Genomic DNA, 57,671 nt, shown 5'->3' with positions numbered 1-57,671 from the left:
AAGGATATGTTAACGTTTTCAAGTGCCAGGAAAGTCATATTAATCTTATATCCCGCTTGTTGAAACCGCCTGACGGTTTTCCAGGAACTTTCGGTGCTGAAATGTCCTTCGTAGGCATAGTCCTTATATCCCGTAATAGCGCTAATAACCTGTTCTTCGAAGATATTTTGAAGGTCTTCTTCCGCCAACTCACGGGCATACTTGGCGACTTTGGTCATCTTATAATGCTTATCCAGCAATTGATAAAATAGTTTGTCACCATCAAAAACCGGAAGGTTAGTGAGCTTTAAATTTAAAATGTTGGCATTTGAAGACTTTCCGGCGCCATTTGGTCCCGTGATAACGAACAGCTCAGGCATCCTGGAACGCAGGCAGATTGAGCTCTTTCCTAACACCGGCAATCTCACCGGTTGTCAATGGTCTCACCTCTACGATCGTTTGTAAATCGTCTGCCAGGGTCATTATTTTCATAGAGCCATCAGGGAACTCATAGATGAAGCCCTCGGTGGTAATTTTTGTGTCATGAAGCATAAAGGGAAAACCTTTCTCAAAAGTTTCCAAACGATGAACCTTCAAATGCTCATTCAGACGCGATTCCTCCTTAGTTATCATATATTATTGTTATAGTGTCCTGATCGTAACCAAAAATAGCAAATTTCGGGATGCTGTGAAAGTTGAGGGGAGCAGTATTTACAAGCTCAATACATTTACTAAATATCTTCTTTAAATTTTTAGGGTAACCCCGCCTCTCGTTGTCGGTACTTTGCATACAGCAACTGGACCGGATTGAAGGCCTGCAATTTTGGGGTTCCTGCGGACTGTATGTGTTTAAATGATTTCTTTTTAAATACATTCACATGAAAAATTTAAGATTTTGCGCGGCTAAGGCTGCACTTCTCAGCATATTCCTTTTCGGTTTATCCCTTGTTTCTTTTGGCCAGCATGACAGCACATCGGTCGTGCACTTCGGACTTATATACCCGCTCAGCACCAATGGCAAACACGCGGCGTCTTATACAAACCAGTTTTCGCTCCACGCCATTGCCGGGCTTTCCAGATCAGAAACCGGTGTGGCCATCGCAGGCGCTGCCAATATGATTAAGCAGGATGCTTCTGGGCTGCAAATGGCAGGCGCGGTAAACCTGATATCCAACAATGCAAAAGGAGTTCAAATCGCGGGAGGGGCTAACATTATCGGGAATAATGCCAACGGAATCCAGATGGCAGGTTTTTCAAATATTGTTAAGAATGAAGCAAATGGCGCGCAAATTGCGGGTTTCATGAACCTGGCCGGAAGCTCGCGGTCGGTGCAAATGGCTGGTTTTGCTAACATCACACGCAATGATGCGAAGGGATTGCAGGTTAGCGGATTTCTGAATAAGGGCAAGAATGTCAATGGGCAGGTTGCCGGTTTTGCTAACATTGCCAAGAATGTGAAAGGCATCCAACTGGCTGGTTTGATCAACATTGCCGACACCAGCGATTACCCGATCGCCATTTTCAATTTTATCAAAAGTGGTGAAAAATCCATTGCCTTAACGGTTGACGAATCCATGACGACCATTGCTTCATTCCGTTCCGGTGGCCGCGTTTTGTATGGGATTGCCGGGATTGGATACAATTTGAAAGATAGCAAACACGATTTGTACGCTGTGGAAGCAGGTTTGGGAGCACACATTAAGCTGGTAAACAATTTCAGGCTTAATCTCGAAGCCGTGAGTCATTCACTTTCCAACTTCAAAAAGGCCCACTATTTTAAAAATTCACTCCGCATTATTCCTGCTTACAAAATTGGCAGCAAACTCGAAATCTTCGCTGGCCCGACCATCAATTACGTAAGTTACAAGCGCGAAAATGACTACGATTTTGTCAAAAAATATATCTGGAAAAACGATAGTTCAAAAGATTTCCAGGGTGTTCACCTAGGGTTCAATACGGGCATTCAGTTTATTCTATAATGCGGGCCGTGCAAACTTTGCCTTGGAGAGAAGGGCGGGGACTTACCGCTGTTCTCTTCCGGAAGGGCACCGCGAGCCTGTCCGTTCACATCTGGCGATCAATTGCTCGCTTGATTTATCTGATATTCAAGCACATTTGGCCTTATCGCAAAAATGTGATCCTCAAAAATCTGGCGATCTGTTTTCCTGAACTTTCAAATGCAGAGACAGCTGGGTTGGCCGATCGGTATTACAGGCATCTGGCGGATCTTATTATTGAGCCTTTCCTGGTGCGTAAACTGTCGCCGCAGGACCTTGCAAAGTTTGTTAGCTATGGCAATCAGTCTGTTTTGCATCAGTTGATAAAGGAAAAAAAGGACATTGTGCTCATGGTTTCACATTATGGCAATTGGGAATATTTGTTTTCCCTGCCGCTGCTAACCGATTGCAATGTGCTTGCCGCTTACTCGCCAGTCTCAAACAGAATGTTGAACGAAAAACTGAAAGGGCTGAGAAGCCGCTTTGGCGTGAAGCTGGTCCCGAAGACTCATTGGTATCGCTCGGTAATCAATTGGCAGGATACGAAGCCCGCCATTTTTATCAACATTGCGGACCAGAGACCCGCCGATGCGGGCAAACATGTCATTCAGTTCTTTCGCCATAATACGTATATACAGACAGGTGCAGCACGGATGGCGATCCGACGGAATAGTGCCGTGGTGTATCTGGATGTCCAACAACGTGGCGTGAACAAATATAATTTTCGATTTAACCTGCTAGTGAAGGACGCAGCAAGAATGACCGAAACAGAAATTATGAAACTGTATTATGCAGAGTTGGAAAAGAGTATCAAGCGCCAGCCGGAGTTATGGCTTTGGTCTCACAACAGATGGAAATTTGGTTTTCCTGGCGCTTTACCTCAAAAGCATATAAATGTTGATTCAGCAAAAAGTGTGAGGCAGTCGTAAAATCAAAGGGCGACGCCAATCTTGGTGTCGCCCTTTTTGCGTCCTATCACACTGAGTTACCTAGAAAAGCCCTTTCGCTTTATCCAATGCTGCGTCCAGGCCGCTTGCGTCCGAACCGCCAGCGGTTGCAAAGAATGGCTGACCGCCACCGCCGCCACGAATTTCCTTCGCAAGATCTTTCACGATCTTACCAGCATTCAAACCCGTTTCATGCACGATATTTTCAGCAATAAACACCGAAAGCTGCGGCTTACCAGCGATTTCTGTTCCAAAAATAGCGATCAGGTTTTCGATCTGGTCGCGCAATTCATAAGATAATTGTTTTAATGAATCAGCATTTGGTACATCCACTTTCTCTACGATCAGGTTAAATGTGCTGTGCTTTTTCATATTGTCGATCAATGTCGTTTTCAGCGACTGGATCTTTTCGTTTTCAAGCGAAACAATCCTTTTTTGCAAAGCATTGCGTTCGTCCAATAAGCTCTCCACGGCCTTGATCAGATCCGTTGGGTTTTTGAGCAAATCTTTGATCCTGGTCAGGGTTGCTTCCTGTTCACGCATGATATCAAGTGCTTTCGCACCCGTAACCGCTTCTACACGGCGCACGCCTGCGGATACAGATCCTTCGGAAATAAATTTAAAAACACCGATCTGGCCCGTTGATGGAATGTGCGTTCCACCGCAAAGCTCGAAAGAGTAAGTCGGGTCGAAAATAATCAGACGAACAAAATCGCCATATTTTTCACCGAATGTCGCCGTTGCACCCTGATCCAATGCCTGCTTGATCGGTACGTTCCTTCTTTCGTCCAATGCAATGTCCTCACGGATTTTTTCATTGACACGGTCTTCAATTTTTTGCAGTTCCTCGTCGGTCACTTTCGCAAAGTGGGAAAAGTCGAAACGCAGCACTTCGTCGTTGAGGTAAGAGCCCTTCTGGCCGATGTGCGTGCCCAGCACTTCCCGCATTGCCGACAGCATCAAGTGCGTTGCCGAGTGATTTGCCATGATCTTCTCACGGCGGTCGCTATCGATTTTGGCGACGATAATTCCTGCATTTTGTAATGCATCATCCAGATTTTTATCCAAAGAAATATGTACAAAAAGGTCGTTTTCTTTCTTGGTATCCATGATCCGGATCGTTCTCTTACCATCCGGCAGACCGTTATCCAGGAGCAGGACGCCTGTGTCACCAACTTGTCCACCCATTTCAGCGTAGAACGGTGTGCGGTCCAGGACAATGTGATATTCTTCGCCCGTTTTCGTCTTAACCTTGCGATATTTGATAATCTGGCTGTGCGTTTCTTCAAAATCATATCCTAAAAACTCAACGCCGTCCGCCTCACGCAGCTCGATCCAGTCTGTCGCCTCTTTCGCCGCATCCTGTCTCGATCGGTTTTTCTGTTCTCTCAATGCATCCTGGAAACCTGTTTCATCAATTTGAAACCCTTTTTCCCTTGCGATAAGCGCGGTAAGGTCAACCGGAAAGCCAAATGTGTCGCTCAGTTCAAAAACCTCGTTACCGGCTATGGTATTAATGCCCTTCTCTTTCAAAGAATGCACAATCACATCCAGTCGTTTCAAGCCCGATTCAAGCGTTCTTAAAAAGCTTTTTTCTTCTTCCAGGATCACCCGCGTCACAAATTCTTCCTGTGATTTCAGATCCGTGAAAACATCTTTAAACTGCTCAGCCAGAACAGGGACCAGCTTGTAGAAAAACGGCTCTTGAAAACCAAGATAGGAATAACCATAACGAACTGCGCGGCGCAAAATCCGGCGGATAACGTAACCAGCTTTGTTGTTGGAAGGCAGCTGACCATCCGTGATTGCAAATGCAACTGCCCGGATATGGTCTGCAATAACGCGCATTGCAATGTCCGCAAATGGCTCATCATTAACGCCGTATCGCTTGCCGGACAATGTTTCCAAAACCTGAATTGTATTTTGAAAAACGTCTGTATCATAATTGGAAGTCTTAGCCTGAACCGCCATACACAAGCGTTCGAAGCCCATTCCTGTATCCACATGCGTGGCAGGAAGCGGCACGAGCGAGCTGTCGGCTTTGCGTTCAAACTGCATGAAAACGAGGTTCCAGATCTCTACAACCTGTGGATGATCATTATTAACCAGCGATTTCCCGGAAATTTCCGCCACTTCCGAGGCAGGGCGCAAATCGATATGGATTTCTGAGCAAGGACCACACGGACCTGTATCGCCCATTTCCCAGAAATTGTCTTTTTTATTACCTAAAATAATGCGGTCTTCACCCACGATCGGCTTCCAGAGATCCCAGGCCTCCTGATCAAACGGAACGCCATCTTTGGAATCACCCTCAAAAACCGACACATAAAGCCGGTCTTTCGGAAGTTTGTAAATCTCCGTCAAAAGCTCCCACGCCCATGTAATTGCCTCTTTTTTAAAATAATCGCCAAAAGACCAGTTCCCCAGCATTTCAAACATGGTATGATGATAAGTATCAAAACCAACGTCCTCTAAATCATTGTGTTTTCCTGAAACCCGGAGGCATTTCTGAGTATCCGCAATACGGCGGGAGGGAGGCGTGCCATTGCCCAGAAAGAAGTCTTTAAACTGCGCCATCCCCGAGTTGTTAAACATGAGGGTAGGGTCGTTTTTAGCCACCAAAGGTGCCGAAGGCACAATTAAATGTTGTTTACTCCTAAAAAAATCAAGAAAAGCCTGACGTATTTGATGCGAGGTCATTGTATATATTTTGGTCCTTATAGTCTACGAAACAGGGGGCAAATGTAAGGAAAAAATGCGTTTAGTTGCCGGTAAGCCAGGCTCATCCCTCAAATTAGAATTTGGGGTTACAGTGATCAGCATTTAGTCTTTTAGGAAAGCCATTTTGAGTATAAACCCGCCGGGATTTTCTTTTTTATAAAATTCACTGATCCTGCGGTGCTGTTGTTTGCAGGGATTTTTGCAAATGGATTTTTGATTTTTATACCAAAGGGAATGTGCCTTTTGAATTTATAATGTGCTTGAAATGAAACCGTTTTCGGAGTTATCGGCGGAAGAGTTAGCGATGGAAAACCTATTCATTAGATGGGTCCGGTTTCCCGATGATCCACCTATCCGCTCTTTTTGGGAAGGCTGGATGACGAAGTATCCGTCCATGAAAGACACCGTTGCCAGAGCCAGGGAACTCGTTTTGGTGGCGTCCGACTGGAAGCCTGATTCGCTTTCGAGCCAGGAGGTAAATTCAATCTGGGGGAGGATCCGGAATTCTCTGGATATCATTACCGAGCGTGATCCCGCCCAAACAAGCGCCGGTGCCCTTAAAAAACCGGTGGCTTCAAGTAACATTATCCTTGGTGTAATTTCCATGGCACTACTTATTCTGCTTGCCTTCTTTTTCTTCTCCATAATAAATTAGTACCCGTTCTATCTGGCGTATTTATATTAAATAATATTGGTATAGTACCAGAATCAGTAGTCCACAAACCGCTGCATCTCACTCCACTTAGTGAGCTGATTGGTAATATTTTACAATAAAATATTTGATACTGAATATTCTGGCAACGTTCCCGATAACGTTTGCATAAATAAAAATCTGCTTTTACTTCCGCGTTAAGGCACTTATCGCTATTCTCGATTCCGCCTTTGAAATTGTACTTTATGTACAAAAAATGTTGTTATCGGAATTGTTCTAAAACAGCTTGCAAATCGCGGTAACCTTTTCTCAACACTTCCATCACCAGCTTCCATTTTACCTTTTGTCACCGAATAAGTGTAACCGTTGATATACATTAAAACTTTTTTAATAATAAATATAATTTTTTATCGGGGTAAGCTTAGAAAACCTCGTCAAGCAGTAAGCAGTCAGAACTTTATCAATCACCAATCCATGCGTATGAAAAGAAAATTTACCAGTACTGGTCAAAGCGCCCTGCGTCTGACCATGGCAGCGATGATGGTGTCGGGCATCACAGCCGAGGCATTTTCACTGAACCGGCCTAACTTAACCCATGTTTTTTCCATTGACAAAAGTGTTTCAGGAAAAATCACCTCATCAGAAGACAATACGCCAATCCCCGGGGTGTCGGTTGTATTGAAAGGCAGCAGAAGCGGAACAAACACAGATGCAGACGGAAATTTTAAAATTGACGTGCCCGATAATGGTGCCGTGCTCGTGTTTTCATCGGTTGGCTTTATTACTCAGGAAGTTGCGGTAGGCGCCAAAAGTGTCGTTGACATCAAGTTGGAGTCCGATATGAAGGCGCTTTCGGAGGTTGTGGTTGTGGGTTATGGTAGCCAGAAAAAGAGCCAGACAACCGGAGCAATTTCATCTGTTTCAGCCAAGCAGATCAGCGAAATGCCTATTACCAACATTGGCCAGGCCATGCAGGGCCGTGTGGCCGGGGTGGACGTTTCCCAGTCGGGAAGTAAGCCTGGCTCTACGCCAAAGGTGCTTATCCGTGGCCGACGTTCATTCAATGCCGGTAACAACCCATTATATGTTGTGGATGGAATTCCTTTGGCAGGTGACCGGAACGAATTAATGTCTGTTCGCCCGTTTGATTTTGTGTCGGGAGGTTATGAAGATATGAACCCGAATGACGTGGCATCTATGGAAATCCTGAAAGATGCGACGGCAACGGCGATTTATGGTGCAAGAGGTGCCAACGGCGTTGTCCTGATTACAACGAAAAGAGGAGAGTCTACAAAAGGCAAAACCACGGTTAGTTACGACACGTATGTGGGTGTAACGGACGCGCTGGATAAAATCCGTCTTTTCTCCGGACCTGAATTTGCAGAATACATGCGCGAGTCGCGCCGTGGCATTGCATCCGGGAGCATTTACAAGGATGCGAATGGCAATCCGGTTCCTTCGGGCCAGGTGGATGCCTTTGCGGATTCGAAATTGTTTGAGGCCGTTGAATTGGACGGGATCGCGAAAAACCGTACGACAGATTATCAGGATATGATCCTGCGTCAGGGTTTCCAGCAAAACCATTCGGTAGGGGTGCAGGGCGGAAACGAAAAAACGCAATTCTACATTTCAGGCGGATTTTTCAGGGATAAAGGGATTTCGGAAGGACTGGATTACACAAGAACTTCTCTGCGCGCCAACATTGACCATAACATCAACAGCCGCGTGAAAGTAGGGATATCTTCTTACCTGATGTATTCTGTAAGAAATGGTAAAGATTTAAACCCTTACGGATTTACATTAAACCAAAACCCGCTTGGACGAGCCTATGATGATGCAGGGAAGCTCATCTTCGCACCAACGAACGATGCGCTTCTGACCAACCCGCTGGCTGAAATCGTTCCAGGCGCTCAGGTGGATGAGCGCAAAAAATACAGAATCTTCAACAGCCTCTATACAGAAGTGAAGATCATCGAAGGTTTGAAATACCGTATCAATTTCGGTCCCGACTTTGCAGTGGAACGCGGCGGACGCTTTATTGGTGCGCAAACCAATGCAAGAAAAGGCGGTGACCCGCAAGCTTCTATCTATAACCAGTTTGGTTTTAACTGGACATTGGAAAACATTGTCACCTATAATAAAACGTTCGCAGCGAAGCACAATCTGGGCATTACAGCGCTTCACTCGGTGCAGCGCGAGAATTTTGAGGCTAACACAATCTCAGTTCAGGGTGTGCCAGCCGAAACACAGCAATTTTACAGTGTGGGTAACGCCAATGCAGTATTGGGCGTTGGCAGCGTGCTGATTCCATGGACGTTGAACTCTTACATGGCGCGTATTAACTATGACTATGCCGATAAATATCTGGTAACTGTAACCGCTCGTCGTGATGGTTCCAGCCGTTTTGGAGAGAATACAAAATACGGAACATTTCCGGGTGTTGCTTTGGGATGGAATATTTCAAATGAGCCTTTCATGAAAAGTGTCTCGTGGCTTGATCTCCTGAAACTTCGGGTAAGCTATGGCTCTGTGGGTAACCAGGGTGTGGCACCCTACCAGACGCAAGGTTTGCTGGGCCGGACCATTTATGCCTGGGATAACACGCCTGCTTACGGATATCGCCCCAATACGATCGGTAACCCGGATTTGAGATGGGAATCTTCTGCAACCAAAAACGTGGGTATCGATTTCAGCTTTATCAAAGGACGCGTTCAGGGATCTCTTGAACTTTATGAAACCAATACAACCGACTTGCTGCTTTCCGATCAGCTGCCTGCTTCCATCGGATTCAATGCTGTGACACGTAACGTAGGTGAAACGCGCAACCGCGGAATCGAGCTGGGTGTTTCTACCATTAACGTGAATGCTAAAAACGGTTTTAAATGGACTACGGATTTCCAGTTCACCAAAAACACCGAAGAGATCATTTCGCTTTATAATGGTGCGGTGGATGATTTGGGTAACAAATGGTTTATCGGCTATCCATTGTCTGAGTTTTTTGATTACAAAAAAGCGGGGATCTGGCAGACAAACGAAGCGGATGCAGCCAAATCTTACGGAAGCCGTGTAGGGCAAATTAAAGTTGCCGACGTGAATGGCCGCAGCGCGGACGGACAGTTGACCGGACAGCCAGATGGTAAGATCAATGCAGATGACCGTCAAAAGTTGGGTTCAGATGTGCCGGATTGGAGTGGTGGTATTACCAACCGTTTCAATTTCAAAGGGTTTGACCTTTCTTTCTTCATCTACGCAAGACAAGGCCAGATGATCATCAGCGGGTTCCACCGCGATAACAATGCATTGGCTGGCCGTTATCAGCAAATGTATGTGGATTACTGGACGCCAAACAATCCAACCAACGAATTCCCTCAGCCAAACAAAGACCAGGAGTTCCCGGTTAATAATCAGGCGATTATCTATTACGATGGTTCGTTTGTGAAGATCCGTAACATCAACTTCGGTTACACTTTCACTAATAATCTGACCAAGAAACTGGGTCTGGAATCGCTTCGCTTGTTTGCAAGTATCCAGCAGCCAAAGATCTGGTCGAAATATCGCTCCAAATACAATGGTGTGGATCCTGAAACCTCAGAGACAACCATCGGATCAGGTGTAACGCCGGCTACGCGCGTATCCACGATCGGACTTAATGTGAAGTTCTGAGCATGCTGAAAGGTTTGGTAAAACATTTAATATTGACGAAAATGACATTTAGATACATCAAAAAATCATACAAATACATTGGCTTAATGGCTTTGATGCTCATGGGCCAGTCGTGCAGCGACTTGCTGGAAGAAGAGGTCATTTCCAACATCGGCAATGACTACATTAATACACCGAAAGGTTTTGAAGACGCTGCCAAATCGGCCTATTCTTCGCTGCGAAATTACTACGGAACGCAGCAAGGCATTACCATGACTGAATTCGGCACAGACCTTTATGCGACGGGTGCGGACGGTGGTTACAAGGGTTTTCACTTTTATGATGCCCAGCTGCAGCCCACTGTGGATTACCTGGCCACCATTTGGGATGAAACTTATCGCGGGATCAACGTTTGTAATGCCGTGATCGAACGGGCGCCAGCTGCGACTGTTTCCGATGCGATCAAAAAAGCGCGTGTTGCTGAAATGAAATTTCTGCGGGCGCATTATTATTTCCTTTTGATGCAGCAATATGGCCCGGTCGATCTGCGGTTGACTGAAACCATTTTGCCCACCAAGAAAACTACCCGCGCGCCTGAATCGGAAATTTACAAGCAAATCATTGCTGACCTGGAATCCGCTTTGCCGGACCTGGAAGCAAAATCGAAAGCCACTGATTACGGTCGTGCCACAAAGCCAGCGGCGGAGCATTTGCTTGCCAGGGTATTTTTGGCAAAAGGCAATTCAACTTCCAAAGCAGCGGACGATTATGCCAAAGCAGCAACGTATGCCTCCAATGTGATCAATAACTATACATTCAAGCTGTTACCGGATTTCGCAAGCGTTTTTGATCAGGCCAATCAAAACCATGACGAGGTTGTGTTTGCAGTTCAGTATACCACAGATCCATTGACGAACAGCACAGGAAACAGCTTGCACCTTTACTTCGGAATGCAATATGACGTGCAGGCCGGCATGGTGCGGGATATTTTGAATGGTCGTCCTTTCAAGCGCATGCGTCCGACGAAATACTGTCTGGAAACCGTTTTTGCAGACCGTGTGAATGATTCACGTTACAAGAAGACCTTTAAGGATACATGGCTTTCCAACAACCCGGGCAAGTTTACAAACGTATTTGACAACTCGAAAACGGAAGTAACATTCAAAGCTGGGGATACGGCGATTTTCATTCCTGGCTATGAAATGCCTTTGGCAGAGCGTGCGAAAAAGCCTTATCAGGTGCTGGTGCCAAGTCGTTACGATGAAGCATTATTCCCTGTGAACCGTAAATTCCTTGATCCCCTTCGCCCAGACCGTACTTACGAGCCGGGAAGCCGCGATTTCATGTGTTTCCGGTTGGCAGATACTTATTTGTTGCTAGCCGAAGCGCAATTGCTGACAGGCAAGGTGAAAGAAGCCACGGACGCTATCAATATGGTGCGTCGCCGTGCAGCCTTTGCTGGCAAAGCAGCCGCCATGGAGATCAAGCAGGCAGATATGAACATGGAAATGCTCATGGAAGAGCGTGGACGTGAATTACTTGGAGAGCAGATCCGCTGGATGGACTTGAAACGCTGGGGTAACCTGGTTGAAAGGGTTCAGAAATACAATCCGCAGGCAGCTCCTAACGTTAAAGCGATCCATTTGCTGCGTCCTATCCCGCAAACGCAGATCGACAGAACGGAAGGCGGTGCAACAGCATTCCCGCAAAACCCGGGCTACTGATATTGAGTTGAATTTTTGAAAATGCACATTCCCGTCATGTCAGAGGATTTAAAGGTCCTTTGGATGATGGGAATGTTTGTTAAAAAGTAAGGGTAACGTATGCAAAATATCGTTACATTGATAATGTACGGAAGTCCATTTTAGTCCGTTACTTAGGTCATTTATCAAACAGAGTTCCTTTTAAAATGAAAAAACAAAGATTACCGCTGACCATTTTACTTCTTTTGGTCACCCTGACATTCGCGAATGCGCAAAAATCGAAAGACGGATGGGAGAATCTTTTCAACGGAAAAGACCTTACCGGCTGGAAACAATTGAATGGAAAAGCTAAATATGAAGTCAAAGACGGAGCCATTGTTGGAACGTCTGTCAGCGATACGCCCAATTCCTTCCTTACAACTGAGAAGGATTACGGTGATTTCATTTTCGAATGTGATGTTAAAGTGGATAACAAGCTCAACTCCGGCATTCAGATAAGGAGCCTATCCAAACCAGAATATCAAAACGGCCGCGTGCATGGTTACCAGGTTGAAATCGACCCGAGCGACCGCGCTTACTCAGCCGGACTTTATGACGAAGCACGCCGCGGCTGGCTTTATCCGCTGGATTTGAACCCGGAGGCAAAAAAAGCATTTAAAAAAGACGCCTGGAACAAATACCGCATTGAGGCAATCGGAACTTCAATACGCACATTCCTGAACGGCGTTCCCGTTGCACACGTGATTGACGATATGACGCCTAGCGGATTTATCTGCCTGCAGGTGCACGCTATTGGCAGCAAAGACCTGGAAGGAACGCAGGTAAGCTGGAAAAATGTGCGGATCAAAACTTCAAATCTTAAACCAAGCCCGGCAGCAAACATCCGCATTGTAAACCTGATCCCTAATTCCCTGAATGCTGCGGAAAAAGCGCAGGGTTATTCATTGCTTTATGACGGAAAAACGGTCGATCAATGGCGCTCATACGGCGGAACGGATTTCCCTTCCAAACGCTGGAATTATGCAGACGGAACGATTACAATCTCAAAATCAGACGGTTCTGAAACAGGAAATGACATTGTTACCAAAAAATTATACGGCCCGGCATTTGAGTTTGAATTTGATTTTAAACTTACCGAAGGCGCTAACAGTGGTGTAAAATATTTTGTAGACCAAAAATTCAATTCGGGTGGAAAGTCGGGCATTGGCTGTGAATATCAGGTGCTGGACGACGAAAAACACCCTGATGCGAAGCTCGGCAAAAACGGGAACCGTACTATCGCGTCGTTTTACGATGTAATCCCTGCCGACAGACCCAGAAATGCTGTGAAAAAGATTGGAGAATGGAACCAGGGAAGGATTGTGGTGCAGAAGGACGGAACGGTTCAGCACTTTTTGAATGGTTACAAAGTGGTGGAATACGTGCGCGGTTCGCAGCAGTTCAAGGATTTTGTGGCTGAATCCAAGTTTAAAGGTTTTGAAGGATTTGGCTTGTCCCAGCAAGGTAATCTGCTTTTGCAGGACCATGGCGACAATGTTTCCTTCCGCAGTTTGAAAATTAAGGAGACCAAATAAAGCGCTCCGGTTTAAAAAAGAATATTTTTCAAGAGTAGATAAAAGTCCTTAGGTTTTTTACAACTGATTGCCCGCCAAACTCGTGGCACATTAACTGAAAATTAACTTTTTAAGATCAATATCATGACAAGCAGGAGGGATTTTATAAAAAATGCAGCGCTGGCTTCGGCGGGTGTTGCGGTTGGTTCAAATGCTTTTAGCGCAGCAAGTTACCGGAAAATTTTGGGCGCGAATGATCGCGTACGTGTGGGGATTATCGGTTTTTCCGATCGTTTCCGCAGCTCGCTGGCCCCAAGCTTTTCTGATCATGCGAAAGAACTGAACTTTGAATTTATGGGCGTATCCGACCTTTGGAACCGCCGCCGTGATGAAGCTGAGGCGTTTATGAAAGGAAAGCCTTACGCATCTGCGGAATTTGCAAAAGCAAGAAACAACGAAGAACTGCTGGGTCGTAAGGATGTGGATGCGGTCATCATCAGCACAGCGGATTTCCAGCATGCATTGCATTGTGCGGAAGCCGTGAAATCGGGCCGTGATGTGTATGTGGAGAAACCATTTGCCGAAACATTGGAAGATGCGAAAATCGCTTTGAAGGCTGTTGAAGCGTCCAAGCAAATTGTGCAGGTGGGTTCACAGCGTCGCAGTGCACCTAACTATTGGGCTGCTTATGAATACATTAAATCGGGCAAATTCGGGGATATTACCACGGTTGAAATGACCTGGAATGTAAACCAGCCTGGTCGTTGGAGACGTAAGGAGCTAGTTTCCCAAATCAGAAAAGAGGATACAGACTGGGACCGCTTCCTGATGAACCGTCCGAAAGTGGCATGGAACCCACGCTTTTATCTTGAATTCCGCTTGTTTTATCCATATTCTTCTGGGATTCCAGGACAATGGATGGCACACCAGATTGATACAGTGCACTGGTTCTCAGGACTTGATGCACCACGGAATGTTGTAGCCAATGGTGGTGTTTATACCTGGAAAGATGGCCGCACGAATGTGGATACATTCAGCGCCGCGTTTGAATACGGACCATTTGATAACAAGGAAAAAGGCTTCCAGGTGATCTATTCATCCCGTTTCAACAATGAGGCAGGCGGCGTGAAGGAATATTACTACTCTAATGGAGGAATGATCAACCTCGACACCAACAAGATCACTCCCGAAGGCGGTTTGAAAGCAAAAGATGCCAAAGGAATGGGCATGGAAGCCAACTTGCTGACGGAAATGTCGTTGAAAGCAGGCGATAAAATTGCAACAGACGCCAACACCGGCGGAGATCCGATGACTTCACTTCACATGCGCAACTGGATGGAATGTATCCGCAGCCGTAAAGAAAGCAATGCGCCTGCGCGTGTTGGGTTCAATCACTCGGTAGCAAACATTATGGCCACCCAGGCGCTTCATACAGGCAAGCGCGTGAGCTGGGATCCTAAGAAGAAAGACATTGTTTTAAGCTAAACGACATTGAACGTGAACGTTATAACGAAGGGCATTGCAGTAACCGCGTTTTCTGTTTTTGCAGCAGGTGGGTTGGTGCAAGCTCAAAAAGTGGATCTGGTTAATAATGAGAAGGAAAAGAAGGTTGAAGTCAAAATCGACGGCAAAGCTTTTACATCTTATTTCTATCCGGGTGAAGATAAATTGAAAAAAGCGGTGCTTTATCCCGTTCAAACGGCAAAAGGCACACTCATTACCAGAGGCTGGCCACTCGATCCGAGACCGGGCGAGCGCGTCGATCACCCGCACCATGTCGGGATCTGGCTCAATTATGAGGATGTCAATGGCAATGATTACTGGAACAACTCCGACGCCGTTGACCACGCAAAACGTGCCTACGGGACCATTGTTCACACCGGCATCAAATCCATGAAAGGTGGAAAAGACAAAGGTGAGCTGACGGTAACCGCAGATTGGAAGGATAAAAATGGTGTCCTCACATTAAAGGAAACAACAACCTATCATTTCAGCGGCAAAGGCGATCAGCGCATCATAGACCGCTCCACAACCTTAACCGCCGTGCTGGACGAAGTGGCCATGCCCGACATTAAGGACGGAATGTTTGCGATCCGTGTAGCGAGGGAGCTGGAATTGCCTTCCAACAAACCTGAGATCTTCACCGACGCCAGCGGCATTGCCACCAAGGTTCCGGTCATGAACAACGAAGGAATCAGTGGAAATTACCGCAACAGCAATGGGGTGGAAGGAGAGGATGTTTGGGGCAAGCGCGCCATCTGGTGCAACCTTACAGGAAAGATCAAAGACGAAAACATCAGCGTCGCCATGATCGATCACCCGAAAAACGTAGGTTATCCAGCTTACTGGCATGCCCGCGGCTACGGTCTTTTTGCCGTAAATCCATTGGGAATGAAAGCCCTGAGCAACGGAAAAGAAACACTGAATTTCAAACTAAAAAAAGGCGAATCCACCACATTCCGTTATCGCCTGGTAATCGCCTCAGAGCATTTAAAAGACGAAGCGATCAACGCCATGGCAGCAGACTACGCGAAGACGAAGTAGTAAAGTCCATTAATTTATTCTTGCCAAAAGCGCCGCAGTATTCTGTGGCGCTTTTTTGGTATTATTGTGGCTCATTACACACTATGATTTTTTATGAAGGTTGAGAATTATCAAGTCGAGAGGCTAAGTGCGCGTATCTATCAGTTCCATAGCGATGGTGTTCGTGGGAACATTGAAATGATCATTATCTTTACGCCGCTACGCGACAATGCTTACAATCTAGGATTTGGTGTTTGGAATGAGTTACTCGAGAAGGTCGATGATTCCATTGAAACGCGTAATGGTGACACGGACAAGATTCTTGGAACTGTAGCTCATACAACTCTGAATTTTCTTAGTGAAATTCCCGAAGCTAATATTTACGCGACTGGCAGCTGCCCAATGCGAACCCGGAAATACCAAATGGGTATCAACAAACATTTAAGGGATTTAAAAGAAATTTACAAAGTGCAGGGTTTGGTATTGGACATACATTGTCCCGATGCGCGTATCGGAGCTATTCCCGACTGGCAGGGTGAATGGCAAAATTTAGAACCAGGAGTGAATTACGACGCCTTTTTGCTATCCCTCAAATGATTTTATATTTTTACTTAAACAAAACTAATCACTATGGACACAACACTTGAAAAAACAAAAGACGCCGAGGCAGAAAAGGCACTTGCAAGAAAAATCGAAATAATTACTGCCCACTTCGAGAAAAAATCAGAAAAGATGCGGGCGCTTTTGGAAGCTTACCCTGTCCCTGAAAAATTTTTAAAGAAGTAGTAATCCGATAATCACCTAGTTACTTCCGTATCCCAGCAGAGTGCCAGCTAAATACATGGTATGTCGTTGGCGTTTTGCCTACGTTTTTGATGGAGTGCATTTGGTTGGAGGCTTGGAAGATGACGGAGCCGGGGCCTACTTGCTTCATTTTGCCGTTGACCAGCGCTTCAACGGTCCCTTCTTTGATAATGATAATTTCTTCTTCGGGGTGTTTGTGCGGCGGGTGCGAGCTGTCGCCTGGGTTTAATGTTGTGATATGACATTCCAGTTCGCCCAATGTCGCTGTTTGTGAGCGAAAGACGGTCCTTACTGCTCCGGTTTTGGTCGTTTTTGCCTCCATATCATTCCAGTCAAAAATGGACGAGTCGAGGATGGCCTTGGGAGAGGCAGCGAATATGCAGGTTACAGTGAGGCAGGCTGTGAAAGCAGCAATGCCTAAATCCCTTTTTGTGATGTACATGATGTTGGCAGGTCTGATGTGTTTTTACATAAAGACCTGCTTTTTTAAATCTTACCATGAACGCCTGGTTTGAAAAGATTGGAAAGAAGTTGTATTCTTGGTGTTGATTAACATTGGAATTGCTAATTTTTAAATCCTTCCCGATCAGAACTGGGATACTCGCTTAATAATATGGAAGACAAATCAAGACGGAAGTTTTTGCAAAATGCCGGACTGGCCACAATTGCTTCAATTTCCCCACTGGCAGCCGAGCCGGAAAAAGTTAAGGAGCTATTTATTCACCACGTGTATTTTTACCTGAAAGATCCTCATAATGCACAGGATGAGGCGAAATTGCTGGAAGGTTTAAACAAGCTGGCAAAAGTCCCGACGATCCAATATGTGCACATCGGGAAACCTGCGGAGACAAACCGGTCTGTTATTGTAAGAGATTACACATTTTCATGGATGTGTTTTTTCAAAAATATCATCGAAGAGGAAATCTATCAAACGCACCCAATCCACCTTGAATTCGTTAAGGATTATGCGCATTTGTGGGAAAAAGTGGTTGTTTACGATTCGGTAGGACCAAAAAAAGTAGGGTAGCACAATCAGTCAAAAATTAAGTCCATGCAGCCGTTCCCGCTCTTTAAATACCAGATTGCCCTCGTTTTCATTTGTTCAATTATTGGTTTGGCGCTGCCTGCTTCCGGTCAGAATGTGCCCGATCCGGTACGTTTAAATCAGGTCGGATTTTATCCTGATGCAGAGAAAATTGCCGTTGTACTTGGTGAGAAACAAACGGCTTTTCAACTGAAAGATGTTGCAACCGGGAAAACGGTTTTCAAAGGTAAACTGAGCGAGCCCCGGACCAATCAGCATTCGGGGAAAATGAGCCGGATCGCAAATTTTTCGAGCGTTCGTAAGCCGGGGAAATATGTTTTGGAAGTTCCGTCTCTGGGCAAATCTGCGCCATTTGAAATCAAGGATCATATTTATAAAGATGTTGCCGCTGCATCGCTTAAAGGCTTTTATTACCAGCGGGCCTCTGTGGAGTTGCCCGAAAAGTTTGCAGGTAAATGGGCACGCCCAGCCGGACACCCGGACGATAAGGTTTTGATCCACGCTTCTGCTGTTTCTGAGGGAAGGGCGGAGAATGCGGTAATTAGCTCAGGGAGAGGCTGGTATGATGCGGGAGATTATAATAAATACATCGTCAATTCCGGCATCACAATGGGCACGCTGCTGTCATTGTATGAAGATTATCCGTCTTTCTGCGAAAATTTCATCACTAACATTCCCGAAAGCAACAACGGTGTTCCCGACCTGCTGGACGAAGCACTGTACAATTTGCGTTGGATGCTAACAATGCAGGATCCTGCGGATGGTGGTGTTTACCACAAATTAACAAATCCAAGGTTCGACGGCATGGTCATGCCCGATGCTTGCAAAAATCCGCGTTATGTTGTTCAGAAAGGCACGGCTGCGACATTGGATTTTGTTGCTGTAATGGCCCAATCGGGGCGTATTTTCAAGAATTTTGAGAATAAATTTCCAGGGCTTTCCGATTCCTGTGTTACTGCTGCCGTGAAAGGCTGGGAGTGGGCCAAAAAGAATCCTGCGGTGCTGTATAATCAGGATGAAATGAATAAAAAGTTTGATCCGGACGTTGTGACAGGCGCATATGGCGACCGGAATGTGAATGATGAATGGATCTGGGCTGCTGCGGAAATGTACGCGCTCACTAAAAAATCCGATTACTTGAAAGACATTGCATTTCAAGCCGATCAGCCCATGCCATTGCCCACTTGGAGTCAGGTCAAAACCTTGGGTTATTACACAATGATCAGGTTTGCGGATGAACTCAAAACCGATCTCGCATTAACCAAAAGCCTGAAAACGAATATTACTTCTTTTGCAGATAATCTGCTTCAAGACCTGGAAAAGCAATCATATCACACGGTCATGGGCAAAACGGCCAAGGATTATGCCTGGGGCAGCAGTTCAGTGGCGGCCAACCAGGGAATAGCGTTGCTTTACGCTTTTAAACTCACAAAAAATCCGAAATACGCACTGGCCGCACAGGAAAACCTGGATTATTTGCTGGGCAGGAATGCAACGGGATACTCATTTCTGACGGGATTCGGATCAAAACGCGTTATGCATCCGCACCATCGGCTGTCTGTTGCCGATGGCGTCGTTGATCCTGTTCCGGGACTTTTATCAGGTGGTCCCAATCCGGCTCAGCAGGATAAATGCACGACCTATACCAGCAAATTTGCAGATGAGTCGTTCACGGATGACGATTGTTCCTATGCTTCCAATGAGATTGCGATCAACTGGAATGCACCCATGGTTTACCTCGCCGCCGCATTGGAAGCATTGTCGGAGATGAAATGACAGCTTATTGTTTAGTTGATTTGACGGGCACGGTCGGAGGCGTTTCGTTATAACCTTTCTTGCCCGTCATATTTTCTTCTTCCGACTCCCTGGCCGCTTCTTTCGAAAGTGTTTTCGAAGGTTTTGCGCTGTCGTCTTTTTGCTTCTCTTTGCCTTTTGGTCCACCATGCGTCGGTGAGCCGCCTTCTACGTTTTCTTTATTTGCTTGCGTTGCCATATTCGTCTGATTTTTCAGGTTAATGCTCAATTTTCATACCCGAAGCCTATACGTTTCCGATGATTATTAAATTCTACACATTGAAACGATTTCTTTCGGATGGAATAGATTCCCGGGAAACGGGACTTTGTCTAGAAAGAAAAATTGCAATCAACTAAAATCAGCATTATGGGATTTCTTGAATCATTTTCCGACATACGAACATTACTTAAAAACATTGATCTGGACGCGCTGGGAAAGCTTTCCAAGAAGGTGGACCTTAATAGAATGATGGGTGTCGTGTCTAAAATGAGTGAGGAAGATCTTGGGAAAATGTTGAAGTTCATGGAAGCGGGATCGGGTAAAAAGAAGGCGCCGCCGGTTGTTAATGGCGATTTCTACGAGCTTAGCGCCACATTAACAGGGGAGGATCGCGAAATTCAGCTGAAGGTGCGTGACTTTATGGAAACGGAAATCAGGCCGATCGCAAACGAGTATTGGAATAAAGCCCATTTCCCGATGCACATTATTCCGTTGATGGCTAAGCTGAACATCAGCGGGCTTACTTATAAAGGTTACGGCTGCGCAGGCAAATCCGCTCTGCTGGAAGGGTTTGTAGCGATGGAAATGGCACGTGTGGATTCATCGATTTCCACTTTTTTCGGCGTCCACAGCGGACTAGCGATGGGTTCGATTTACTTATGCGGCTCGGAGGAGCAGAAGCAACACTGGCTGCCGATTATGCAGCGGATGGAAATTATCGGGGCATTCGGATTAACCGAGCCGGAAGTAGGATCGGGAGTGGCAGGCGGACTTACTACAACCTGTGAACGCATTGGGGATGAATGGGTTATCAATGGTCAGAAGAAATGGATCGGTAATGCAACGTTTTCGGATATTACCATCATCTGGGCGAGAGATCTGGCTGATAATCAGGTAAAAGGGTTTATCGTAAAAAAAGAAAATCCAGGGTTTGTAGCGGAGAAAATGCAGGACAAAATGGCGCTGCGGACTGTCCAGAATGCTTTGATCACTTTGACGGATTGTAAGGTGCCGGAAACAGACCGCCTTCAAAATGCTAACTCGTTTAAAGATACGGCCAATGTGTTGCGCATGACCCGCGCTGGCGTGGCCTGGCAGGCAGTAGGTTGCGGACGCGGCGCTTATGAACTTGCATTGAAATATACATTGGAAAGAAAACAGTTTGGCCGCCCGATCGCCGGATTCCAGCTCGTACAGGATCTTTTAGTAACCATGCTCGGTGATCTTACTGCCATGCAAACATTGGTTTACAGACTATCTCAATTACAAGACGGCGGCGTGCTTACCGACGAGCATGCATCTCTTGCAAAGGTTTTCAGCACATTGCGTATGCGATCGATTGTGGATCACGCGCGGGAGCTGTTTGGCGGAAACGGGATTTTGCTGGAATATGACATTGCACGTTTCGTTGCGGATGCAGAGGCGATTTATTCCTACGAAGGAACCAAAGAGATCAATTCGCTCATCGTCGGGCGCGCCATTACAGGGGAAAGCGCTTTTGTTTAAAATTTTAAAAAGCCGCAGAAATAGCAGTCAGGCAAGCTGTTATACGGCAGAAACGGGTAACCTGTAATCATGATCAAAAAAAACATCCGGTCAAACGACCGGATGTTTTCCAAATTACCCTAAACCTTCAACTGCCATTTAATTACTTAATATCTGCCTCTGTTGTCACGGGCCCAGCCATCGCCGCGGCGATCGCTCATTCTGCGTGTGTCGGCCATTAATCTTTCCAGATCTTCACGGAGGATCCGGGTTTCTCTTGGTGACAACCTTCCGCGGTGGCTGTAATCTCTCTCGCGGGCCTCGATACGCTCGTAGCGGTTCATCAGCGCGTTAGCTTCCCGGGAAGACAATGTGCCGCGGTTGATTCCGGCCGCAATGCGTTGGCGCGCTTCGCGTTGGAGATAGTTGATCTCAGATCCGCCCCGCTCACGATACTCGTAGTGACGGCGGTCACCCCGTTCTGAGTGAGGCGTTGCACCATATTGAGCGAATGCGCTTGTGAATCCTAGTGTGACCAGTGCGACTGCAAAAAATATCTTTTTCATGACCAATAAATTTTTAAGTTCATGGGTTAGAGGGCCGCAAAAGACATAGGTTTAAATTGCGCTTGTTAATGATTGTTAAGGGAAAAAACAACCGTTTAAACGCTGTACAGGACGATTTGATTTTGAGATACTTAACTTGTTGAAATCGAATTTTGGATAGCTTCTTTTGCTTCTGCCAAAATATCTTCTGCTTTTTTTCCGGCAGGCTCGATGCCGGGAAGCACGGTCCAGGAGAGGCGGGAAAATGATTTGAGAGGGAAAATTCCTTTGGGGTTAAATGAGCCAGTGCCATTAATCGCGATAGGAACGATCAATGCATCCGGGGCGCGTTTCAGCAATGTGGCTACGCCGCCCGGGACAAAGGGTTTCATGATGCCACTGGCTGTGCGTGTTCCTTCCGGAAAGATTATTGCAGATGTTTTTTCATCGTGGATGAGTTTGCCCAGCCGCGCTATCTCCGTTACAGCTTGTTTGCCATCTTTCCTGTTGATGAGCGCCGCACCGCTTTTTCTCAGGTTATAAGAAATGCTTGGAACGCCTTTTGATAGTTCTATTTTAGATACGAAGCGCGGGTGATATTTTCTTAAAAACCAGATGATGGCCGGAATGTCGAATGTACTTTGGTGGTTGGCAACAAAAATAATAGGGCGGTTATCGGGCAGCTGCGTCAGGTTTTGCAGCGTAATGCGGGAGCCGGTGAGATACAAGCCGTAGGTAAGGAAGAAGTTGAGATAGTCGACAACGGCCTTGTGTACTTTTTTGCCAAAAACATGAAATGCAATAACCTGTAAAACGTGAAAGACGAGAAGGGTTAGGCCAAAATGAGTCAGGTAAATAGCACTAAGAACATAGTCGAGAATTTTTTTCATCCGTTTTTTTCTGCAAAAATAGTTTAAAACTGCTTCGATTATGCTAATTTATCAGCTGTGAAATGATAAAAGTCATTCAAAACTTACATTAAATTCACGTAATTTGTAAATTAACAAACAGAGCTAAAAATAGAAATATAATGGATACCGCACTTTCAGCTGAAAGACTCGAAGTCATGCAACATGTAGGAAAGGACCTGAATGTGCTTATGACGGAATATTTAAAACCAATTGAGGAGAACTGGCAACCGCAGGATTTTTTGCCGGATTCCAGCGATGAAAATTTTTTCAGCGAAGTCAAGTTATTGCAGGAAAGCTGCCGCGAATTACCTTACGACTACATTGCTGTGCTGATCGGAGACACCATTACCGAAGAAGCGCTGCCTACTTATGAATCCTGGTTAATGGATGTAATTGGCGTGGATCAGGTTAATAATCCGTCCGGATGGTCCCAGTGGGTGCGTGCCTGGACAGCGGAGGAAAATCGTCACGGTGATCTTCTGAATAAATATCTTTATTTGTCTGGTCGTGTAAACATGCGCGCCATGGAGGTTTCAACACAGTTTCTGATCGCCGATGGTTTTGATATCGGGACAGACCGTGATCCTTACCGTAACTTTATTTACACCTCTTTCCAGGAACTGGCAACCAATGTTTCGCACAGAAGAACGGCGACATTGGCCAAGAAATTCGGAAACCCGCACTTGTCCAAAATCTGTGGTGTGATCGCTTCTGACGAAATGCGTCATGCAAAAGCATACAAGGACTTCGTAAGGCGTATTTTAGAGGTGGATCCTTCGGAACTACTTCTGGCCCTGGAAGATATGATGCGTAAAAAGATCGTAATGCCTGCACATTTCCTGCGTGAATCGGGTGTGAAAATGGGTGACACATTCTCTCATTTCTCCGATGCAGCACAAAGGCTCGGGGTATATACAACCAATGATTACATCGAAATTCTTGATAGTTTGTTGATAGAGTGGGAGATAGGCGCCGTTCGGAATATTAACGAAAAGGCTGAGAAAGCCAGAGATTACCTGATGGCGCTGCCCGACAGATTAAAGAGAATTGCAGACCGGACAAGAGTTCCGGAATTGCAATATGAATTCAGCTGGATTAAGTAGCCCGTCACACTGAGCGCGGGCTTCGGCTCCGCTCAGCCGGACAGTGTTTTAAATGAACTGTTCATTAGTTCATTTAAAACACTCTACTTGATTAACATTACGGATCCATTCTTCTGCATCACCTTTCCCTCATTGGAGATTCCTTCAATCATCCATACATAAGCCCCGGAAATGGCTTGTTTTCCTGCAAATGTGCCATCCCAGCCCTTGTTCATATCTTTGGTATAAAACATTAATTCCCCCCATCGATTATATATTTTGAAATAATTAAGGCTGGTAATCTCATTTATCACCGGCATTAAGATCTCATTTTTACCATCACCGTCCGGCGTAAATGCTGTCGGAACATTGAGGTTTTCGCGTCGTCTTACCCGCAGATTAACAGTTGCTTTTCCCGTACAACCCGTCCCTGAAGTAATGAAGACGGTATAACTTTGATCTGCCTGCAACGTCGCCCGCGGGCTCGGACTCGACGGATTGGTAAGCCCATCCGGCGGCGACCACGTGAAGGTGGCGTCATTCAGGTTCGTAACTTGCGGCGACGAAGCGACTAGTTGAAAAGGAACATTGACGTCTATCAATGCGTCAGGCGTAGTGCGCACCTCAATCGCCGGGGCCACCTGAACCGTAACCGTATCTCTCAGATTGCACACACCTAGCGATGCATTTACAATATATTGTGTTGTGATTGAGGGACTTGCAATCGGATCCTTTAAGTTTGGATTGTCCAGGCCCACTTGTGTTTCCCAGGTGAATGTTTGCGCGTTGCTGGTTGTGAAAAGCTGCACCGATTCACCTGCACAAACAACCGTGTCGGGAATGGTTTGAACATTGATATTGCTTGAAAATTCAACTTTCACGGGCTCACTGACCACGCATCCATCGCCGTCCTTCATGAAAACTTTATAGTTGGCCGGAAAGAGTTTAAATGTTGCATCTGCCTGATAATTAACGGAATCTATCGAATATTGGTAAGGCATAGTGCCGCCTTTTCCGGTGATTGCAAGTGTTCCTTCGCTGTTGCCATCGCAGGTTCCGGGTTGTAGCGTGGTGGTAAGGCTCAGGTCACTGACAGCCACTTGCTTAATGTTGGTAATTTCGTTTTGGCATAGCAAATTGGTAATTTTCAGCTGCACATCTTTTTTTCCTGCGCTGTTCCATCTTACCGTATAAGGGCCCATATCTCGTCCCGAAATAACCTGCGCACCGTCAAAATCCCATTCGAATTTGTAGCCGTCGCCGGGGACCGGGATGGTGCCCGTGTATTTTATTTCAACAATCTGGTCGCTTTTGCAAATGTTGAACGGAACGGTTGAGAAGTCTGCGTTCGGATTTATGTTTGCTGTAAAACAGATATCGGTAAATGTCTTATCTACATCCGTTTTAAAAAAGTACCGGTCCGTAAACGACAAATATCCAAAATTAGCCTGCCCTGATTCACAGGAAACCGACTGATCGTCCCGGAAAATATAGATAGGCGTTCCTGCTTTGCCAACGTATCTGCCGTCGGCATCATTATAAGATGCAAAAAGCGTGTTATCTACATATACATCCATAATGCCCGTTTGACCATTTCGCGTGAATGTCAGCAGATAATAAGTGTTTGTATTAAAAAACGGACAGGCACCTGCTATGCCGTAAGGGTAAAAATCAATGCAGCGGTCCGCGGAGCCATTCTTGTCTTTGAAATAAATTCCCTGATCGGATACACCATTTGAAAAATCAATAATCCGCGCCCACGTTTTGCCCCAATCGGTGGGCTTAACATACATTTGGATGGTGTAGTTGTCTGTTATTGCTCCTTCTGTATTGGGATACATGAGGCCCCAGTTCAGATTATTTTGATAAACCGTTCGCCGCACGCCGCATGGTAAAACATCATTTACAAAGCCGCCACCAGTGGCCGGAGCGCCACACGCGCCCAGTGCTTTCGCAGGCGTAAGCGCGGGCCCGCATTCGGGAGCTGCCACGTCGAATGTCTCGTAAAACCGGTAAGTATGCTTAACAGTCTGGCCGTAAGAGGTTGACAGAAAGGAGAATGCGCAAAGAAAAAGTAATAGTGATCGTATTTTCATATTCAGCCGAGGCCGGAAGTAAAGAACGTGAGTGACGCTGATAAATCTATAAACGGTAAACAGCCCGATTTATGTCGGAATCTTTGAAGCGGCTAAGTTGTAATGGTTTTTATACTAAAATTACGCTAAATCCCACATATTAGATGTTGACAGCCCATTATTTGACAGGGGAAATGTTTAAAAAGAAAAGAGGCCCCGTAACCGGAACCTCTTTAACTGCATTGATTTTAGATCGACTTATTGATTAACAGCTTTCAAACTACCGTCCTTGATCATCAGATTTTTTCTGGTTTGCAGATCATCTCGAAGCAACTTCCTGAATGGCTCCACGGTTTTCGCAGCTGCTATTCTGCTGTTTGCAACGGCTGGTACGCCCATCACTTCCAGCGCTTTACGGAAAAGGGTTTCGTTTTCATCCCCGAATGCGCTGTAAGGGACTTTTGAATCTTCCACGATATAGTTGGGCGTAATGCCATCAACGGTTCCGTAGTCCGACTCGTCGTTAGCATTAGCTGTTTGACCCAGCATAACATAAACGCCCCACTTCCAGCGATCCTTATCGTCATCGATCAACGAACCAAACAGGTTTTTACCCGCCGTGTTCTCTCCGATGGTGACCACATTCATGTAAGGTTTTAATCCATTAATAACGAGCTCACTAGCTGAGGCAGTGCCGTTTGAAGTAAGAACGAAAACGCGATTAAGGCTGCTGCCAATGTTGTTGGGCTCTGCCTGAAAGTTGTAATTGAGCGCATTAGCACCATTTTGCTTTTGCCAGTACGCAATGTATTTATCGTTCCATTGCTCTTTGTAAAAGATCTTGGAAGCCGTGATATTTTTACCAATCAATGACGCTAATGTATTCGCGGAGCTGATATAACCGCCCGAATTCAAGCGCAGGTCAAGCACCAGTTCGTTCACGCCCTTTGCTTTGAAATCAGCAAAAACCTGGCGCAGTTCGTTATCATACTTGTTCTTATCAGCCTCATTACCAGGAACAAATTGCGTGTATACGAGGTAGCCGATCGTTTTACCGGCAGTCGGCTTGGATATAACGGTGGAAAAGGCAACGGGATCTTCGGTAACCTCCGCTTTTGTGATGGAATATGTCGTGTTGGTTGCGATGATTTTACCATCTTGCAACGCACCCATGGTGAGTTTAACCGTCTCATTTCCGCTAAGTAAGCTGGCGTAATTACCTTGCGTCAGCTGTGTTCCATTCACTTTCAGGATAATGTCACCTCTTTTCAGGCCCGCAGCCGCCGCAGGGCTTCCTTTCACAACATAGTTCAGAAAAGCGCCGATGTTCGACTGACCGTCATCAAGAAAAGAAAGCGAATAACTGATCCCGAAAATTTTGCTGACACCATTGAATTCGTTTTGCAGCGCATCAATGTCGTCTGTCACAGCCGAAAAACGATCGACGGTTTGTCTCTGATAAATCAATTTTTCGAAATAATCATAAGGGCTTGCCGAAGCGTCCAGGCTAGCCTCGGTAGGAAGCTCTTTGTACCAAAAATAAGCATCGTCCATCACCTCATATAGCCAGGCATTGATTGCTTTTCTATCAGAAACCGACGTTGTATCCGCCGAAGCAAGCACGTCCGGTTCCACATCTTTATCCTTGCACCCTGCCACCAGCATCCCCAGTGCAAGCGCAAAAAGAAGGTTTAACTTTTTAAGATTTAACATATTAGCAGGTTTGTTGAATTAAGTTGTTTAACGAACTACACTGCTATTACGTATGTCAAAAGCACTTCGTGGCGGCGGGAAGCGTTCCAAACGGGGGAAATACGTGAAATTTAATTGAGATTTAATTAGTGTAAATTTTGTTTAAATTTACAGCATGCGTTAATGCCGGGACTTATGAACATCAAGCAAATTGTGACAATAGATAATGACATTCTGAATGGCCAGCCCGTTTTTAGCGGAACCCGCGTGCCTGTCGAGTCTTTATTTGATCACCTGGAAGCGGGCGTTTCGCTGGACGAATTTCTTGACGATTTTCCAACCGTTAGTAAGGAACAGGCCGTTGGTCTGTTAGAGGTTGCGAGTAAAATAACATCTTCAAAGAACATTGCGGCACTCTATGAAGCTGCTGCTTGACGAGAATCTACCAAAGAGACTTAAAGAAGATTTCCCCGAACACGAGATTTTTACGATCAGTGATATGGGCTGGAATGGCGTCAAAGATTCGCAGTTATTGGCGTTACTGAAAGAAAACGGCTTTCATGCGTTGCTTACTTTCGACAAGAACATGCGTTATCAGCAAAACTTTAAAGCTTACCTAGTAACCGTTTTTGTTTTATCTGCTAAAATCAATTCTTATTCAGAGCTTACAAAATTATCGCCACAGGTCCGGGATTATCTCAAAAAATCAAGACTTTCGTTTGGGCCGGTGGCGATCATGTAATGTTTTGTTATCTCAAATCCCTGTCAATCCCTTAAAAAACTTCCTTGCGATCATAGCATATTCCAACGGATTCGCCTTGGCGGGATCTTGTTCGGCTTCGAGGACGATCCAGCCGTGGTAATCGCTTTCTTTGATGATAGCAAAAAGGGATGGGAAATCAATGCAGCCTTCGGGATCTCCGGGGACCGTGAAGACACCGTTTTTAACGGCGGTCAGGAAGCTAAGCTTTTCGTCGTGAACACGTTGCAAAATGCTCGGACGTACGTCTTTTAAATGAATATGCGCTGTGCGGCCAATGTATTTTTGAAGCGCAACTGCCGGATCTTCGCCTGCGAAATGGAAATGTCCGCAGTCGTAATTCAGGAACACATTTTCGGGATCGGTTTCATTTAAGAGGCGATCCGTTTCTTCAATCGTTTGAATGCACGTTCCCATGTGGTGGTGAAAAGCCAGCTTCATGCCGCGGTCACGGGCGATTTTGCCCAACTCATTCAGGCCGAATGTGAAGCTGTCCCATTCTTCTTTGGTCTTCAACATTCCTTTTCCTTCGAAAACGGGCACATTCATTTGCCCCTGGCAACTGTTCCCCGTTTCACCGCCACCGATCACTTTCGCTCCCATTGTTTCAAGGAAATCAAGCAATGTGGTGAAGTTCTCGCGGTTTTCGGCGAAGGTTTTGGTCGTTAGCTCGTAGCTATTCCATTGGTTGCAAATCTGCAAACCTCTCAATTCCAATGCTTTCTTCAACACATTCGTATCACGTGGAAACTTGTTGCCGACTTCGCAGCCTGTGAAACCGGCCAGCGCCATTTCGCTGATGCATTGCTCAAATGTATTCTCACCGCCCAGTTCAGGCATATCGTCGTTGGTCCAGTTGATGGGCGCAACGCCTAGTTTAATGTTCTCGAAATTCATGGCTTATAAGAAAATGCGCTGTTCTTTTTTGTTCGATTTATATGTTTCAAAGGCCTTTTGCACGCTCGGAGAGGTAGAGACTTCCGCAATCGGCACTTCCCACCAGGCGTGGTAACCCTTGACGGTGCGGTAAAGACTGGTTTCAATGTAAATAACCGTCGTACGATCCGCCGTTTTGGATTGAGCCAAAGCGTTTTCCAGCGATTCGCGATCTGTCGCGCGGATTACATTAGCGCCCAGGCTTTCTGCATTTTTGGCCAAATCCACCGGCAGGAAATCACCTGAAAGCTGTCCTGAATTTTCATCCCGATATTTATACATTGTTCCAAAGCGCGCACTTCCAATGCTTTCTGAAAGCCCGCCAATGCTGGCGTAACCGTTGTTATTTAAAAGCAGGATAGTGAACTTAATGCCTTCCTGAATGGCGGTCACGATTTCGTGGTTGTTCATCAGATAACCGCCATCCCCGCAGATCACGTAAATCTCGCGCGTCGGATCGGCCATTTTTGCACCCATTCCTGCCGCGATCTCATAGCCCATGCAAGAGAAGCCATATTCCAGATGGAAGTTTTTCGGATCCGTCGCACGCCATAACTTATGCAAGTCACCCGGCGCGCTGCCCGACGCATTGATCATCACATCGCGGTCGTCCATGAAGCTGTTTAATGTCCCAATTACAACGGCCTGATCGATAGGCACAACCGTTCCGTTTCCTTCGGCGTAAATTTGCGTTACTTCGTCGTCCCAGGCTTTGTTAACATCAGCAATATGCTGGCGATAATTTGCATCAACTTCATAGTCACCCAGTAAGCTAGATAATTCCTCTAAAACCGCCTTCGCATCCCCAATCACCGGCAATGCAGCGTGCTTGAAAGCATCAAATTCACTGATATTAATGTTGATAAACTTTACATCCGGGTTCTTGAATATCGACTTGGAAGCCGTCGTAAAATCGCTGTAACGCGTTCCTATGCCAATCACAACATCGGCTTCGTTCGCAATTTCAATCGCATATTTCGTCCCGGTTGCGCCCAGGCCGCCAATGCTGTAAGGAGCGTCATAACGGACCGCGCCTTTTCCTGCGAATGTCTCACCGACTGGAATGCCCGTTTTACTTGCAAAAGTTTCAAGCACACCACAAGCATCACTGTAAATGGCACCGCCGCCAGCAACGATGACAGGGTTTTTAGATGATTTAATCCATTCCGCAGCTTTCTGCAATGTGGTCAAATCTGGTCTCGGCCTGCCGACGTGCCAGACTCTTTTCCTGAAAAGTTCTTCAGGGAAGTCATAGGCATGTGTTTGCACGTCCTGCGGCATGGATAATGTTACTGCACCCATTTCCGATTGCGAGGTTAGCACACGCATCACTTCCGGCAGCGAATAAATGAGCTGTTCGGGGCGGTTAATGCGGTCCCAGTATTTGGAAACGGGTTTAAAACAATCATTGACAGAAATGTCCTGTGTCGAAGCACTTTCTAATTGCTGCAAAACTGGATTAGGCTCGCGGGTTGAGAAAATATCTCCGGGCAAAAGCAAAACGGGCAGCCGGTTAATGGTCGCCAGTGCTGCACCGGTGATCATGTTCGTAGCGCCGGGACCGATAGAGGTCGTGCAAACGAATGCGCCAAGACGATTTTTGACCTTCGCATAAGCCACTGCCGTATGCACCATCGATTGCTCATTGCGGCATTGATAGTAACGAAAATCAGGGTTTTCCTGCAATGCCTGGCCCAATCCAGCCACATTACCATGCCCGAAAATCCCGAAACAACCGCCAAAATAAGGCTGTTCCACACCATCGCGCTCGATGAACTGGTTCTTTAAAAATGTGATCGTAGCCTGCGCTACTGTAAGTCTTCTGGTCATTTTGTGATGATTTTGCTTGAATTATCAGGCGAAAGTGAAATCGCCGGCCTTGCCCGTACAACCGAACAGGTCAAACTTTTTCAGCATAAATTTTTTATATTCTTCCATAAAAATCTTCCCCGGCGTGGTCGGAGCGAACTCTTCCGGCTTGTCGCGGAAAAATTCGCGGTTCACCATCGTCCAGAGCAGCCGCGTGTCCGTGGCAATGTTGATCTTGCAAACACCCAGCGGGATCGCCTTCCGGATTTCGTCTTCCTGAACGCCTTTGGCATCCGTTTTCAGATTGCCGCCCGCCGCGTTAATGCGCTCCACAACCTCAGGAATCACATTAGAACCGCCATGCAGCACCAAAGGAAAGCCCGGAAGCCGCTGCTGAATTTCTTCCAAAATGTGAAACTGCAAACCCTGTCCGCCCGAGAACTTGTAAGCGCCATGGCTCGTGCCCACCGCAATGGCCAGACTATCACAATCCGTGGCTTTGACAAAATCCTCAACCTGCTGGGGATTAGTATAAAATGAATGCGCCGCATCCACCGTCAGATCGTCCTCTACACCCGCCAAAACCCCCAATTCAGCCTCTACGCTAATGTTCTTTGCATGCGCACGCGCAACGACTTCCCTGGTCCGAGCCACATTCTGATCAAAATCATCATGACTGGCATCAATCATCACCGAGGTGTAACCACCCGCTTCAATGGCTTGAAAAATATGTTCTTCAAAACCATGATCCATGTGGATTGCATAGGTTACATCAGGATATATCCGGGCCGCCGCAGCGATCATAGAAAGCAGCATATCGGGGTGCGCATAATCTCTTGCAAACGGGGTCGTCTGCACTATAAATGGCGCTTCCGCTTCCTGAGCCGCTGCGAACAAGCCGTGGATTTCTTCCATGAAAAACACATTCACCGCCGGAATCGCATAGCGGCCATAGCATTTTTCAAAAAGTTGTTTTGTTGTTAAAAGCATAATTTATTTTACCAAAAAACGGTGTACAACGCCGCGATCACGCCGCAGATCATGATCGAGCCGATGACGAAACTTTTGCCTGGTTCAAACATGGTCCGGTCGATTTCAAGTCCTTTTGGATTGTGTTTGCTTTTCGGATCAGCTAATGTCATGACTACAATTACCGCGCAAAGAATCAGGAATATAATGCCCATCCGGTCCAAAAATGGAATCTCAGGTGCCATAAACTTTCCGGCTGTGGACAATGGAATTGTCAGCAATGCAGCAGTCAATGCGGCAGCAGAAGTTGTTCGTTTCCAGAACATTCCAAGAATGAAAATCGCAAACACACCCGGTGTAATGAAGCTGCTGTATTCCTGGATAAACTGGTAAGCCTGATCCAGCACACGCAGCTGCGGCGCAATGATCACACCGATGATCATGGCCACATAAATAGTGTAGCGACCGATCTTAACCAGCTGTTTTTCGCTGGCGTTTGGGTTAATGTATTGTTTGTAAATGTCCAGTGTAAAAATGGTCGAAATACTGTTCGCTTTTCCGGCCAGGGAAGCGACGATTGCGGCGGTTAAGGCAGCAAAGGCCATTCCTTTTAGTCCACCCGGCAGCAAATTGAGCAAAACAGGATAAGCATGATCTGGTTTTACAACGCCGACGCCATCCAGCATTTCCTTTTGAAACATGCCATTTTGATACAAAACATAAGCAGCAATTCCCGGAATAACGACGATGATCGGAATAAGCAGTTTCAGCAAAGCCGCAAACAAAATCCCTTTCCGCGCAGTCTTTAAATCAGCGCCCAGGCTTCTTTGAATAATGTATTGATTGCAACCAAAATAGGCAAGGTTATTGATCCACATCGCACCAATGATCACAGATAATCCCGGCAGGTCTTTGTAAAAAGGATTTTCTTTGGGCAAAATCATGTGGAAATGAGAATCTGCCTGTTCTTTGAGCAAGCCTAATGCATTGAAAATCCCGGGCCTGTTAAAATGGGTTGAAACAAGATCTAATGCCAGGTAAGTGGTTGCCAGCCCGCCCATAACAAGCACGATCACCTGCACGACGTCCGTGTAACCAATCACTTTCATCCCACCAATTGTAATGATGACCGCAAAGAGCCCCAAGCCAATGATTCCCCACGTAAAGTCCAGACCAGCAGTCACTTCCAATGCCAATGCACCCAGGTAAAGGATCGAAGTAAGGTTTACAAACACGTAAAGCAACAGCCAGAAAACGGCCATAATGGTCGCCACCGTGGGATTATACCGCTCCCGGAGGAATTGCGGCATGGTATAAATCTTATTTTTGAGATAAACCGGCAGGATAAAGAGCGCCACCACAATCAGCGAAGCCGCCGCCATCCATTCATAGGAAGAAATCGCCAGCCCGATCGCAAAACCCGAACCCGACATCCCGATGAAATGCTCTGCCGAGATGTTGGAGGCAATAATCGAGGCGCCGATCGCCCAGAATGTCAGTGATCCTTCGGCCAGGAAATAGTCCGTCGAGCTGACTTCTTTGGAGCTTTTCTTTTTGTAAATCCAATAACCATAAGCAGAAACGCCTATCAAATAAATAAAGAATACAACATAATCCAGCGATTGCAAACCGGTATTGGACATTCGGGTAAAGGGTTAGGTAAATTGGTATTCAATTTTCTGCACGAAGTAACTTAAACGACCGCATACTGCAAAACCTCCTCGATTTTCACACTTCTGCCTTCGGTCAGCGACTTCATTGCAGCAATGCCGATGGCGGTTGCCATAAGTCCGTCATGCGCGTCCACAGGCGACGGCTTGTCTTGCAACACGCAGTCAATGAACGATTTAAGACAAACACGATAAGCTGTTTCGTATCTTTCCAGGAAGAAATGCAGCGGCAACGAAATGTGTCCGCCATTGCTGTCGAAATGCACGAGCGTGTCGGACGTGTTGTTTTCTGCCTTCGCCATGCCTTTTGAACCGAAAATTTCAAGACGCTGATCGTAACCGTAAACCGCTTTTCTGCTGTTATCAATCACGCCGATAGCGCCATTTTCAAATGTCAAAACGATCACCGCCGTGTCAATATCTCCGAATTCTTTAATCTCCGGATGGATCAGTGCATCGCCTTTTACAAAAACCTCCTTCACCTCGCTGCCTACAATGTAGCGCGCCATGTCGAAGTCATGGATCGACATATCGAGGAAAATGCCGCCTGAGATTTTCAGATATTCCACCGGCGGAGGCGCAGGGTCGCGGCTGGTAATGCGCAGAATGTGCGGATCGCCGATTTTATTGGCTTCCACCAGACTGCGGACATTGCTGAAATTGGCATCAAAACGACGGTTGAAGCCCAGCATTAACTTTATATTATTCTCACTCACAGCCTTTTCCGCAGCGTGAATCGCTTCCAGTGTTACGTCCAAAGGTTTTTCACAAAACACATGCTTTCCTTTTTCGGCAGCCGCAACTGTGTAAGGAACGTGGAATGGAGTAGGTGAGCAAATGATAACCGCCTCAACATCAGGATGGTTGATCACATCATAGGCATCCGTAGTAACCTCGGCAACACCCAGACTGCGTGCAAATTCATGAGCCGCAGGTGAGACGTCGGAAGCGATAATCACCTGTGCGTCAGGCATGTGATGAACCAGATTGCTCAAATGTATCTGCCCGATCCGACCCAGGCCAATCACCCCGGTCTTTAATTTTCTAGTCATTTTATAATTAGAATAATGGTTTATGTTTTGTCAAAACTTCCTGTTCCACTCTTTAAGCCAGCGTTCGATCACGACTTTGGTTTGCGTGAAGAACTCTACGGCGTGTTTGCCTTGTCCGTGCAAGTCGCCGTAAAAGCTTTCTTTCCAGCCTGAGAATGGGAATTGGGCGACGGGAGCGGCTACTCCAATGTTGATACCAATGTTTCCAGCTTCTGCTTCATGGCGGAACTTGCGGGCGTTGGAACCGCTGCTTGTGAAGATGCAAGCCATATTTCCGTATTTGCCCGCATTAATAAAACGGATCGCTTCGTCGATAGTGTTAATGTGAACCAAGCTCAAAACAGGACCGAAAATCTCTGTTCCGGCCAGTTCGCCGTCCAATGGGATGTCTTCGATAATGGTTGGATTGATGAAGTTTCCGCCTTCATAACCTTCCACTTTTGCATTGCGGCCATCAACCAGCAGCCTTCCGCCTTCGCTTAATCCTTTGTCAATCAATGTCTGAACGCGGTTTTTGCTTTCAGCTGAAATTACCGGACCCATTTGCACGTCGCTATCGAGCCCGAAACCGGTTTTCCTGTTCTTGGCAGATTCCACCAGACTTTCCGTAATGTCCTTATGCTCACCAACTGTAATGATGGTCGAAGCTGCCAGGCAACGCTGTCCCGCACAACCATAAACGCTGTCGATCACGATTTGGGAAGTCATTTCAATGTCTGCATCGGGCAGCACGATCACGGGATTTTTTGCGCCGCCTTGTGCCTGCACGCGTTTTCCGTTCGCAGCGCCTTTGGAATACACATATTTCGCAACATTGGATGATCCTACGAAGCTAATGCCTTTAATAGCAGGATGTTCCAGAATGCCATCGACTACTTCACGCGCACCTTGCACGAGGTTAAGGACGCCTTTCGGCAGATCCAGCTTTTCCATCAACGCCACAATTTTGGTCATTGTCAACGGCACTTTTTCCGAAGGCTTAATGATGTAGCTGTTCCCGCAAGCCAGCGCGTAGGGCAGGAACCAGAATGTGATCATACCCGGGAAATTGAACGGCGCAATGCATGCACACGGGCCCAGCGGCTGACGGATCATGTATTCGTCGATGCCTTTGGCAATATCTTCGGAAAATTCTCCCTGCATCATTGCAGGCATTCCGCAGGCATTTTCCACATTCTCGATCGCCCGCACCATTTCGGCTTTGGCTTCAATGAATGTCTTCCCCGATTCCAGTACGATCGTCCGTGCAATGTCGTCGGCATTATCTTCCAGCAATGTTTTTAGTTTAAACAAATATTGAACGCGCTTCGAAACGGGCGTGCTTCTCCACTCCTGAAACCCCTTAACAGCGGCTTCTGCGGCATCTTCCACGTCCTTTGCATTGCCATAAGGCACTTGCGCGAGCACTTCCTGGTTAGCAGGGTTCAGCACATTTTCGAAATGATCCGAATGGCTGTCCACCCACTGTCCATTGATGTAATTCTGTAATTTTTCCATTTTATCTAAATTGTATTAATTCAAAAGTTTGGTCAGATTTTCCGATTATCGGAACCCGGGTTACATTAATTCAGAAGGCTATAAGCCGCCGTAACCGGCAACAAAAGCATCTACTTCGGCCCGGGTCGGCATAAAATTGGCGCAGCCTTCGCGCGTCACAATGATCGCCCCGCATGCATTCCCCATTCTTACACTCTGATAAAGGTCCCAGCCGCTCAGTAACCCGAAAGAAAATCCGGCGCAAAACGCGTCGCCAGCGCCGAGCACATTCAAAACTTCAACAGGGAAACCAGGCACCTTAACCTCCTCTTTTCCAGGCTGAAAAATAGAAGCGCCATCTTTCCCGCGCTTGACTACCAATGTTTCCACACCGGAAGCCATAATTTCCTGGATTGCGTTTTCAATGTTGCCGCGGATCTCGGGAGCAGAGATTTGCTGGTGTTTAATGAGGAGCTGCTCTTTGTCGGTCAGGAAGGTGGCCAGGATTTCTTCTTCGGTCCCTACGACAATGTTGAAGCTGGGCAATGCAGCCCGGATTGTAACGCCAAATGCCCTTGGATCAAACCATTGATCGGCCCGGAAATCAATGTCCAGCAGGCGGGTCACATTGTTTTTCTTAGCTAATTCCAATGCATAGAACATCGCAGTGCGACTCGGATCTTTGCTGAATGCCGTTCCCGAAAACGCAGCTGCTTTGAAATCTCCGAACGGAATGGCATCAACGTGATCCAGGTTCAGATTAATATCGGCGCAGTTTTCGCGGTAATAAACGAGCGGAAAACGATCCGGAGGCTCAATGCCCAGCACTACGGCAGAGCTTCTGGTGCCTTCGATGGTTGGCACCCAATCCGTAACAATGCCTTCCTGATCAAGGAAATGTTTGATAAAATTACCCACCTGATCATTGCCTATGCCTGTTAGAATGGCGGTTTCCAGACCAAGTCTGCGTGCGCCGGTAGCAATGTTCAGCGGGCAACCGCCTACGAATGCGTTGAATGCTTCTATTTTTTCAAAAGGACTGCCCACATTAGCCGAATACAGGTCGATAGACGAGCGGCCAAGGGTCAGTAAGTCGTATTTTTTCATTGCGGAGAATTAAAAAAGCGGTGCGGCGTTATTTGCCATTCATTTCAGCCGTTACAAGCGGCAGGCGCGGATCGGAGCCTTTCCAGGTTCCGTAAATCCAGTCGTGGTCGGGGTCAGAGGTGTTGGCCAGCGATTGGTCGCTTCCGGCCAGGAAATTGAGATAATAAACATTGTAACCATGTCCGGCAACAACGGGGTGGTAACCTTTTGGAACCAGTACGGCTTCATTATGATGCACGCGGACGATCTCATCCAGCGAACGGTCCTGAGTATAAACCTGTTGAATGGCGTAACCCTGCGGTTTGTCGATTTTGTAAAAATAAATTTCCTCCAGATTCGCCTCAATCAGATTGCCGTTTTCATCTTCCGTGCGAACATCATGCTTGTGGGCAGGGAACGAGCTCCAATTGCCCGAAGGCGTGTAAACTTCCACGCAAACGATCTTATGACAGTCAAAACCAGGCTCCAATAAGCTGTTAATCTGACGGTTCGCGTTGTCGCCGCCTCGATATTCGATCGCAGCTTCTTCCGGGCGTTTCATGCGCGGCGGGTGATCCTCGTCGGATGCCACGTAGCAAATCGCAATGTCGGTCTGAGGTGATTGTGCCGTTAAAACGTAATCCGTATGTCTCGACAAATACATGGCATGCCCGATTCCGCTGAACACATCTTTGCGACCGTTTTTCGTTTCCCAGGTTTGTCCGGCGGCTTCGACTTTAAAATTTCCGCCAAGCAAAACGAAGCAATATTCGTACTCGCCCGTGTTTCCTGAAATTTGTTCGTTTACATCCAGTATTTTAGCCTCGAAGTTCAAATAAGTCCAACCGGCTTGATCGCTCGTAAGGGAATGGTAGGTTTTTTGGTCAGGCGCAGGTTTAACTAGCAGGTCACTCATTGTGGTAATTCGTTACATTTGTACACAATGATAGCGTTGTATAAATTAAACACAAAATGTAAATATGTTTATATTGAATGCAAACGTTTGAAAAAATTTCAAAGATTTAATTGCCATAATTATACAAATGAATTCCCCCCGACCCGTAACCATTAAAGACATTGCCCGCCGTTTCCGGTGCTCGCCATCCACCGTTTCCCGCGCTCTTAACGACCATCCGGCTATCAACGAAGACACCCGTAAAAACATCCAGGAATACGCCAGGGAAGTAGGTTACCAGCGGAATGAGGTGTCTTTGAGTTTGTTAAATAAAAAAACGGCGTCGCTGGGAGTAGTCGTTCCGACGATCAGTAATTACTATGAAACCGCCGTTATTGAAGGTCTTCATCAGGCATTGCAGCCAATTGGTTACACGCTTAACATTTGTGTGACCAATGAAAATTATGCTTTGGAAAAGGAATATCTCGCCAAACTGCTTTCGAACCGGACCGAAGGGATTTTCCTTTCCGTATCTCAGGAGACTTATGACTCAGGCTATTACGAGCATCTGGAAAGTGTGATCCAGCGAAAAACACCGCTCATTTTTATTGACCGCGAGTATGAAGATTTTGAAACCAGCCGGGCCACGGTGGACGATTATCACGGTGCTTTTGCGGCCGTTGAGCATTTGCTCAGTATCGGATATAAAAACATCGCCCATTTAAAAGGGCCTAACGGCCTAACGGTCAGCGAACAACGTTTGAAAGGCTACATTGATTGCCTCAAAAAATACGACATGCCCGTTCAGGAAGAATTCATCATTAATACCAACTTCAAAGTCGAAAGCGCCATTGTACCCACAAAGCGGCTCCTGGAAATGGCCACGCCACCGGATGCTATTTTCGGCGTGAACGACCAGGTCGCCATCGGAGCCATGCGGGTCGTTAAAGACAAAGGCCTCCGTATCCCGCAGGACGTCGGCCTGGTAGGCTTCGATAATTCGCCCATCTCCGCCTACACATTCCCATCCTTAACCACCGTAAGCCGCCCGGGCCGCAAAATTGGCATGGAAGCATCCCGGCTTTTTCTCAACCAAGTCAATGGCGCTGAGGACTTTAAGCATGAAAGCATCGTGCTGCCTTCGGAGTTGATAATCAGGGAAAGTTCGCTGCGGATTTGAGGATGTTTGAAATCTTGGCTGCACGTTATGCCATGCCTCCGGCATTAGTCGATTGTTATTAAATCTGTTTTTACTACCAATATTGAATCGCTCCGCGATTTGGCAATTGGCAGAGTCCCGGAGGGATGCAATATTGGTAGCAACTGTGATATATGTTGAAATTATAAATCCCAGCGGGATGAAATGGCCAAGGTGATACGCAAGAGGTCGTTGTGGATGCAGTTTATCATAAATTTTGTGACCGATAGAAAAGTCTAACGTCTAAACAAGGGTGCGCTATTGCATCATCGTAACTTAAAAGTTACCTTTATCATGACGAAGATTAGGACTATCACATTTTACAAACACTATTTTGAAGAGTTTATCAAAGAGCAGACACCAAAGGTACAAGACAAAATTTATGGAGTGCTTTTGGCAATTACGACATTGGAACGCATCCCTTCAAGTTATTTGAAACACATTGAGGGTACAAAGGGTCTTTATGAAGCGCGCATTCAATTAGGATCTAGCATTTGGCGAGTGTTTTGCTTTTTTGACGATCATAGGCTTATCGTACTTTTAAACGGTTTTCAAAAGAAAACAGAAAAAACACCGAGAAAGGAGATCGAAAAGGCAATGCGGTTAATGGATGAATATTATCACACTAAACATAGTAACAATGGATCTTACAAACTGGGATGACCTCAAAGACGAGATTTATGGCAAAGTCGGGACCGAGCGAAGAGATAGATTAGACAGAGATTTTGAAAGCTTCAAAATCGGATTGCTCCTCAGAAAAGCCCGGGAAGACAAAGCCCTTACCCAAGCTCAGCTTGGCGAAATCATTAACAAGAAGCGGGAATATATTTCAAGAGTTGAAAACGACGGAAGCAATCTGACGCTTAAAACACTTTATGATATAGTTGAAAAGGGATTAGGTGGGAAAGTGAAGATTGAGCTAGAATTTTAAAATAATCCTCTAAGTGCAAAAAAAGCAGCCGGGTCCCCAGCTGCTTTTTTGCATTTATAAACGTTGAACTTCTCAGATATCAATAACCCTCATTCTGTACCAGATATCCAGGCGTATTCGATGCGCCGTCGATGGCGCCCTGGGGAATTGGGAAGATGCGTTTCTTTACGTCGGCATTGGATTTTTCGGTCCATTTTCCTTCGTATTTGCCGAAACGGATCATGTCGCTGCGGCGGAGCATTTCCCAGTAGAATTCGAAACCTCTTTCGCGGAATAGCAGGTCGAGGTTCATGGTTGTTAATGCGGGTGGCGGCGTAGTGGCGGTTCTGGATGCCCTTACGATGTTTACGTCTGCCAATGCTGCGGCGGCATCGTTGCTTTTACGCAATTTGGCTTCGGCACGCATCATGTAAATGTCTGCAAGGCGCAGGATTACAATGTCCGCATCCCCTTTGTTACGGCCTGTATTGGATTCGCTGCCGAACTCGTATTTCGCAACGCGGAAACCTGTGTTATAGTTACTTCCAGCCGTCGTAAAGTCAACTAGTTCGCCAAAACTTACAGGCAAGTCGGCCCGGTTACGGGTGATGTAGGCCAATTTACCTACTTTCAGCTTGCCATCCGGACATCTTACAAATGCGCCATTGACACGCAATGCACCATATTGCTGACCGCGGAGAATGCCGCGGTTGATCTTGTAATCAGAATCCTTCACGCATGTATCTGCTGTGTTGGAATACACAGACATATTTTCCTGATAAAACCGAGGATCTCGTTTGGGATCAACTGCGCCATATGCCTGCACCCACGACTGGTAAAAGTCGGATGTGATGGCGGGGCCGTCCGTTCCGTTTGCCGCTGGAAATGCTGCGAGTGGAAACTGGTCGCCCGAGATGGAGAAATAAGCCAGACGATTGTGACCATTCAAATCGGAACGCTGGTCCACTGCGAATATCAGCTCCTGGTTCGTATGGTTTTGGTTGCCGAAAATCGCGAAGTAATCCGGTGACAGTTTGGCTTGCCCTGAGGCAATGATTTTGTCGGTATACTGGATTACTTTGTCCATATCCGCAGGTGAAAACGTGAACGTCGGTGCGTAAATGTTGCGGTAAACCGCTGCATTCAAATTAAGGCGTGCTAGTAGACCCCAAACGGCAACCTGGTTCAGCCTTCCAGGGCCAACCACAGATTTAGGTTGTACAATCGGCTCAATAGCAAGGAGTTCACTTTCAATGTATTTCACAGCTTCGTCACCTCTGATGATCACGGAAGCCACATTGGGATCGTCCTTCACAAAAACGACGCCGTACATATCCAGCATAATCATGTTATAATATGCACGCATGCCCCGAGCTTCCGCAGCATAAAGTGCCGCCGTGGTCGACTTGGAATCTTTCAAACCGGTGATAGCCGTGATCGACCTGGAAATGGATTGCGATAATGTGTTCCAGGTGCTGGTAACATTCGGATCCGTAGCCGTTGTATTGTGCTGGTGCAGCGCCAGATAAATTCCGTTATCGCCCCAGTCGGTTCCGCCGCGATAGGGTAGGATGGCCTCGTCGGTGGATATTTCGTTGAGCGCAAAATAGGTCGTATGCTGGAACAAGTTGGGCAGCAATGCGTAAACGGGTGCTATCAGGCCGTTTGCAGCTTCGTCGGGAGACAAATTGGCTTTAAGCGTTTCGTCCAAAACCTGCTCTTCAAGATCGGTGCAGGCATTTGTGACAAATAGTAAGCTCGCAACCGCAAATATGAGTGATAATTTCTTTTTCATCTTTTATTTATTAAAAGCCAATGTTTAGACCAAAAAGGATTGTTTTAGCCTTTGGATAACTCAGATAATCAACGCCGTAAGAAGTAATCTCATTGATATTGCGGTCGTTGTTCACCTCAGGATCGTAACCTGTGTATTTGGTCCATACCACGAGGTTCTGGCCTGTAACCGACACGCGCACAGTCTGCACCCATTTGTTGATGCCCAGTTTCGTGGTATTCAGGTTGTATCCCAATGCAAGGTTATTCAACCTCAGATAAGCGCCGTTTTTCAAATATCTTGTTGACACAGGCGCCGAATTGTTCACTGATTCAGCTGCTTCTGCAAATGATTCGCGGGTGACATTCAAACCTTTGGATAATCTCAGCTTAAAGAAATTGGAGTTGGCCGTGTTGTCATAAACCTTGTTTCCAGCCACACCGTTGAAGTTTGCCGTCAAATCAAAACCTTTGAAAGACACATTACCATTGAAATTGTACATCCGGGTAGGAAGTGCCGTCCCGGCAGCAACGCGGTCCTTGTCTGTCACAATTCCGTCTCCATCCACGTCCCTGAATGTGCTGATTCCTTTTTCGTCAAAACCTGTAAATTCTTTCAGGAAGAATGTTCCGATCGGCTGATTGTTAATGTATCCGTTAATGGTCGCCGACGTGAGGCCCGGGCCCTGGGCAGCGCCCGATGGGATTACCGAATAAGGAGAACCGGTTACGTTATTTTTGATAAATGTAATGTTACCACCAAAAGAGTAGCGCAGTCCATTGTCCAGTGATTCGCGGTAATTCAAATCAACTTCAAGCCCCTGGTTTTTGATCTTCATATCAGGTACGTTGGTCCAGAAAACACCGGCTGGCTGGATAGGGTCGGCAGGAATTACTTCCAATAATATTTTCTCAGATGTTTTGGTAAAATAGTCGATTTCACCACTCAATGCGCCTTTGAACAAAGCGAAGTCAAGCCCTATATCCGTTTGCTTCGACACTTCCCATTGAATGTTCGGGTTAGCCAGCCTGGTGTTGGTGGTCCCGGCAGGGTAGGAGCCTGTTCCGATTGGGTAACTTGTTGTGGGTGAGACAACTGATGTGAAACGGGCCTGTGTAATTTTAGAAGGGATTTCCTGATTTCCAGTTGATCCCCAACCTGCACGAAGTTTCAGGTCCGAAAAAGGAGACGATTTCATGAATTCTTCCTCAGAAATTCTCCAACCCAATGAGAATGACGGGAATGAGCCGTATTTATTATTAGCTCCAAACTTGGATGAGCCGTCCACGCGAAGTGTTGCCGTTGCCAGATATCTGTCTTTGAAACCATAGTTTACCCTTCCAAAGAACGATTGCAGCTCATTAATACGAGCATAACCGCCCGGAGCGTTCAGGATCAATGTCAAATCCTGACCAAGGTTCGGGTTATTGATAGGCTCAATGTCCGAAATCGGGAATTTATTAATGCTGAAATTTTTTCCGGACAATGAAATGCGCTGGAAAGAGTGACCAACCAGTGCGCTGAAACTGTGGTTCTTACTATTTGCAGTATACGTCAGGTAATTTTCGATCAGGCTATTACTGTTTTTTGTCTGGTAATTTTCCAGACGGCCGATCTCGAACGGAACAGCATTCGGCAAGGTTTGCTTGTCCTGGGTTGCCGTAGAATTATCAAGACCGAAATTCAGCTTATAAACCAAACCCTTAATGATGGTCACCGAAGGCGAAATAGATGCCAGGACACGGTTTGTGTTCAAAACTTCTTTGTATAATCTCAGCGGGATCAGCGGGTTGGTTCCATCCTGATACTGAAACGGTTCGCCATTCGCGTCGTAAGGCGCATAAGTCGGGTTCGCCGTTATAGCGCCACCGATCATTCCCTGAATGTTAGGCCGTCTATTTTTGGTATTGGTAGCATTCAGATTCACATCCAATGTAACGCGGTCGTTCAGCAACTTCTGGGATAGGTTAATGCGGCCTGTGTAACGGTCCTGCTGGCTACCTTTCAAAATACCCTGTTGTTTTTGCGCGCCGAATGATCCGTAATAGGTCATTTTATCTGTTCCACCGCCTACTGAAATGTTGTGGTTATGCGTGGTTGCGCTCCGGGATATTTCTTTTTGCCAATCCGTATTTGCGCCGCCGTCAATCACCGTACCGCCCAGTTTGGCAGCTTCGGTAAGAAATTCCGGGCCTGATAACACATCCAGCGGACGGGCCATCTTGGATATCCCCAATGATCCTGAATAGGTCACGCTGGCTTGTCCCGATTTTCCTTTTTTAGTTGTAATTAAAATAACACCATTGGCACCGCGTGCACCATAAATCGCTGTCGCAGAGGCATCTTTCAAAACATCCATTGACTCAATGTCCTGTGGATTGATGAAATTTAGCGGGTTTGTATCGCCGCCGGTTCCGCTATTATCCAACGCCATTCCGTCCACGACAAAAAGCGGCGTGCTTCCCGTGCGTATCCCACCCGGCCCGCGAACGGTAATGCTGGTTTTTGCACCCGGTTCACCGGTTGCCGAAGTAATGTTCACGCCTGAAACTTTACCTTGCAGCAATTGTTCCGGTGAGTTAATGATACCCGTATTGAACTCGCTGCTTTTCAAAGATTTAACTGATCCCGTGATGTCTTTCTTAACAGTCGTTCCGTAACCCACAACCACCACTTCACTCAGGTTGGATGTTGATTCTTTTAGTTTGATTTCAATCGAACTGTTATTGGATTCTGTGAGTAAAAAATCGTTCAGAGATTGTTTTTCAAAACCTATATAGCTGAATTCCAGGTTGTAACGAACTCCTGTTTGAAGGCTCGAAATGGTGAAGACACCATTTTCGTCTGTTGTGGCGCCTTGCTTGCTGCCACCGCCAACGGGTGTAACAACCACCGTAACACCGGGCAATCCGTCTGTCGTGCCGTCTGTGAGCACTTTTCCTGTGAGCGTAACGTCCTGCATTACACGCATGTCGGCTTCGAAATGGCTCGATAAACTTCCCGAAACCGGCAATATAGCCGCTGCCGCTGCATGTGGCCCATAAATGGCCGCGCCCTGCAACAGGCAAATGCTAAGTGTCCCGGTTTTGACTAATAGAGTCAAAGTTTTTTTCATGAGATCAAATTATTGGGTTGAATTGTTAATGAAAGGTAGGATGCGCAAGCAGAGAGGGGCATATAATGATATTTTAGGGTTCTGGTTACGCAAGATTACAAATTGTATTTTTAAAATATTTAATAGAAATTACTTTATAGGCTATGCAAACGTTTGAAATTTTATGCAAACGTTTGAAAAAATAAGAAGATTTTATAGGATGAAATCAACAGGAAAAGCACCGAAAAACCCCACAAGCAGCCACAACCGGCAATTGCACGCAAAAGTCGTTGTTATTGCTCCTTGCGAAAACAATTTGAGTTTAAGGAATTGTTAAATCAGCTCCTGAGCGCCTACACGTCCTGGCGCAGGACTTCCAACGGCGGGCGCGAAAGAATGCCCCGGCTATTGATGAGCCCAATGAAAACGGTCATCAAAGACACGAATAAAAAGACTATAAGTATTGGTATAAACTCAGGCTTAAATTCGGCTTCAAAACTGAACTTTGCCAGTAACCAGCTCCCGATCAGCGAAAGCAGAATGCCTGTAAAAGCGGCCAGTGATCCCAGGAAGAAGTATTCCAATGCCGTAATGGAGAAGATCTGTTTACGACTAGCGCCTAATGTCCGGAGCAGCACACTTTCCTGTAAGCGCTGGTATTTGCTGATCAATACCGAAGCAATCAGCACAATTAGTCCCGTAAGAATGCTGAAACCTGCCATAAAGCGGATCACGAAACCGATTTTATTGAAAATATCATCCAAAACACGAAGTACCAATGCCAGATCGATGATTGAAATGTTGGGAAACTGGCGCACGATGGATTGCTGAAAAACGGCCGATGCCTGCGGATTGGGCACATGCGTAAGCATAACGTGAAACTGAGGTGCTTCTTCTAGCACGCCGGTTGGGAAAACAACCAGGAAGTTGGTCTGGACTTCGCCCCAGTTCACTTCGCGTAAACTGGAAACGGTGGTCGACATCATGGTTCCCTGCACATTGAAAACCAGCGTATCACCTAGTTTGAGCCTGCTCCGGTCTGCAAATCCCTGCTCAACAGAAATGGGGATGAGGCCGTCGGTGCTCTTGTAAGTGCCCTTCCAATTTCCTTTGGTCAGTTTTTCTGTGGAACTCAATGAATCCCTGAATGTTACGCGGTATTCGCGGCCGAAGATGCGGCGGGATTGCTCGGCTGTGGTGTCGCCTTCAAAGTCGGATGCTGTTTTTCCATTCACTTCTTCCAACCGCATGTTTACGATCGCAACGTTCTGGTTAACAGGAATATTCTGCGCTTTTGCAATTGCCAGCACAGCTTCTTTCTGACTGCCCTGAATGTCAAAAAGGACAATGTTCGGCTGGTTTCCGCTGGACGACATTTTAACCCGGTTGAGCAAAATCGTTTGAACAAAAAACAAGGTGCAGACCAGACAAGTGCCGAGACCGATGGAGACAACCAGAATGGAAGTTTGGTTGTTGGGACGATACAAATTAGCCAGGCCCTGTCGCCATAAATAGCTCCACGACGTAGGGAAAAACTTGCGGACGAGCCACATAAGCAAACTTGCGAATGCATATAACACAACAAACGAAGCCAGAATGCTGGCCGTAAAGACCAATGCTTCGATCCACGTTTGCATTTGCAGAAATGCGAAGCCGTAAATAAACACGACAATCAGGCCGTAAAGCACCCACGCCCACGGATCTCTTTCCATCTTCACCGCATCCAGCGAAACGCGCAGCACATTCAGCGGCGAAACCTTACGGATGGAAACAAGCGGAGGCAATGCAAAAAGGATTGAAATTAGCACACCAATAGCCAAACCTTGTCCGATTGCAAGCCAGGAAATGTCCGTAGTAAGTTCAAAAGGCAGAAAATCCTTGATCACGATCGGTAAAAATTGCTGAATGGTCGTGCCCAGGATAGCGCCCAGTATAGAACCAATGATGCCGATTCCTGCAATCTGGATCAAATAAATTAAAAACGCCTGAGAGCCTTTTACACCCAGACAGCGCAGGATAGCAATTGAGTTGAGTTTTTCACGAATGTAAATATGAATGGCGCTCGCAACGCCGATGCAGCCCAAAAGCAATGCGACAAATCCTACCAACGCTAAAAAACGTGTCAGATCTTTGAATGATCTGCCCGTGTCTTCTTTTTGGGATTGAATGGTTTTATAGTCCAGATCACCGGCTTCAAAACGGGGTTCAAGCTGCTTGGCAAGCTTTTCAACATCTGTCTCCGGCGCGAATTTGTAATAATAGCGGTAAGCGACGCGGCTTCCTTTCTGCATTAAACCCGTTTGGGCCAGATAGCGCATGGGAATGTAAACCGATGGCGCAACTGTGCTCGTAAGTCCCGTTGAGCCAGGCGCTTTTTCCAAAATTCCGGCAATGGCAAAAGTAACATTACCGATCTTGATCGAATCGCCGACTTTTGCCTGATATTGCAGCATAAGGCTTTGATCTACAAGCGCTTCTTGCCGTGACCGGAATGTTTGTTCGGCAGTAACCGGAATGGTCTCGAACTTTCCATAATAAGGAAAGTCGCCTTCCAGGGCCTTGACCTGAGCAAGTCTGTTTCCGCCATTTTTCGGAAAATAAATCATAGAGGCAAAACTGCGCTCCTCAGACCTGGTTTTTCCCAAAGAATCCACAAGCGTTTTTGCCTTTCCTTCAACAGGTTTTCCGGTATTAAGGGCCAGGTCAGCGCCTATTAATGTTGCCGCCTGGTTATCAATGTTCAATCTGAGGTTATCACCCAGGGAGTAAATGGCCACAAGGGCAGCAATTCCGAGGATAATGGATGAGATGAAAAGGAGCAGCCGCGAGCGGTTTTTCCGGCTGTCACGCCATGCCATTTGCAATAACCAGGGGAAATTAATTTTATCTTGATTCATCATTCAACCAGTTTGCCGCCTTTAATGCGAATAATGCGTTGCGTTTTTGCAGCCAGTTCCAGATCGTGCGTTACCAGCACAAGCGTCGTTCCGGCTTCCCGGTTGAGGTCGAAAAGTAGTTTTACCACTTTTTCGCTGGTTTCTGCGTCCAGGTTCCCGGTCGGTTCGTCGGCAAAAAGGATCTGCGGTTTATTGGAAAATGCCCGGGCAAGGGAAACGCGTTGCTGTTCTCCGCCGGATAACTGGGTAGGATAATGATGGCTTCTTTCGGCAAGGCCTACTTTATCGAGCAGGTCCAGCGCGCGGGGCTTAATGTTCTTTTCGCCTCGTAATTCCAGCGGGACCATGACGTTTTCGAGTGCAGTAAGCGTGGGAAGCAATTGGAAATTTTGGAATATGAAACCTACATATTGGTTCCGGACGGAGGCCAGCTGATCTTCATTGAGACCATTAAGCCTCGTTCCGTGCAGCTCAACGGTTCCGGATGTAGACCGGTCCAAACCTGCGCACAAGCCCAGAAGTGTAGTTTTTCCGCTTCCGGAAGGCCCCACGATCGACATCGTTGAGCCGGCTGCGATTGAAAAATTGATATTGTCTAAAACGGTCAGCGAACGGTCGCCACTTTTATATATTTTACTAACCTGTTGCAGATCGAGTATGGTATCCATCAATTGTTTTTAATTTTATGTTTTTCCCGTGTGCTAAACTGGGGCAACTTGATTTACTCCAATTTGGTTCTTTTGGATTTAGCTTGCACATAAATATACCATTATATGATGAATCGCTTTGTTTTTATAGCCAAAATGCTGCTTATAGGCGCCATTCTGACTTCTTGCAACAGTAAAAATAAAGAAACTGCCGAACAGAAGGACTCGGTAAAAACAACTTCAAAAACCCCTGCCAGTGCCAAAAAGACCATTGTGTTTTTTGGAAACAGCCTTACCGCGGGATACGGACTGGATGATCCTTCGCAAGCATTTGCCGGTTTAATCCAAAAACGCATTGATTCCCTGGGACTCAGTTATAAGGTGATCAATGCTGGCGTGAGCGGCGAAACCACCTCAGGCGGAAACAGCCGGATCGACTGGCTTCTGAAACAGCCTCTGGATATTTTTGTGCTGGAACTGGGCGGTAACGATGGGTTAAGGGGCATCCCGGTTTCGGAAACCAGGAAGAACCTGCAAGCCATTCTGGACAAAGTGCGGGCAAAATATCCCGATGCTAAACTTGTATTGGCAGGCATGCAAATCCCGCCTAATATGGGACAGAAATATGCTTCGGAATTCAAAGCCGTTTATGCGGAGATTGCTGATAAAAATAAAATTACCCTTATTCCATTCTTACTGGAAGGTGTAGGTGGCGAAAGCAAACTAAACCTGCCCGACGGCATTCACCCGACTGCGGAAGGACACAAAATCCTTGCTGAAAACGTTTGGGTGCGGATTAAGGACCTGCTTTAATTCGCAAGCCGGGTGCATAGTAAACAAGAAAAAGGCCCGGAAATATGTTAAAAAACATACATTCCGGGCCTTTTATTTCATTAGGTGTTTTCCTTACACAACCCTGTCGCCACGAATCAATCGAAGAATTATTGCAACAACTGCAATCACCAAAAGAATGTGAATAATGTTACCCATTCCAAAGCTAGCAAAGCCGAAATAGCCGATTAGCCACAGAATGACCAAAATGACAGCTATTGTATAAAGAAGATTTCCCATTGTCTTAATTTTTTGAGTTAGTGTTATTTGCGATAATCAATATCTTATCAATTAGGATGCCAGCCTTTAAGATTGGAAATAAGGCGTTATTATTCCCCGAATTCTACAATATTTGATCAATTGATATCATGTATAGCTTTAAGTTGTAGAAATTTTTCTCAAACCATATGAAACGAACCACCCTTTTAATTCTGCTGATTTGCTCATTTATCTGCCATTTTTCCCCGGCAGCCACTGTCGACACTGTTCAGGTTTATAGTAATATCATGAAAAAAAGCCTTAAAACAGTCGTTATAAGGCCATCTCAGTATGATTCGGGTCGAGCCTATCCGGTTGTTTACCTGCTCCATGGATACAGCGGCAACCACGCCGACTGGATTTCGAAGGCGAAAGGCTTTGAAACGGCGGCCGATACTCATAATATGATCATTGTATGCCCGGACGGCGGTTACAGCAGCTGGTATTGGGATAGCCCGGTGGACGCACAGTCGCAATATGAGACCTATGTTTCCAAAGAACTGGTTTCCTTTATTGATTCAAAATATAAAACCATTAAGGACCGCGCTGGTCGGGGCATTACGGGTTTGAGCATGGGCGGGCATGGCGCGCTTTATCTTGCTTTCAGGCATCAGGATGTTTTTGGGGCAGCGGGCAGCATGAGCGGCGGCGTGGATATCAGGCCGTTCCCGAATAACTGGAACATGGCCGACCGACTGGGAAAATACGCCGACCAGCCGGAAAGATGGGAGAAGAACACGGTCATTAATATGCTGCACCTGCTGACGCCGAACTCACTGGCTTTAATCATCGACTGCGGCGTGGACGATTTCTTTTTTAAGGTGAATGAAAAGTTGCACGAACAGCTCGTTTACAGAAATATCCCGCACGATTATCTTGTCCGGCCGGGTGCCCATAATTGGCCTTACTGGACGAATGCAGTACAATATCAGTTGCTTTTTATGAGTAACTATTTCAATAAAAAGCCAAATCCTTCCAATTAAATTTCTCTAATTTACATTTCAAAAAAATAGAATCTACCTTACATTAAATTTTACTATTCAGCTAAATGAGCAACTATTCCTCAACCGTGGAACCCACAAAAGCCCGATTCACTGAAAACAGATATTTGATAACCCTCATCTTCGTAACGTCCCTGTTCATGTTCTGGGGAATTGCCATCACGATGGGCGACGTTTTAAACAAACATTTTCAACACGTATTAAGTCTTACCAAAACCCAGTCTGCATTTGTACAGTTCGCCATTTTTGGCGCTTATGGTGTCATGGGGATCCCGGCAGGTCTTTTCATGAAGCGCTTTGGCTATAAGAACGGCGTGCTTTTCGGTTTATCGCTATTTGCACTGGGGTCGTTCTTGTTTGTTCCGGCAGCTGCGGCAGCATCATTTCCATTCTTCGGAGGAGCATTATTTATCCTGGGTTGTGGAATCTCCACTTTGGAAACTGTCGCGCACCCATTCGTAGCGTCGCTCGGTGATCAGCGCACGAGTGACATGCGGATCAACTTTGCACAGGCTTTCAATGCATTGGGCACCATCATCGGGCCTGCCGTTGGTTCTTATTTTTTGTTGAGGAACAATGTGGAAGGCAGCACGGACCTTACTTCTGTAAAAACATTATATATCGTGATCGGAAGCGTTATCGCAACGATCGCTGTTTTGTTCTCATTTGTAAAAGTGCCTGCGCTAACGGATCCGCACGTGGTTGCTGATCCTGCTGCGGCGAATGTGGACACGCATCCTGAAAAAGGGCTTTTTGATCACAGACATTTTAAATGGGCGGTTATCGCGCAGTTTTTCAATGTAGCGGCACAAGCCGGAACCTGGGCATTCTTCATCAATTACGGTCACGAGAAAATGGGTTTTACCGACGTCGTGGCTGGTAATTACATGATCCTGTTCTTTGTGTTAATGCTTACAGGTCGTTTTGTTGGAACATTCCTGATGCGCTTCGTAGCGCCGCATACGATCTTGGCGATTTTTGCAGCTTGTAACATTGTTATGTGCCTTATCATCGCGCAGAGTCTCGGCTGGCCTTCATTCATCGCCTTGCTGATGCTTAACTTCTTTTTCAGCATTATGTTCCCGACCATTTTTAGTTTGGGATTGAAAAACTTGGGCAAGCATACGCAACAGGCTTCATCCTTTATTTCGATGGGTGTTGTCGGTGGCGCGTTCTTCCCGTTCGCTATGGGCGCTGTGGCTGAGTCGGATGTGGCACATGCTTATTACTTGCCGATCATTTGCTATGCAGTGATTTTCATGTTTGGATACAAATATTATAAAGTGCTTTAAGGCGGTTTGCTCCAAAAACTTTAATCAATAATCAATAAAAAAATCGATTGCTGAGAGCCTGCGGCCGACAGCCCTAATATTATGAAACTCTGGGGAATTGACTTAGGAGGAACAAAAATAGAATGCGCGGTGCTCGATCCCGAGCGCAATTTGGAAGTAGTTGTACGCATGCGCCTTCCGACCGAATCTGCGAACGGTTACGAGCATATTTTATCACAGATCAAAAAACTGATCGATCAGGTTGCAGAGCAGGTGGGTGAGAAGCCAACCAAGATCGGGTTTGCTACGCCGGGTGTTTTGGAGCCGGATTCGCAGTTGATGAAAAACTCTAACACGATCTGTCTCAATGGCATGCCATTAAAAGCGGATCTTGAAAAAATATTAGGCATTCCTGTTCAGCTTGCGAATGATGCCAACTGTTTTGCACTGGCCGAAGCATTGATCGGTGCCGGAAAGGATTATCCCAGAGCGGAAGTTGTTTTTGGTGTGATCATGGGCACGGGCGTTGGCGGCGGTTTGGTGGTGAACAACAAGATCATTGCCGGACATCATGGAATTGGCGGCGAATGGGGACATAACATTCTGGAAGAGAACGGTGAACCTTGTTATTGCGGAAAAGCAGGTTGCGTTGAGCAGGTCATTTCCGGCCCTGCGCTGGAACGTTTTTACGAAAAAGTAAGTGGTGAAAAGCTGACGATGAAAGTAATCCTTGACCGTTATCACCAGGGGAATGACGAGTTTGCGAAAGCCACCATTGAACGCTTGCTGGAATTCTACGGACGTGCCATTTCGACATTGATCAATGTCCTGGATCCGGGACTGATCGTGATTGGCGGCGGCGTTGGCAATGTTGAATTGCTTTACACCGCGGGTTTCGAAAAGATCAAAAAATACATTTTCAACAAGGGCGTTGTAACCACTCCGATCCTCAAACCGAAGCTGGGCGACAGCGCCGGGGTTTTCGGGGCAGCACTTTTGTAAAATATGCTTAGCAAGGTGATTCCGGCATGTTATAACCAGTAAACCAGCATGTTCCGGAGCTTCTTAGTGAATTAAATCACTCTATCGGAAACAAGGTTCTATGTCAACGAACGGAATCTCCTTGCGCATAAAGTCCATCGATACAGTCCGTGGGCTCATTATGGTGATCATGGCGCTTGACCATGTCAGGGACTATTTTCACATTACGGCATTCTCCGCCGATCCGCTCGATCCGGCCACAACCAATCCCGCCCTTTTTTTTACAAGATGGATCACGCATTTTTGCGCACCGTCGTTTATGCTGCTTTCCGGGATTTCGGCCTATCTGTCCGGCCAGAACAAAACCACCGCTGACACATCTTCCTTCCTCCTGAAACGCGGTCTGTGGCTGATTCTGGTTGAAATAACCTTCATGACATTTGCCTTTTCGTTTGACGTAACATTTAAAACCATCTTTCTCGCCGTGCTCTGGGCGCTGGGAACGAGTATGCTGGTTTTGGGATTGTTCGTACGTTTCCTTTCTCCAAAGGCGATTCTGATCTCCGGTTTGGTGCTGATCTTCGGACATAACCTTTTCGATCTGGTGAAAGCTGCCCCTGGCTCAGGGCTCGACATTTTCCTGGGTATTTTCATGACTGGCGCCGGGCGTTTCGTGCCGAGGGGCGATGGCGGGAACATTGCTTTCTTATATGTGATATTGCCCTGGGCGGGGATTATGATGTCGGGATATGGGTTGGGGACGATCTATAACCGTGCTTTTCCCGAACAAAAACGCAGAAAAATATTGCTGCAATCGGGCGTTGCCGCCATTGTGCTGTTCCTCGTTTTGCGCTTCGTGAATTATTACGGAGATCAATCGCTATGGAGCCCTCAATCGGAAGGGATGAGGACGTTTTTATCATTTATGAATGCGTCCAAATATCCGCCCTCGCTCATTTTTACCCTCATGACACTCGGCCCGATCCTTATTTTGCTTGCCTTCACGGAACATGCCGACAATGCGCTGACGCGGTTTTTTACCGTTTACGGTAAGGTCCCGTTCTTCTACTTTATGCTGCATTTCTATCTGATTCACTTGCTGACCATGATCGCCGTCTTGTCCTCGGGCTACACCTGGGCGCAGGCGACCGCACCGGATCTTTTCTTCAAATTCCGCCCGAACGATTTCGGTTACAGCCTTGGAATCGTGTATGTGATATGGATTTCCATTGTCCTCGCGCTCTATTATCCATGCCGGTGGTTTGGGAATTACCGTGGGCGGAACAAGAAATGGTGGCTGAGCTATTTATAGCATTACATTTCCCACTCGCTTTCATTCATCCGGCAGAGGATTTATTCTTATCAAAAACCCAACTCTGAAATGCACATTGTACGCACGTTTGCTTTTGTTTTTTGTATCTCAATAAACACACTTTTCGCGCAGGCGCCCACTGAGAATTATCCGGTCGATCCTGCTTCGGAAGAGCAGGTTGGTGTGCCGAAAGGGGAGGTTCTGAAATTTACATTCGAACATTCAAAATTTTTTCCGGGAACATGGCGGGAATATTGGGTTTATGTCCCTGCACAATATAAGCCTGACAAGCCTGCTTGTGTTTACATTAACCAGGACGGCATTCAGTGGAAAGCGCCGGTTGTGTTTGATAATCTGATCCATAAGGGCGAAATGCCTGTCACAATCGGCGTTTTCGTAATGCACGGAAAAGTGAAAGCTGCTAATGCAAGTGAGGCTAATGATCGTTTTAACCGCAGCTTTGAATATGATGGGCTAGGGGATGCTTATGCACGATTTATCCTTGAAGAAATTCTCCCGCAAGTAGAAAAGCAGAAAACCAGCGACGGACGCGTAATCCATTTGTCTAAAAATGGCAATGATAGGGCAATAGGCGGATCGAGCAGCGGGGCCGTTTGTGCATTCACCGCAGCCTGGGAGCGTCCGGATGCATTTACCCGCGTTTACAGCGCCATAGGCACGTATGTGGGCTTGCGTGGTGCCGACCGTTACCACACATTGGTCAGGAAATACGAACCCAAGCCCATCCGGATCTTCCTTCAAGACGGTGCCAATGACCTCAACATTTACGCCGGCGACTGGTGGATGGCTAACCAAACCATGCTGCGCGCTTTGACATTCGCAGGTTACGAAGTGCAACACCAGTGGGGCGAAGGCGGCCACAATGGCAAGCACGGAACCGCGTTGTTCCCCGAAGCCATGCGGTTTTTGTGGAAGGATTGGCCTAAACCCGTGAAAGCAGGGAATTCACAGAATCAAATGCTAAGTGCCATACTCATTCCCGGGCAGGATTGGGAGCTTACTTCTGAGGAAAAGAAGGAGCCAAATAAGAAGCAGAAAATCACCAAAAACCTTTCGAAATCCGATTCAATAGTTGCGCATAATGGCAATGTATACGTAACAATTTCGGATGGCCCGGAAAAATCCGGCAGCATTTCTTTAATCACACGCAATGGTAAAAAAGTGCTTGTTGACAAAGGCCTGTTATCTGTCGGCGGCATTGCATTATCACCGGATCAAACATTGCTATATGCCACGGAATCCGCTTCGCATTGGGTTTGGGCTTACCAGATCCAGCCGGACGGAAAATTAACCCACAAGCAAAAATACGGCTGGCTCCATGTCCGTGACGATGACGATAATGCCGGGGCTCGCGGCGTTACGTGCGATCGGGAGGGGCGCATATATGTGGCATCGCGTATGGGAATTCAGGTTTTAGATCAAACCGGCCGTGTAAATGCCATATTACCAACGCCCGCCGGCGCAGCTTCCAGGATTACATTCGGCGGCGAAAATTTCGACACGATTTATGCGACTGCCGGCGAAAAGGTCTACCGCCGCAAACTGAATGTGAAAGGAGCGAACAGCCGCGATACACCCAACAAGCCCGACGCGCCTAAGTTATAAACGGCCCGCCCGGAACGCCCCAGCCCCATTTCGGCATCGGTTCTTCGGGGTTCATGGTCAGGTCGTCGATATTGGAGTTGAGGACTGCTATGCGTGTGCCCCATTCAATGTAGGCGACAAATGCGGACCGGAACTCGGGGTCGTCGGGGAGGTTGATTTCGTCGGACGTTTCCAGCAGCAGTGCCACCCAGCGTTTCCGGTGCGCTTCGGTCAGGTGTTTGGATAAATGCTTCTGGATCATCTTGAAATGGCTTCCTTCCTCCTTGCTGTACATTTCAGGACCACCAAAAACCTCCGCAATAAAGTGCGCCACATGCAGCTGATGCTCCGTAGACATATGCTTGAATACCGGCTCCAAAAGCGGATCAGCTAGAACCTTCTTGTAAAAAAGCTCCGTCAATCTTTCAAATACCGGCATACCGCCAGCCCATTCGTATAAAGTAGGGATTGGTTTTTGTTCCATATTTAAATATAGCTTGCCTTTCGAATCCTTTTATTCATCAAAAAAGTTCATGCTCAAATGTAGCATTTAATACTCCATCACAATCCCATCGAAACCATCCAACCTGCTGATCTTCAAGTTAATCGCCGCATTGGCATAAGTAAACTTAATAGGCTGACCGGTGCTCAGGGAGAAGATTTTGGTTGGTTTTTTTGGTGATTTGATTTTGAAATCCAGGTTGTAGACGGGCAGTGGTGCGAAATAGGTGTTGCCGCTGAAACCTGTCAGATTGATCAAATGCATGATTAAACCGTCACTTTTTGTCTGCTCTTTATTACTGACGTTGTTCTTCGTAAATTCCTTTAAAATAACTTCAATTCTTTCCGGAGCATTGGTTTGAATATCTTCTTTTGCATTTGGTAAAACGTAACTAATAGCGTCCAGCAGCAGATTTTTGTGCTCCTGGTAGCCGTGCATATAATAGATCCTGCCCAGGCTGACAGGGAAAATAAGTGCCTTGCTTTTTTCATGATTTTTGATCCCTAGTGCATAATAGCCCGTCGGTTCGTGGCCGCCGATGATTTCGGGTGGGCCGGGGCGGCCTTTGGATAAGATGGGAAGGAGTTTTTGGTCTGTGCCCGAGAGGTCGTAAAGTCCAAGATTGAATTTCCAGAACAGCATTTTCTGACCGGGGAAACTTTTAAAGATGTTGCGGTTGTCGGGAACGAGGTAATTTCCGGCGCCGTCATTATCCTTTTTCTCAATTTTTGCTCCAAACAGCTCCTGCAACGTTGCCGGATTGTCGAACATGGTGCGGTTTGTGGCGATCAGGTGAGTGCCTGCTTTGCTCGCATCTTTCAGGACCTGAATGGCTTCTGGTTTTAAATAGGCGATTTCGGGGAGAATGACAAGCTTGTAACCCTTCACTTTCTCAGCCAGATTTCCTATCTGATCATCCTCAATGATGTCAAACGGAATGTGCGCCTCGCGGAGCATGAGCTGGACGCCGCGATATTCCTGCATTGGCTCGCCGTTCGGCCAGGCGCCTGGGGCAATGATGGCGATTTTGGCAAGGGATTTATATTTACCAAAATACTGCTCATGCTGCTTGTGAAAGGCATAAACCTTCTTGATCACCCCATAATTGCGCTCGTCTTCATAGCCCCTCATATCACCCATCATGCTGAGATCCAGGCCCGAACCATTGGCAATGTTCTCATAAAGCCGGATCTGAACTTCCTGTGGTTCCACAGCATTATAGCGCGATTGAAAAGAGATTTGCTGAATACTGGCGTTGCTGATAATGTGGTCCGGAAAGGAATTAACGGCATTGCTGACATTGTCGGAAGCCGTGTAAGGCCAGTAAGGCAGGGTTGTCATGCTCTGCGATTCGTGCCGGATAATAT

The 57,671-nt window shown here is 46.5% G+C and carries 49 protein-coding genes (2 of these 49 only partly in view); 25 read left to right on the top strand and 24 right to left on the bottom strand.

What is annotated here, in order from left to right; all coding sequences use genetic code 11:
- Positions 1 to 359 carry the 5' portion of an ATPase gene (locus tag NFI80_RS10765; protein WP_235163073.1) on the bottom strand. 274 nt of this gene lie to the left of the window's left edge, so the window shows 359 of its 633 coding nt (coding positions 1-359); its start codon is at positions 357 to 359; its stop codon lies beyond the left edge, outside the window.
- The gene (locus tag NFI80_RS10760) at positions 352 to 612 is read right to left on the bottom strand and encodes a hypothetical protein (protein WP_235163074.1); all 261 of its coding nucleotides are present in this window, start codon (positions 610 to 612) and stop codon (positions 352 to 354) included. Before NFI80_RS10760 ends, NFI80_RS10765 begins: the two co-directional genes overlap by 8 nt.
- Before the next feature lie 245 nt (positions 613 to 857).
- Here NFI80_RS10760 and NFI80_RS10755 point away from each other — a divergent pair, with 245 nt between their 5' ends.
- Together NFI80_RS10755 and NFI80_RS10750 are read left to right on the top strand one after the other, a co-directional pair.
- Positions 858 to 1,958, top strand: a complete 1,101-nt coding sequence (locus NFI80_RS10755; protein ID WP_235163075.1) for a hypothetical protein — start codon at positions 858 to 860, stop codon at positions 1,956 to 1,958.
- 8 nt (positions 1,959 to 1,966) lie between these two features.
- Positions 1,967 to 2,905 carry a lysophospholipid acyltransferase family protein gene (locus NFI80_RS10750; RefSeq protein WP_235163076.1) on the top strand — a complete coding sequence of 313 codons (939 nt, stop codon included), beginning with the start codon at positions 1,967 to 1,969 and terminating at the stop codon, positions 2,903 to 2,905.
- A gap of 60 nt (positions 2,906 to 2,965) precedes the next feature.
- Here NFI80_RS10750 and alaS read toward each other — a convergent pair whose 3' ends face one another.
- Positions 2,966 to 5,623, bottom strand: a complete 2,658-nt coding sequence (gene alaS / locus NFI80_RS10745) for an alanine--tRNA ligase (RefSeq protein WP_235163077.1) — start codon at positions 5,621 to 5,623, stop codon at positions 2,966 to 2,968.
- A gap of 286 nt (positions 5,624 to 5,909) precedes the next feature.
- Here alaS and NFI80_RS10740 point away from each other — a divergent pair, with 286 nt between their 5' ends.
- The 8 genes from NFI80_RS10740 (at position 5,910) to NFI80_RS10705 (ending at position 16,503) form a co-directional block, all read left to right on the top strand.
- Positions 5,910 to 6,299, top strand: a complete 390-nt coding sequence (locus tag NFI80_RS10740; protein ID WP_233796000.1) for a hypothetical protein — start codon at positions 5,910 to 5,912, stop codon at positions 6,297 to 6,299.
- Between the two features lie 477 nt (positions 6,300 to 6,776).
- Complete coding sequence (locus tag NFI80_RS10735; RefSeq protein ID WP_374759639.1) at positions 6,777 to 9,959, top strand: SusC/RagA family TonB-linked outer membrane protein; 3,183 nt, start codon at positions 6,777 to 6,779, stop codon at positions 9,957 to 9,959.
- A gap of 41 nt (positions 9,960 to 10,000) precedes the next feature.
- Positions 10,001 to 11,662 (top strand): RagB/SusD family nutrient uptake outer membrane protein, encoded by a 1,662-nt coding sequence (locus NFI80_RS10730; RefSeq protein ID WP_233796001.1) that lies wholly within the window; start codon positions 10,001 to 10,003, stop codon positions 11,660 to 11,662.
- 185 nt (positions 11,663 to 11,847) lie between these two features.
- Entirely contained in the window at positions 11,848 to 13,215 is a 1,368-nt protein-coding gene (locus NFI80_RS10725) for a 3-keto-disaccharide hydrolase (protein WP_235163078.1), read from the top strand.
- A 123-nt stretch (positions 13,216 to 13,338) separates the two neighbouring features.
- The gene (locus NFI80_RS10720; protein ID WP_026630409.1) at positions 13,339 to 14,679 is read left to right on the top strand and encodes a Gfo/Idh/MocA family protein; all 1,341 of its coding nucleotides are present in this window, start codon (positions 13,339 to 13,341) and stop codon (positions 14,677 to 14,679) included.
- Between the two features lie 21 nt (positions 14,680 to 14,700).
- Positions 14,701 to 15,738, top strand: coding sequence for a DUF6807 domain-containing protein (locus NFI80_RS10715; protein WP_374759182.1), 1,038 nt, complete (start codon positions 14,701 to 14,703; stop codon positions 15,736 to 15,738).
- A gap of 93 nt (positions 15,739 to 15,831) precedes the next feature.
- Positions 15,832 to 16,314 (top strand): DUF6934 family protein, encoded by a 483-nt coding sequence (locus NFI80_RS10710; protein ID WP_235161428.1) that lies wholly within the window; start codon positions 15,832 to 15,834, stop codon positions 16,312 to 16,314.
- Positions 16,315 to 16,347: 33 nt separating this feature from the next.
- Positions 16,348 to 16,503, top strand: a complete 156-nt coding sequence (locus NFI80_RS10705) for a hypothetical protein (RefSeq protein ID WP_233796005.1) — start codon at positions 16,348 to 16,350, stop codon at positions 16,501 to 16,503.
- Positions 16,504 to 16,522: 19 nt separating this feature from the next.
- On the opposite strand, the gene NFI80_RS10700 is transcribed toward NFI80_RS10705, so the two are convergent.
- Complete coding sequence (locus NFI80_RS10700) at positions 16,523 to 16,963, bottom strand: cupin domain-containing protein (protein WP_235163079.1); 441 nt, start codon at positions 16,961 to 16,963, stop codon at positions 16,523 to 16,525.
- 171 nt (positions 16,964 to 17,134) lie between these two features.
- Between NFI80_RS10700 and NFI80_RS10695 the strand changes: the two genes are divergently transcribed.
- Both NFI80_RS10695 and NFI80_RS10690 read left to right on the top strand, forming a co-directional pair.
- Entirely contained in the window at positions 17,135 to 17,548 is a 414-nt protein-coding gene (locus tag NFI80_RS10695; RefSeq protein ID WP_235126062.1) for a Dabb family protein, read from the top strand.
- 24 nt (positions 17,549 to 17,572) lie between these two features.
- On the top strand, positions 17,573 to 19,342 hold the full coding sequence (locus tag NFI80_RS10690; RefSeq protein ID WP_235163080.1) for a glycoside hydrolase family 9 protein: 1,770 nt from the start codon (positions 17,573 to 17,575) through the stop codon (positions 19,340 to 19,342).
- Positions 19,343 to 19,346: 4 nt separating this feature from the next.
- Here NFI80_RS10690 and NFI80_RS10685 read toward each other — a convergent pair whose 3' ends face one another.
- Positions 19,347 to 19,559 (bottom strand): hypothetical protein, encoded by a 213-nt coding sequence (locus tag NFI80_RS10685; protein WP_233796008.1) that lies wholly within the window; start codon positions 19,557 to 19,559, stop codon positions 19,347 to 19,349.
- Positions 19,560 to 19,727: 168 nt separating this feature from the next.
- Between NFI80_RS10685 and NFI80_RS10680 the strand changes: the two genes are divergently transcribed.
- The gene (locus NFI80_RS10680) at positions 19,728 to 21,086 is read left to right on the top strand and encodes an acyl-CoA dehydrogenase family protein (protein WP_235163081.1); all 1,359 of its coding nucleotides are present in this window, start codon (positions 19,728 to 19,730) and stop codon (positions 21,084 to 21,086) included.
- 146 nt (positions 21,087 to 21,232) lie between these two features.
- Here the strand turns inward: NFI80_RS10680 and NFI80_RS10675 are convergent, their stop codons facing one another.
- Positions 21,233 to 21,631, bottom strand: coding sequence for a hypothetical protein (locus NFI80_RS10675; RefSeq protein ID WP_235163082.1), 399 nt, complete (start codon positions 21,629 to 21,631; stop codon positions 21,233 to 21,235).
- Positions 21,632 to 21,762: 131 nt separating this feature from the next.
- Positions 21,763 to 22,500: a lysophospholipid acyltransferase family protein gene (locus NFI80_RS10670; RefSeq protein ID WP_235163083.1), complete on the bottom strand. Its 738-nt coding sequence runs from the start codon at positions 22,498 to 22,500 to the stop codon at positions 21,763 to 21,765.
- Between the two features lie 140 nt (positions 22,501 to 22,640).
- Between NFI80_RS10670 and NFI80_RS10665 the strand changes: the two genes are divergently transcribed.
- Entirely contained in the window at positions 22,641 to 23,624 is a 984-nt protein-coding gene (locus NFI80_RS10665; RefSeq protein WP_233796012.1) for an acyl-ACP desaturase, read from the top strand.
- 83 nt (positions 23,625 to 23,707) lie between these two features.
- Here the strand turns inward: NFI80_RS10665 and NFI80_RS10660 are convergent, their stop codons facing one another.
- Together NFI80_RS10660 and NFI80_RS10655 are read right to left on the bottom strand one after the other, a co-directional pair.
- Positions 23,708 to 25,699 carry a T9SS type B sorting domain-containing protein gene (locus tag NFI80_RS10660; RefSeq protein WP_235163084.1) on the bottom strand — a complete coding sequence of 664 codons (1,992 nt, stop codon included), beginning with the start codon at positions 25,697 to 25,699 and terminating at the stop codon, positions 23,708 to 23,710.
- 237 nt (positions 25,700 to 25,936) lie between these two features.
- Positions 25,937 to 27,391 (bottom strand): S41 family peptidase, encoded by a 1,455-nt coding sequence (locus tag NFI80_RS10655; protein WP_235163085.1) that lies wholly within the window; start codon positions 27,389 to 27,391, stop codon positions 25,937 to 25,939.
- Positions 27,392 to 27,565: 174 nt separating this feature from the next.
- On the opposite strand from NFI80_RS10655, the gene NFI80_RS10650 reads away from it, so the two are divergent.
- Positions 27,566 to 27,805 carry a DUF433 domain-containing protein gene (locus tag NFI80_RS10650; protein ID WP_235163086.1) on the top strand — a complete coding sequence of 80 codons (240 nt, stop codon included), beginning with the start codon at positions 27,566 to 27,568 and terminating at the stop codon, positions 27,803 to 27,805.
- Positions 27,789 to 28,112, top strand: a complete 324-nt coding sequence (locus tag NFI80_RS10645; protein WP_235163087.1) for a DUF5615 family PIN-like protein — start codon at positions 27,789 to 27,791, stop codon at positions 28,110 to 28,112. The genes NFI80_RS10650 and NFI80_RS10645 overlap by 17 nt, the downstream gene beginning before the upstream one ends.
- A 12-nt stretch (positions 28,113 to 28,124) precedes the next feature.
- Here the strand turns inward: NFI80_RS10645 and iolE are convergent, their stop codons facing one another.
- From iolE to iolB, 8 genes are all read right to left on the bottom strand, one after another.
- Positions 28,125 to 29,027, bottom strand: coding sequence for a myo-inosose-2 dehydratase (iolE, locus tag NFI80_RS10640; RefSeq protein WP_235163088.1), 903 nt, complete (start codon positions 29,025 to 29,027; stop codon positions 28,125 to 28,127).
- Between the two features lie 3 nt (positions 29,028 to 29,030).
- The gene (gene iolD / locus NFI80_RS10635) at positions 29,031 to 30,896 is read right to left on the bottom strand and encodes a 3D-(3,5/4)-trihydroxycyclohexane-1,2-dione acylhydrolase (decyclizing) (RefSeq protein WP_235163089.1); all 1,866 of its coding nucleotides are present in this window, start codon (positions 30,894 to 30,896) and stop codon (positions 29,031 to 29,033) included.
- Between the two features lie 24 nt (positions 30,897 to 30,920).
- Positions 30,921 to 31,865 (bottom strand): class II fructose-bisphosphate aldolase, encoded by a 945-nt coding sequence (locus NFI80_RS10630; RefSeq protein ID WP_235163090.1) that lies wholly within the window; start codon positions 31,863 to 31,865, stop codon positions 30,921 to 30,923.
- Between the two features lie 8 nt (positions 31,866 to 31,873).
- On the bottom strand, positions 31,874 to 33,487 hold the full coding sequence (locus tag NFI80_RS10625; RefSeq protein ID WP_235163091.1) for a sodium/sugar symporter: 1,614 nt from the start codon (positions 33,485 to 33,487) through the stop codon (positions 31,874 to 31,876).
- 50 nt (positions 33,488 to 33,537) lie between these two features.
- Positions 33,538 to 34,566 carry an inositol 2-dehydrogenase gene (gene iolG, locus NFI80_RS10620; RefSeq protein WP_235163092.1) on the bottom strand — a complete coding sequence of 343 codons (1,029 nt, stop codon included), beginning with the start codon at positions 34,564 to 34,566 and terminating at the stop codon, positions 33,538 to 33,540.
- A 30-nt stretch (positions 34,567 to 34,596) separates the two neighbouring features.
- Positions 34,597 to 36,063 (bottom strand): CoA-acylating methylmalonate-semialdehyde dehydrogenase, encoded by a 1,467-nt coding sequence (locus NFI80_RS10615; protein ID WP_235163093.1) that lies wholly within the window; start codon positions 36,061 to 36,063, stop codon positions 34,597 to 34,599.
- Between the two features lie 78 nt (positions 36,064 to 36,141).
- Positions 36,142 to 37,149, bottom strand: coding sequence for a 5-dehydro-2-deoxygluconokinase (gene iolC, locus NFI80_RS10610; protein WP_235163094.1), 1,008 nt, complete (start codon positions 37,147 to 37,149; stop codon positions 36,142 to 36,144).
- Positions 37,150 to 37,177: 28 nt separating this feature from the next.
- Positions 37,178 to 38,044 carry a 5-deoxy-glucuronate isomerase gene (gene iolB, locus NFI80_RS10605; RefSeq protein WP_235163095.1) on the bottom strand — a complete coding sequence of 289 codons (867 nt, stop codon included), beginning with the start codon at positions 38,042 to 38,044 and terminating at the stop codon, positions 37,178 to 37,180.
- A 127-nt stretch (positions 38,045 to 38,171) separates the two neighbouring features.
- Here iolB and NFI80_RS10600 point away from each other — a divergent pair, with 127 nt between their 5' ends.
- The 3 genes from NFI80_RS10600 to NFI80_RS10590 all read left to right on the top strand — a co-directional run bounded on the left by NFI80_RS10600 (position 38,172) and on the right by NFI80_RS10590 (position 40,152).
- Positions 38,172 to 39,203, top strand: a complete 1,032-nt coding sequence (locus tag NFI80_RS10600) for a LacI family DNA-binding transcriptional regulator (protein WP_235163096.1) — start codon at positions 38,172 to 38,174, stop codon at positions 39,201 to 39,203.
- Positions 39,204 to 39,515: 312 nt separating this feature from the next.
- A complete protein-coding gene (locus NFI80_RS10595; protein WP_235163097.1) occupies positions 39,516 to 39,884 on the top strand; it encodes a type II toxin-antitoxin system RelE/ParE family toxin in 369 nt (122 codons plus the stop codon).
- Positions 39,862 to 40,152: a helix-turn-helix domain-containing protein gene (locus NFI80_RS10590; protein WP_235163098.1), complete on the top strand. Its 291-nt coding sequence runs from the start codon at positions 39,862 to 39,864 to the stop codon at positions 40,150 to 40,152. Before NFI80_RS10595 ends, NFI80_RS10590 begins: the two co-directional genes overlap by 23 nt.
- A 79-nt stretch (positions 40,153 to 40,231) precedes the next feature.
- On the opposite strand, the gene NFI80_RS10585 is transcribed toward NFI80_RS10590, so the two are convergent.
- From NFI80_RS10585 to NFI80_RS10570, 4 genes are all read right to left on the bottom strand, one after another.
- Positions 40,232 to 41,926 (bottom strand): RagB/SusD family nutrient uptake outer membrane protein, encoded by a 1,695-nt coding sequence (locus tag NFI80_RS10585; protein ID WP_235163099.1) that lies wholly within the window; start codon positions 41,924 to 41,926, stop codon positions 40,232 to 40,234.
- A 10-nt stretch (positions 41,927 to 41,936) separates the two neighbouring features.
- Positions 41,937 to 45,020 carry a SusC/RagA family TonB-linked outer membrane protein gene (locus tag NFI80_RS10580; protein WP_235163100.1) on the bottom strand — a complete coding sequence of 1,028 codons (3,084 nt, stop codon included), beginning with the start codon at positions 45,018 to 45,020 and terminating at the stop codon, positions 41,937 to 41,939.
- A 332-nt stretch (positions 45,021 to 45,352) separates the two neighbouring features.
- The gene (locus tag NFI80_RS10575) at positions 45,353 to 47,896 is read right to left on the bottom strand and encodes an ABC transporter permease (protein ID WP_235163101.1); all 2,544 of its coding nucleotides are present in this window, start codon (positions 47,894 to 47,896) and stop codon (positions 45,353 to 45,355) included.
- Positions 47,896 to 48,564, bottom strand: a complete 669-nt coding sequence (locus tag NFI80_RS10570) for an ABC transporter ATP-binding protein (RefSeq protein WP_233796029.1) — start codon at positions 48,562 to 48,564, stop codon at positions 47,896 to 47,898. The genes NFI80_RS10575 and NFI80_RS10570 overlap by 1 nt, the downstream gene beginning before the upstream one ends.
- A gap of 108 nt (positions 48,565 to 48,672) precedes the next feature.
- On the opposite strand from NFI80_RS10570, the gene NFI80_RS10565 reads away from it, so the two are divergent.
- A complete protein-coding gene (locus NFI80_RS10565; RefSeq protein ID WP_374759643.1) occupies positions 48,673 to 49,356 on the top strand; it encodes an arylesterase in 684 nt (227 codons plus the stop codon).
- 93 nt (positions 49,357 to 49,449) lie between these two features.
- Here NFI80_RS10565 and NFI80_RS10560 read toward each other — a convergent pair whose 3' ends face one another.
- The gene (locus tag NFI80_RS10560; RefSeq protein WP_157486687.1) at positions 49,450 to 49,614 is read right to left on the bottom strand and encodes a lmo0937 family membrane protein; all 165 of its coding nucleotides are present in this window, start codon (positions 49,612 to 49,614) and stop codon (positions 49,450 to 49,452) included.
- A gap of 167 nt (positions 49,615 to 49,781) precedes the next feature.
- On the opposite strand from NFI80_RS10560, the gene NFI80_RS10555 reads away from it, so the two are divergent.
- The 5 genes from NFI80_RS10555 to NFI80_RS10535 all read left to right on the top strand — a co-directional run bounded on the left by NFI80_RS10555 (position 49,782) and on the right by NFI80_RS10535 (position 55,823).
- Positions 49,782 to 50,615, top strand: a complete 834-nt coding sequence (locus NFI80_RS10555) for an alpha/beta hydrolase (protein ID WP_235163103.1) — start codon at positions 49,782 to 49,784, stop codon at positions 50,613 to 50,615.
- 65 nt (positions 50,616 to 50,680) lie between these two features.
- On the top strand, positions 50,681 to 51,925 hold the full coding sequence (fucP, locus tag NFI80_RS10550; protein WP_235163104.1) for an L-fucose:H+ symporter permease: 1,245 nt from the start codon (positions 50,681 to 50,683) through the stop codon (positions 51,923 to 51,925).
- Between the two features lie 81 nt (positions 51,926 to 52,006).
- Positions 52,007 to 52,906 (top strand): ROK family protein, encoded by a 900-nt coding sequence (locus tag NFI80_RS10545; RefSeq protein WP_255699033.1) that lies wholly within the window; start codon positions 52,007 to 52,009, stop codon positions 52,904 to 52,906.
- 100 nt (positions 52,907 to 53,006) lie between these two features.
- On the top strand, positions 53,007 to 54,197 hold the full coding sequence (locus tag NFI80_RS10540; protein WP_235163105.1) for an acetyltransferase domain-containing protein: 1,191 nt from the start codon (positions 53,007 to 53,009) through the stop codon (positions 54,195 to 54,197).
- A 69-nt stretch (positions 54,198 to 54,266) separates the two neighbouring features.
- A complete protein-coding gene (locus tag NFI80_RS10535; protein WP_235163106.1) occupies positions 54,267 to 55,823 on the top strand; it encodes an SMP-30/gluconolactonase/LRE family protein in 1,557 nt (518 codons plus the stop codon).
- Here NFI80_RS10535 and NFI80_RS10530 read toward each other — a convergent pair.
- Both NFI80_RS10530 and NFI80_RS10525 read right to left on the bottom strand, forming a co-directional pair.
- A complete protein-coding gene (locus NFI80_RS10530; protein ID WP_235163107.1) occupies positions 55,813 to 56,286 on the bottom strand; it encodes a group II truncated hemoglobin in 474 nt (157 codons plus the stop codon). The genes NFI80_RS10535 and NFI80_RS10530 overlap by 11 nt on opposite strands.
- Before the next feature lie 66 nt (positions 56,287 to 56,352).
- Positions 56,353 to 57,671: the 3' portion of an alpha-amylase family protein gene (locus NFI80_RS10525; protein WP_235163108.1), read on the bottom strand. The gene runs 784 nt beyond the window's last position; only the last 1,319 of its 2,103 coding nucleotides appear in the window; its start codon lies off the right edge, out of view; the stop codon is at positions 56,353 to 56,355.

The organism is Dyadobacter chenhuakuii (assembly GCF_023821985.2).
GTDB classification, from domain to species: Bacteria; Bacteroidota; Bacteroidia; order Cytophagales; family Spirosomataceae; genus Dyadobacter; species Dyadobacter chenhuakuii.
Note: the sequence above shows the minus strand (reverse complement) of the source record. Positions and strands in the feature narration are given on the sequence as shown.

Coding starts and splice junctions, on each gene's coding strand:
- NFI80_RS10760 (WP_235163074.1), bottom strand. CDS start 612: ATGATAACTAAGGAGGAATCGCGTCTGAATGAGCATTTGAAGGTTCAT.
- NFI80_RS10755 (WP_235163075.1), top strand. CDS start 858: ATGAAAAATTTAAGATTTTGCGCGGCTAAGGCTGCACTTCTCAGCATA.
- alaS (WP_235163077.1), bottom strand. CDS start 5,623: ATGACCTCGCATCAAATACGTCAGGCTTTTCTTGATTTTTTTAGGAGT.
- NFI80_RS10740 (WP_233796000.1), top strand. CDS start 5,910: ATGAAACCGTTTTCGGAGTTATCGGCGGAAGAGTTAGCGATGGAAAAC.
- NFI80_RS10735 (WP_374759639.1), top strand. CDS start 6,777: ATGAAAAGAAAATTTACCAGTACTGGTCAAAGCGCCCTGCGTCTGACC.
- NFI80_RS10730 (WP_233796001.1), top strand. CDS start 10,001: ATGACATTTAGATACATCAAAAAATCATACAAATACATTGGCTTAATG.
- NFI80_RS10725 (WP_235163078.1), top strand. CDS start 11,848: ATGAAAAAACAAAGATTACCGCTGACCATTTTACTTCTTTTGGTCACC.
- NFI80_RS10720 (WP_026630409.1), top strand. CDS start 13,339: ATGACAAGCAGGAGGGATTTTATAAAAAATGCAGCGCTGGCTTCGGCG.
- NFI80_RS10710 (WP_235161428.1), top strand. CDS start 15,832: ATGAAGGTTGAGAATTATCAAGTCGAGAGGCTAAGTGCGCGTATCTAT.
- NFI80_RS10705 (WP_233796005.1), top strand. CDS start 16,348: ATGGACACAACACTTGAAAAAACAAAAGACGCCGAGGCAGAAAAGGCA.
- NFI80_RS10700 (WP_235163079.1), bottom strand. CDS start 16,963: ATGTACATCACAAAAAGGGATTTAGGCATTGCTGCTTTCACAGCCTGC.
- NFI80_RS10695 (WP_235126062.1), top strand. CDS start 17,135: ATGGAAGACAAATCAAGACGGAAGTTTTTGCAAAATGCCGGACTGGCC.
- NFI80_RS10690 (WP_235163080.1), top strand. CDS start 17,573: ATGCAGCCGTTCCCGCTCTTTAAATACCAGATTGCCCTCGTTTTCATT.
- NFI80_RS10685 (WP_233796008.1), bottom strand. CDS start 19,559: ATGGCAACGCAAGCAAATAAAGAAAACGTAGAAGGCGGCTCACCGACG.
- NFI80_RS10680 (WP_235163081.1), top strand. CDS start 19,728: ATGGGATTTCTTGAATCATTTTCCGACATACGAACATTACTTAAAAAC.
- NFI80_RS10675 (WP_235163082.1), bottom strand. CDS start 21,631: ATGAAAAAGATATTTTTTGCAGTCGCACTGGTCACACTAGGATTCACA.
- NFI80_RS10670 (WP_235163083.1), bottom strand. CDS start 22,500: ATGAAAAAAATTCTCGACTATGTTCTTAGTGCTATTTACCTGACTCAT.
- NFI80_RS10665 (WP_233796012.1), top strand. CDS start 22,641: ATGGATACCGCACTTTCAGCTGAAAGACTCGAAGTCATGCAACATGTA.
- NFI80_RS10660 (WP_235163084.1), bottom strand. CDS start 25,699: ATGAAAATACGATCACTATTACTTTTTCTTTGCGCATTCTCCTTTCTG.
- NFI80_RS10655 (WP_235163085.1), bottom strand. CDS start 27,391: ATGTTAAATCTTAAAAAGTTAAACCTTCTTTTTGCGCTTGCACTGGGG.
- NFI80_RS10650 (WP_235163086.1), top strand. CDS start 27,566: ATGAACATCAAGCAAATTGTGACAATAGATAATGACATTCTGAATGGC.
- NFI80_RS10645 (WP_235163087.1), top strand. CDS start 27,789: ATGAAGCTGCTGCTTGACGAGAATCTACCAAAGAGACTTAAAGAAGAT.
- iolE (WP_235163088.1), bottom strand. CDS start 29,027: ATGAATTTCGAGAACATTAAACTAGGCGTTGCGCCCATCAACTGGACC.
- iolD (WP_235163089.1), bottom strand. CDS start 30,896: ATGACCAGAAGACTTACAGTAGCGCAGGCTACGATCACATTTTTAAAG.
- NFI80_RS10630 (WP_235163090.1), bottom strand. CDS start 31,865: ATGCTTTTAACAACAAAACAACTTTTTGAAAAATGCTATGGCCGCTAT.
- NFI80_RS10625 (WP_235163091.1), bottom strand. CDS start 33,487: ATGTCCAATACCGGTTTGCAATCGCTGGATTATGTTGTATTCTTTATT.
- iolG (WP_235163092.1), bottom strand. CDS start 34,566: ATGACTAGAAAATTAAAGACCGGGGTGATTGGCCTGGGTCGGATCGGG.
- NFI80_RS10615 (WP_235163093.1), bottom strand. CDS start 36,063: ATGGAAAAATTACAGAATTACATCAATGGACAGTGGGTGGACAGCCAT.
- iolC (WP_235163094.1), bottom strand. CDS start 37,149: ATGAAAAAATACGACTTACTGACCCTTGGCCGCTCGTCTATCGACCTG.
- iolB (WP_235163095.1), bottom strand. CDS start 38,044: ATGAGTGACCTGCTAGTTAAACCTGCGCCTGACCAAAAAACCTACCAT.
- NFI80_RS10600 (WP_235163096.1), top strand. CDS start 38,172: ATGAATTCCCCCCGACCCGTAACCATTAAAGACATTGCCCGCCGTTTC.
- NFI80_RS10595 (WP_235163097.1), top strand. CDS start 39,516: ATGACGAAGATTAGGACTATCACATTTTACAAACACTATTTTGAAGAG.
- NFI80_RS10590 (WP_235163098.1), top strand. CDS start 39,862: ATGGATCTTACAAACTGGGATGACCTCAAAGACGAGATTTATGGCAAA.
- NFI80_RS10585 (WP_235163099.1), bottom strand. CDS start 41,926: ATGAAAAAGAAATTATCACTCATATTTGCGGTTGCGAGCTTACTATTT.
- NFI80_RS10580 (WP_235163100.1), bottom strand. CDS start 45,020: ATGAAAAAAACTTTGACTCTATTAGTCAAAACCGGGACACTTAGCATT.
- NFI80_RS10575 (WP_235163101.1), bottom strand. CDS start 47,896: ATGAATCAAGATAAAATTAATTTCCCCTGGTTATTGCAAATGGCATGG.
- NFI80_RS10570 (WP_233796029.1), bottom strand. CDS start 48,564: ATGGATACCATACTCGATCTGCAACAGGTTAGTAAAATATATAAAAGT.
- NFI80_RS10565 (WP_374759643.1), top strand. CDS start 48,673: ATGAATCGCTTTGTTTTTATAGCCAAAATGCTGCTTATAGGCGCCATT.
- NFI80_RS10560 (WP_157486687.1), bottom strand. CDS start 49,614: ATGGGAAATCTTCTTTATACAATAGCTGTCATTTTGGTCATTCTGTGG.
- NFI80_RS10555 (WP_235163103.1), top strand. CDS start 49,782: ATGAAACGAACCACCCTTTTAATTCTGCTGATTTGCTCATTTATCTGC.
- fucP (WP_235163104.1), top strand. CDS start 50,681: ATGAGCAACTATTCCTCAACCGTGGAACCCACAAAAGCCCGATTCACT.
- NFI80_RS10545 (WP_255699033.1), top strand. CDS start 52,007: ATGAAACTCTGGGGAATTGACTTAGGAGGAACAAAAATAGAATGCGCG.
- NFI80_RS10540 (WP_235163105.1), top strand. CDS start 53,007: ATGTCAACGAACGGAATCTCCTTGCGCATAAAGTCCATCGATACAGTC.
- NFI80_RS10535 (WP_235163106.1), top strand. CDS start 54,267: ATGCACATTGTACGCACGTTTGCTTTTGTTTTTTGTATCTCAATAAAC.
- NFI80_RS10530 (WP_235163107.1), bottom strand. CDS start 56,286: ATGGAACAAAAACCAATCCCTACTTTATACGAATGGGCTGGCGGTATG.